Origin of the sequence: Micromonospora sp. NPDC047557 (genome assembly GCF_043205095.1) — a bacterium.
GTDB lineage: Bacteria > Actinomycetota > Actinomycetes > Mycobacteriales > Micromonosporaceae > Micromonospora.
This window is the reverse complement of the sequence record NZ_JBIDDK010000012.1, coordinates 1-56,334: the sequence shown is the minus strand read 5'-3', so window position 1 is coordinate 56,334 and position 56,334 is coordinate 1. Positions and strand designations below refer to the sequence as shown.

52 protein-coding genes and 2 pseudogenes (1 of these 54 only partly in view) are annotated in these 56,334 nt (G+C 72.9%); 23 read left to right on the top strand and 31 right to left on the bottom strand.

Features of this window, described 5'->3' with window-relative positions; genetic code table 11:
- Positions 1-273, bottom strand: the 5' portion of a protein-coding gene (locus ACGGAQ_RS24525; protein WP_393052974.1) for an NUDIX hydrolase. The gene continues 618 nt to the left of window position 1, outside the view; 273 of the gene's 891 nt are visible here — the first part of the coding sequence; its start codon is at positions 271-273; the stop codon falls past the left edge of the window.
- Between the two features lie 130 nt (positions 274-403).
- On the bottom strand, positions 404-1,354 hold the full coding sequence (locus tag ACGGAQ_RS24520) for an NUDIX hydrolase (protein WP_393052781.1): 951 nt from the start codon (positions 1,352-1,354) through the stop codon (positions 404-406).
- Between the two features lie 144 nt (positions 1,355-1,498).
- Between ACGGAQ_RS24520 and ACGGAQ_RS24515 the strand changes: the two genes are divergently transcribed.
- Positions 1,499-1,855 (top strand): PspC domain-containing protein, encoded by a 357-nt coding sequence (locus tag ACGGAQ_RS24515; protein ID WP_393052779.1) that lies wholly within the window; start codon positions 1,499-1,501, stop codon positions 1,853-1,855.
- A 7-nt stretch (positions 1,856-1,862) separates the two neighbouring features.
- Here ACGGAQ_RS24515 and guaA read toward each other — a convergent pair whose 3' ends face one another.
- The gene (gene guaA, locus ACGGAQ_RS24510; RefSeq protein ID WP_393052777.1) at positions 1,863-3,419 is read right to left on the bottom strand and encodes a glutamine-hydrolyzing GMP synthase; all 1,557 of its coding nucleotides are present in this window, start codon (positions 3,417-3,419) and stop codon (positions 1,863-1,865) included.
- Positions 3,420-3,593: 174 nt separating this feature from the next.
- On the opposite strand from guaA, the gene ACGGAQ_RS24505 reads away from it, so the two are divergent.
- Positions 3,594-4,055: a GNAT family N-acetyltransferase gene (locus ACGGAQ_RS24505; protein WP_393052775.1), complete on the top strand. Its 462-nt coding sequence runs from the start codon at positions 3,594-3,596 to the stop codon at positions 4,053-4,055.
- Here the strand turns inward: ACGGAQ_RS24505 and ACGGAQ_RS24500 are convergent.
- Positions 4,044-5,741 (bottom strand): FAD-dependent oxidoreductase, encoded by a 1,698-nt coding sequence (locus tag ACGGAQ_RS24500; protein ID WP_393052773.1) that lies wholly within the window; start codon positions 5,739-5,741, stop codon positions 4,044-4,046. The two genes, ACGGAQ_RS24505 and ACGGAQ_RS24500, sit on opposite strands and share 12 nt — an antisense overlap.
- A gap of 145 nt (positions 5,742-5,886) precedes the next feature.
- Between ACGGAQ_RS24500 and ACGGAQ_RS24495 the strand changes: the two genes are divergently transcribed.
- Entirely contained in the window at positions 5,887-7,011 is a 1,125-nt protein-coding gene (locus ACGGAQ_RS24495; protein ID WP_393052771.1) for an LCP family protein, read from the top strand.
- Positions 7,012-7,060: 49 nt separating this feature from the next.
- On the opposite strand, the gene ACGGAQ_RS24490 is transcribed toward ACGGAQ_RS24495, so the two are convergent.
- From ACGGAQ_RS24490 to guaB, 4 genes are all read right to left on the bottom strand, one after another.
- Positions 7,061-8,521: a M1 family metallopeptidase gene (locus ACGGAQ_RS24490; RefSeq protein WP_393052769.1), complete on the bottom strand. Its 1,461-nt coding sequence runs from the start codon at positions 8,519-8,521 to the stop codon at positions 7,061-7,063.
- Positions 8,522-8,628: 107 nt separating this feature from the next.
- Positions 8,629-10,050, bottom strand: a complete 1,422-nt coding sequence (locus ACGGAQ_RS24485; RefSeq protein ID WP_393052767.1) for a M1 family metallopeptidase — start codon at positions 10,048-10,050, stop codon at positions 8,629-8,631.
- A gap of 151 nt (positions 10,051-10,201) precedes the next feature.
- Positions 10,202-11,320, bottom strand: a complete 1,119-nt coding sequence (locus ACGGAQ_RS24480; RefSeq protein ID WP_007465086.1) for a GuaB3 family IMP dehydrogenase-related protein — start codon at positions 11,318-11,320, stop codon at positions 10,202-10,204.
- A gap of 27 nt (positions 11,321-11,347) precedes the next feature.
- Entirely contained in the window at positions 11,348-12,910 is a 1,563-nt protein-coding gene (gene guaB / locus ACGGAQ_RS24475; RefSeq protein WP_393052765.1) for an IMP dehydrogenase, read from the bottom strand.
- A gap of 186 nt (positions 12,911-13,096) precedes the next feature.
- On the opposite strand from guaB, the gene ACGGAQ_RS24470 reads away from it, so the two are divergent.
- The gene (locus ACGGAQ_RS24470) at positions 13,097-13,516 is read left to right on the top strand and encodes a DUF5319 domain-containing protein (RefSeq protein WP_393052764.1); all 420 of its coding nucleotides are present in this window, start codon (positions 13,097-13,099) and stop codon (positions 13,514-13,516) included.
- Between the two features lie 37 nt (positions 13,517-13,553).
- Here the strand turns inward: ACGGAQ_RS24470 and ACGGAQ_RS24465 are convergent.
- Positions 13,554-13,757: pseudogene (locus ACGGAQ_RS24465) on the bottom strand (response regulator transcription factor); the annotation flags it as partial.
- Between the two features lie 74 nt (positions 13,758-13,831).
- Positions 13,832-14,372: pseudogene (locus ACGGAQ_RS24460) on the bottom strand (helix-turn-helix transcriptional regulator); the annotation flags it as partial.
- 254 nt (positions 14,373-14,626) lie between these two features.
- Between ACGGAQ_RS24460 and ACGGAQ_RS24455 the strand changes: the two are divergent.
- The gene (locus ACGGAQ_RS24455) at positions 14,627-15,010 is read left to right on the top strand and encodes a WhiB family transcriptional regulator (RefSeq protein ID WP_234589302.1); all 384 of its coding nucleotides are present in this window, start codon (positions 14,627-14,629) and stop codon (positions 15,008-15,010) included.
- Between the two features lie 176 nt (positions 15,011-15,186).
- On the opposite strand, the gene ACGGAQ_RS24450 is transcribed toward ACGGAQ_RS24455, so the two are convergent.
- The 3 genes from ACGGAQ_RS24450 to groES form a co-directional block, all read right to left on the bottom strand.
- Positions 15,187-16,920, bottom strand: a complete 1,734-nt coding sequence (locus ACGGAQ_RS24450; RefSeq protein ID WP_393052762.1) for a molybdopterin-dependent oxidoreductase — start codon at positions 16,918-16,920, stop codon at positions 15,187-15,189.
- A gap of 125 nt (positions 16,921-17,045) precedes the next feature.
- A complete protein-coding gene (groL, locus tag ACGGAQ_RS24445; RefSeq protein ID WP_393052760.1) occupies positions 17,046-18,686 on the bottom strand; it encodes a chaperonin GroEL in 1,641 nt (546 codons plus the stop codon).
- Positions 18,687-18,756: 70 nt separating this feature from the next.
- Positions 18,757-19,071 carry a co-chaperone GroES gene (gene groES / locus ACGGAQ_RS24440; protein ID WP_030330046.1) on the bottom strand — a complete coding sequence of 105 codons (315 nt, stop codon included), beginning with the start codon at positions 19,069-19,071 and terminating at the stop codon, positions 18,757-18,759.
- Between the two features lie 259 nt (positions 19,072-19,330).
- Here groES and ACGGAQ_RS24435 point away from each other — a divergent pair, with 259 nt between their 5' ends.
- The 8 genes from ACGGAQ_RS24435 (at position 19,331) to ACGGAQ_RS24400 (ending at position 26,922) form a co-directional block, all read left to right on the top strand.
- Positions 19,331-20,527 carry a methyltransferase domain-containing protein gene (locus ACGGAQ_RS24435; RefSeq protein WP_393052758.1) on the top strand — a complete coding sequence of 399 codons (1,197 nt, stop codon included), beginning with the start codon at positions 19,331-19,333 and terminating at the stop codon, positions 20,525-20,527.
- 10 nt (positions 20,528-20,537) lie between these two features.
- Positions 20,538-21,017 carry a Cys-tRNA(Pro) deacylase gene (gene ybaK, locus ACGGAQ_RS24430; protein WP_393052757.1) on the top strand — a complete coding sequence of 160 codons (480 nt, stop codon included), beginning with the start codon at positions 20,538-20,540 and terminating at the stop codon, positions 21,015-21,017.
- A gap of 178 nt (positions 21,018-21,195) precedes the next feature.
- Positions 21,196-22,290 carry a sugar ABC transporter substrate-binding protein gene (locus ACGGAQ_RS24425; protein ID WP_393052755.1) on the top strand — a complete coding sequence of 365 codons (1,095 nt, stop codon included), beginning with the start codon at positions 21,196-21,198 and terminating at the stop codon, positions 22,288-22,290.
- Positions 22,291-22,405: 115 nt separating this feature from the next.
- Complete coding sequence (locus ACGGAQ_RS24420) at positions 22,406-23,224, top strand: ATP-binding cassette domain-containing protein (protein WP_393052753.1); 819 nt, start codon at positions 22,406-22,408, stop codon at positions 23,222-23,224.
- On the top strand, positions 23,221-24,483 hold the full coding sequence (locus tag ACGGAQ_RS24415) for a sugar ABC transporter permease (protein ID WP_387184322.1): 1,263 nt from the start codon (positions 23,221-23,223) through the stop codon (positions 24,481-24,483). Before ACGGAQ_RS24420 ends, ACGGAQ_RS24415 begins: the two co-directional genes overlap by 4 nt.
- Before the next feature lie 22 nt (positions 24,484-24,505).
- Positions 24,506-25,687, top strand: coding sequence for an ROK family protein (locus tag ACGGAQ_RS24410; protein ID WP_387184319.1), 1,182 nt, complete (start codon positions 24,506-24,508; stop codon positions 25,685-25,687).
- A gap of 19 nt (positions 25,688-25,706) precedes the next feature.
- Positions 25,707-26,015 carry a DUF1707 domain-containing protein gene (locus ACGGAQ_RS24405; RefSeq protein ID WP_393052751.1) on the top strand — a complete coding sequence of 103 codons (309 nt, stop codon included), beginning with the start codon at positions 25,707-25,709 and terminating at the stop codon, positions 26,013-26,015.
- A 166-nt stretch (positions 26,016-26,181) separates the two neighbouring features.
- On the top strand, positions 26,182-26,922 hold the full coding sequence (locus ACGGAQ_RS24400) for a DUF4142 domain-containing protein (protein WP_393052749.1): 741 nt from the start codon (positions 26,182-26,184) through the stop codon (positions 26,920-26,922).
- A gap of 22 nt (positions 26,923-26,944) precedes the next feature.
- Here the strand turns inward: ACGGAQ_RS24400 and ACGGAQ_RS24395 are convergent, their stop codons facing one another.
- The 4 genes from ACGGAQ_RS24395 to tsaB are packed head-to-tail and all read right to left on the bottom strand — an operon-like array spanning position 26,945 to position 29,412.
- On the bottom strand, positions 26,945-27,199 hold the full coding sequence (locus ACGGAQ_RS24395; RefSeq protein ID WP_039906914.1) for a hypothetical protein: 255 nt from the start codon (positions 27,197-27,199) through the stop codon (positions 26,945-26,947).
- 14 nt (positions 27,200-27,213) lie between these two features.
- Entirely contained in the window at positions 27,214-28,260 is a 1,047-nt protein-coding gene (tsaD, locus tag ACGGAQ_RS24390) for a tRNA (adenosine(37)-N6)-threonylcarbamoyltransferase complex transferase subunit TsaD (RefSeq protein ID WP_393052747.1), read from the bottom strand.
- Entirely contained in the window at positions 28,253-28,738 is a 486-nt protein-coding gene (gene rimI, locus ACGGAQ_RS24385) for a ribosomal protein S18-alanine N-acetyltransferase (RefSeq protein ID WP_393052746.1), read from the bottom strand. The genes tsaD and rimI overlap by 8 nt, the downstream gene beginning before the upstream one ends.
- Positions 28,735-29,412 (bottom strand): tRNA (adenosine(37)-N6)-threonylcarbamoyltransferase complex dimerization subunit type 1 TsaB, encoded by a 678-nt coding sequence (gene tsaB, locus ACGGAQ_RS24380; RefSeq protein ID WP_393052744.1) that lies wholly within the window; start codon positions 29,410-29,412, stop codon positions 28,735-28,737. Before tsaB ends, rimI begins: the two co-directional genes overlap by 4 nt.
- A gap of 654 nt (positions 29,413-30,066) precedes the next feature.
- Between tsaB and ACGGAQ_RS24375 the strand changes: the two genes are divergently transcribed.
- Positions 30,067-30,771 carry a helix-turn-helix domain-containing protein gene (locus tag ACGGAQ_RS24375; protein WP_393052742.1) on the top strand — a complete coding sequence of 235 codons (705 nt, stop codon included), beginning with the start codon at positions 30,067-30,069 and terminating at the stop codon, positions 30,769-30,771.
- Positions 30,772-30,942: 171 nt separating this feature from the next.
- Here ACGGAQ_RS24375 and ung read toward each other — a convergent pair whose 3' ends face one another.
- The 6 genes from ung to ACGGAQ_RS24345 form a co-directional block, all read right to left on the bottom strand.
- The gene (gene ung, locus ACGGAQ_RS24370; RefSeq protein ID WP_393052740.1) at positions 30,943-31,644 is read right to left on the bottom strand and encodes a uracil-DNA glycosylase; all 702 of its coding nucleotides are present in this window, start codon (positions 31,642-31,644) and stop codon (positions 30,943-30,945) included.
- 76 nt (positions 31,645-31,720) lie between these two features.
- Positions 31,721-32,203 carry a tRNA (adenosine(37)-N6)-threonylcarbamoyltransferase complex ATPase subunit type 1 TsaE gene (gene tsaE, locus ACGGAQ_RS24365; RefSeq protein ID WP_393052738.1) on the bottom strand — a complete coding sequence of 161 codons (483 nt, stop codon included), beginning with the start codon at positions 32,201-32,203 and terminating at the stop codon, positions 31,721-31,723.
- Positions 32,200-33,303: an alpha/beta fold hydrolase gene (locus tag ACGGAQ_RS24360; RefSeq protein WP_393052736.1), complete on the bottom strand. Its 1,104-nt coding sequence runs from the start codon at positions 33,301-33,303 to the stop codon at positions 32,200-32,202. The genes tsaE and ACGGAQ_RS24360 overlap by 4 nt, the downstream gene beginning before the upstream one ends.
- A gap of 55 nt (positions 33,304-33,358) precedes the next feature.
- A complete protein-coding gene (gene alr / locus ACGGAQ_RS24355) occupies positions 33,359-34,480 on the bottom strand; it encodes an alanine racemase (RefSeq protein WP_393052735.1) in 1,122 nt (373 codons plus the stop codon).
- Between the two features lie 90 nt (positions 34,481-34,570).
- Positions 34,571-36,040 (bottom strand): NAD(P)H-hydrate dehydratase, encoded by a 1,470-nt coding sequence (locus ACGGAQ_RS24350; protein WP_393052733.1) that lies wholly within the window; start codon positions 36,038-36,040, stop codon positions 34,571-34,573.
- A gap of 54 nt (positions 36,041-36,094) precedes the next feature.
- A complete protein-coding gene (locus ACGGAQ_RS24345; protein WP_393052732.1) occupies positions 36,095-36,463 on the bottom strand; it encodes a holo-ACP synthase in 369 nt (122 codons plus the stop codon).
- Between the two features lie 174 nt (positions 36,464-36,637).
- Between ACGGAQ_RS24345 and ACGGAQ_RS24340 the strand changes: the two genes are divergently transcribed.
- Entirely contained in the window at positions 36,638-36,934 is a 297-nt protein-coding gene (locus ACGGAQ_RS24340) for a hypothetical protein (RefSeq protein ID WP_393052731.1), read from the top strand.
- Positions 36,931-38,520, top strand: coding sequence for an alpha/beta hydrolase (locus tag ACGGAQ_RS24335; protein ID WP_393052730.1), 1,590 nt, complete (start codon positions 36,931-36,933; stop codon positions 38,518-38,520). Before ACGGAQ_RS24340 ends, ACGGAQ_RS24335 begins: the two co-directional genes overlap by 4 nt.
- Before the next feature lie 103 nt (positions 38,521-38,623).
- Here ACGGAQ_RS24335 and glmS read toward each other — a convergent pair whose 3' ends face one another.
- Positions 38,624-40,537, bottom strand: coding sequence for a glutamine--fructose-6-phosphate transaminase (isomerizing) (gene glmS, locus ACGGAQ_RS24330; protein WP_393052728.1), 1,914 nt, complete (start codon positions 40,535-40,537; stop codon positions 38,624-38,626).
- 238 nt (positions 40,538-40,775) lie between these two features.
- Between glmS and ACGGAQ_RS24325 the strand changes: the two genes are divergently transcribed.
- On the top strand, positions 40,776-41,720 hold the full coding sequence (locus ACGGAQ_RS24325; RefSeq protein ID WP_393052727.1) for an MmpS family transport accessory protein: 945 nt from the start codon (positions 40,776-40,778) through the stop codon (positions 41,718-41,720).
- Between the two features lie 40 nt (positions 41,721-41,760).
- Entirely contained in the window at positions 41,761-42,951 is a 1,191-nt protein-coding gene (locus tag ACGGAQ_RS24320) for a pyridoxal phosphate-dependent aminotransferase (RefSeq protein ID WP_393052725.1), read from the top strand.
- Between the two features lie 34 nt (positions 42,952-42,985).
- Here the strand turns inward: ACGGAQ_RS24320 and glmM are convergent, their stop codons facing one another.
- The 7 genes from glmM to ACGGAQ_RS24285 form a co-directional block, all read right to left on the bottom strand.
- Positions 42,986-44,344, bottom strand: coding sequence for a phosphoglucosamine mutase (gene glmM, locus ACGGAQ_RS24315; RefSeq protein WP_393052723.1), 1,359 nt, complete (start codon positions 44,342-44,344; stop codon positions 42,986-42,988).
- 117 nt (positions 44,345-44,461) lie between these two features.
- Positions 44,462-44,938, bottom strand: a complete 477-nt coding sequence (rpsI, locus tag ACGGAQ_RS24310; protein WP_393052721.1) for a 30S ribosomal protein S9 — start codon at positions 44,936-44,938, stop codon at positions 44,462-44,464.
- Between the two features lie 20 nt (positions 44,939-44,958).
- Entirely contained in the window at positions 44,959-45,402 is a 444-nt protein-coding gene (gene rplM, locus ACGGAQ_RS24305) for a 50S ribosomal protein L13 (RefSeq protein WP_053653864.1), read from the bottom strand.
- A 209-nt stretch (positions 45,403-45,611) separates the two neighbouring features.
- Entirely contained in the window at positions 45,612-46,994 is a 1,383-nt protein-coding gene (locus ACGGAQ_RS24300; protein ID WP_393052720.1) for a nitrate/nitrite transporter, read from the bottom strand.
- Between the two features lie 131 nt (positions 46,995-47,125).
- Positions 47,126-47,419: a hypothetical protein gene (locus tag ACGGAQ_RS24295; RefSeq protein ID WP_393052719.1), complete on the bottom strand. Its 294-nt coding sequence runs from the start codon at positions 47,417-47,419 to the stop codon at positions 47,126-47,128.
- Positions 47,409-47,666: a DUF6364 family protein gene (locus ACGGAQ_RS24290; protein ID WP_393052718.1), complete on the bottom strand. Its 258-nt coding sequence runs from the start codon at positions 47,664-47,666 to the stop codon at positions 47,409-47,411. The genes ACGGAQ_RS24295 and ACGGAQ_RS24290 overlap by 11 nt, the downstream gene beginning before the upstream one ends.
- 83 nt (positions 47,667-47,749) lie before the next feature.
- Positions 47,750-48,445 (bottom strand): class I SAM-dependent methyltransferase, encoded by a 696-nt coding sequence (locus ACGGAQ_RS24285; RefSeq protein WP_393052717.1) that lies wholly within the window; start codon positions 48,443-48,445, stop codon positions 47,750-47,752.
- Positions 48,446-48,681: 236 nt separating this feature from the next.
- Between ACGGAQ_RS24285 and ACGGAQ_RS24280 the strand changes: the two genes are divergently transcribed.
- The 5 genes from ACGGAQ_RS24280 to ACGGAQ_RS24260 are packed head-to-tail and all read left to right on the top strand — an operon-like array spanning position 48,682 to position 56,201.
- A complete protein-coding gene (locus tag ACGGAQ_RS24280; protein ID WP_393052715.1) occupies positions 48,682-50,802 on the top strand; it encodes a molybdopterin oxidoreductase family protein in 2,121 nt (706 codons plus the stop codon).
- Entirely contained in the window at positions 50,799-52,238 is a 1,440-nt protein-coding gene (locus ACGGAQ_RS24275) for an FAD-dependent oxidoreductase (protein ID WP_393052714.1), read from the top strand. Before ACGGAQ_RS24280 ends, ACGGAQ_RS24275 begins: the two co-directional genes overlap by 4 nt.
- Entirely contained in the window at positions 52,235-54,769 is a 2,535-nt protein-coding gene (nirB, locus tag ACGGAQ_RS24270) for a nitrite reductase large subunit NirB (protein WP_393052712.1), read from the top strand. The genes ACGGAQ_RS24275 and nirB overlap by 4 nt, the downstream gene beginning before the upstream one ends.
- A complete protein-coding gene (gene nirD / locus ACGGAQ_RS24265; RefSeq protein ID WP_393052711.1) occupies positions 54,766-55,113 on the top strand; it encodes a nitrite reductase small subunit NirD in 348 nt (115 codons plus the stop codon). Before nirB ends, nirD begins: the two co-directional genes overlap by 4 nt.
- Positions 55,113-56,201 carry a uroporphyrinogen-III synthase gene (locus ACGGAQ_RS24260; protein WP_393052709.1) on the top strand — a complete coding sequence of 363 codons (1,089 nt, stop codon included), beginning with the start codon at positions 55,113-55,115 and terminating at the stop codon, positions 56,199-56,201. Before nirD ends, ACGGAQ_RS24260 begins: the two co-directional genes overlap by 1 nt.
- The last annotated feature ends 133 nt before the right edge of the window (positions 56,202-56,334 follow it).

The window sequence follows — 56,334 nt, the reverse complement described above, 5'->3', positions numbered from 1 at the left end:
GGTCATCTCGAACAGCAACCGGTCGGTGTGCAGCGAGACGCCGCCCTGCGCGAGGGTGCTGACGTCGGCGACCACGGCCCGCAACCGACCCACCGACACGGCCAGCCCGGTCTGCTCGCCCACCGTGCGCACGACCGCACGCTCAGGATGCTCGGCGTGCGCGACCGGCCCCCCAGGCAGCGACCACACCGCCCCCACAGCCCCCCGGACAACCAGAACTCGCCCCGAGGCCGACAACAAACCATGAACCGCAACCCGCCGCACCAGCTCCACAACCAGGCCCCCGCTCCCCCGCACCCGCCTCCAGGCCGGTGATCATGAAGTTATCGCCGTCTTTCTCGGCGTGTCCCGACAATAACTTCATGATCACCGCGACGAGGGAGGCCGGGGGCCGGGGTGGGGGTTAGGTTAGTTGGGCTGCTTGGACTGCTTCTGCGGTCACCTCGGTCAGGCGGTCCGTTCCGAGGGCGCCCAGTTCCTCGCGGGCGAACCAACGGGCCTCGCAGGTGGAGCCACCGACGTCGGTGATCGTCGGCGCGTTGGGCTCGTCGACCACGACCCGGTAGAAGGCGCGGACGCCGTGCCAGTCGATCGGGTAGCCCTCCGGGCCGAGCGAGGCGGCGTCGCGGTGGCTCGCCACACCCAGCAGCTCGACGAGGCGGCCGGACTGGCCGGTCTCCTCCACCAGCTCCCGGATGAGCGCCGCGCCGGGCTGCTCGCCGTAGTCGGTGCCGCCGCCGGGCAGGTGCCAGCAGCCGGCGCCCGGGTAGCCGTCGGAGATCCGGGTGAGCAGCACCCGACCGGCCGGGTCGGTGCACACGGCGTACGCGGCGAAGCGCTGCGCCCGGTGCAGCCCGTCCGGGCCGGGCACCGCGTAGAAGGAGGGGAACTCGGGCACCTCGTCGGGCACCACGTCGGCCGAGGAGGCGGGCAGGCCGAGGGCGCGGGCCGTGAACGAGCGCAGCGGCAACTCGCGGGCCTCGTCGAGCGTGTACCACCGGGCCAGGTCGGTGGGGCGTTCGCCGACCCGGTCGGCGAGGGTGCCGCCACGCACCGCCACCCGGTAGATCAGCCGGTCGGTGTGGATGGTGATGCCGCGCTCGGGCAGCGCCCGCATGTCGGCGAGCACGTCGGCCAGGCCCGAGACGGCGACCGAGAGGCCCGTCTCGGCGGCGGTCTCGCGGACGACTGTGTGGTTCGGGTCCTCACCGTGGTCGACCGCTCCGCCCGGCAGCGACCAGGTGCCGGGGGTGCCGGAGCGCTCCGATGCGCGGACCAGCAACACTCGGCCGTCTGAATCAGCACAAACTGCGTATGCCGCGATCCTGCGAAGCGGCTCCAGCATGGTGGTCACGGGACCAAATTCTCCCCGGGACGGGTTACCGGGACGGAAAAGAGTCGGATTCCTGACTCTTTGCTACCCGCTCAGGGATCGGTCAGGGTAAGGATCCGGGCGGTCACCGAGGGCGGGCCGGGCACCGGCGCGGACCGTGGAGACATGACATCCACCGCCGCTCCGCACGCCCCGTACAAGCAGCTCCGGCGACCCACCACCGACCGCATGGTGGCGGGGGTCGCCAGCGGCCTCGGCCGCTACTTCGACGTCGACCCCACGGTGGTTCGCGTGGCCTTCGCGGTCACCGGCCTGCTCACCGGCGGGCTCGCGCTGTTCGCGTACCCCATCATGTGGTTCCTGATGCCCGAGGAGCCCACCGGCGCGCCGGCCTGGCCGCACCCGGCGGGCGCCGCGCCGCAGCCCACCGCCGGGCCCGCGCCCGGCGGACCGCAGCCGGGGTACGCGCCGACGCCGCCCTACCCGCCGACGGCCCCGTCCCACACGCCGCCGGCCGCGTGAGCCGCGGTCACTCCCACTCGATGGTGCCCGGCGGCTTGCTGGTCACGTCCAGCACCACACGGTTGACCTCGGCGACCTCGTTGGTGATCCGGGTGGAGATCCGGGCCACCACGTCGTAGGGCAGCCGGGACCAGTCGGCGGTCATCGCGTCCTCGCTGGAGACCGGGCGCAGCACCACGGGATGCCCGTAGCTGCGCCCGTCACCCTGCACGCCGACGCTGCGCACGTCGGCGAGCAGCACCACGGGGAACTGCCAGACACCCCGGTCCAGACCCGCGGCCGTCAGCTCCTCGCGGGCGATCAGATCGGCGCGGCGCAGCAGGTCGAGGCGCTCGCGGTCGACGGCGCCGATGATCCGGATGGCCAGGCCGGGGCCGGGGAACGGGTGCCGCCAGACCATCGCCTCGGGCAGGCCCAGCTGGAGGCCGAGCGCCCGGACCTCGTCCTTGAACAGGGTGCGCAGCGGCTCGACCAGGGCGAACTTCAGGTCCTCCGGCAGGCCGCCGACGTTGTGGTGGCTCTTGATGTTGGCGGTGCCGGAGCCGCCGCCGGACTCCACCACGTCCGGGTAGAGGGTGCCCTGGACCAGGAACTCCACGTCGCCGTGCGAGGCGATCTCGCGGGCGGCGGCCTCGAAGACCCGGATGAACTCCCGGCCAATGATCTTGCGCTTCTGCTCCGGATCGGTCACCCCGGCCAGCGCGCCGAGGAACCGGTCGGCGGCGTCGACCACCTTCAGCTTGATGCCGGTGGCCGCCACGTAGTCCTTCTCGACCTGCTCAGCCTCGCCCGCGCGCAGCAGACCGTGGTCGACGAACACGCAGGTGAGCTGGTCACCGACCGCTTTGTGCACCAGCGCGGCGGCGACCGCGGAGTCCACCCCGCCGGAGAGGCCGCAGATGACCTCCTTGTCACCAACCTGGGCGCGGATCCGGGCGACCTGCTCGTCGATGATGTTCTCGGGCGTCCAGGTCGGCTCGATGCCGGCGATGTCGTACAGGAAGCGGGTCAGCATCTCCTGACCGTGCGCGGTGTGCCCGACCTCCGGGTGGAACTGCACGCCGGCCCGACGCCCGGCCACGTCCTCGAAGGCCGCCACCGGCGCGCCCGCCGACTCGGCGGTGACCGTGAAGCCCTCGGGGGCCTCGGTGACGCAGTCGCCGTGGCTCATCCAGACCGGCAGGTCCGCCGGCAGGTCGCGCAGCAGCACACCCGGCTCGAGGAGGCGGGGGCGCAGCGGCGTGCCGCCGTACTCGCGGTTGCCCGTCCGCGCGACGGTGCCGCCGAGCGCCTGGGCCATCGCCTGGAAGCCGTAGCAGATGCCGAAGACCGGCACGTCGGCCGTGAACACGCCCGCGTCGATCTGCGGGGCGTCCGGCGCGTACACGCTGGCCGGACCGCCGGAGAGGATGATCGCGGCCGGGTTCTTCGCCAGCATCTCGGCGACCGGCATCGAGTGCGGCACGATCTCGGAGTAGACCTTCGCCTCGCGGACCCGGCGCGCGATGAGCTGGGCGTACTGGGCTCCGAAGTCCACCACGAGGACAGGGCGAGGCAGGCTCATGTGCACAAAGCCTACCGACAGTCACCGCCGGTCCGAGCCGCGCCCCACGCACTCGGCGCGGCGCGACGCCGACCTCGTCCGGTACGACCCGCGCCGTCCCGCGGGGCCGCACCGGCGCCACGCGCGGCGCTACCGTCTCAGCGACCCACGCGCGGACCGGACGGAGGCACGGCGATGACCGAGGTGACCGTACGACCGTTCCGTCCCGAGGACGGCGAGGCGTTGTCGGCCCTGGTCGTCCGCTGCCTTCGCGAGGTGAACAGCCGCGACTACCCGGCCGAGCTGATCGACCGGATGTGCGCCCACTTCACCGCCGACCGGTTCCGCGAGCTCGGCGTCGAGCGTCGGATCTACGTCGCCGAGCAGGACGGGCGGCCGGTCGGCACGGTGTCCCGCGACGGCAACAAGGTCTACACGATGTTCGTCGACCCCGACGCGCACGGCCGCGGCGTCGGCCGCCGGTTGATGCGACACGTCGAGGAGCTGGCCCGCGCCGAGGGGCACGAGTTCATGGAGACCGGCGCCAGCCTCACCGGGCACGGCTTCTACCAGCGGATCGGTTACACCGACGTACGGGTCAGCGACAGTGTGTTCGGCATCAACTACATCCTCCGCCGCCCGCTGTCAGGGGCGTAGCGCGGCCGGGGCGTCCGGCGGCACCGCCGGCCGTCGGGGCGGCACCGCGTCGAGTCGCCGGTACGGATCACCGAGCGCCGGCCGGGGGTCCTCCTCACCCTTGTTCGGCCAGAAGGACATCGCCCGTTCCGCCTGGGCGGTGATCGTCAGGGACGGGTTCACGCCCAGGTTCGCCGACACGGCCGCGCCGTCCACCACGTGCAGCCCCGGGTGGCCGTACACCCGGTGCCAGGGGTCGATCACCCCGTCGGCCTCGGTGGCGCCGATCACCGCGCCGCCCAGGATGTGCGCGGTGATCGGGATGTCGAACGGCTCGGTGAGCGAGCCACCGGGCGTACCGCCGATCTCCTCGGCGAGCAGCCGGGTCGCGGTGTTGCCGGCCGGGATCCAGGTCGGGCTCGGGGTGCCGTGGCCGGGCCCGGTCACCAGCCGGCGACCGAACACGCCGCGCCGCCAGCGGGTGGTCAGCGAGTTGTCCACCGACTGCATCACCAGGGCGATCACCGTCCGCTCCGACCAGCCGCGCACGGACAGCATCCGGGCGGCCAGCCCCGGCTGCCGGACGATGCTGCCCAGCCACCGCCGAACGCGGTGCGGGCCGCCGTCGACAAGCAACGACTGGAGCAGCCCCATGGCGTTGGAGCCGCGCCCGTAGCGGACCGGCTCGATGTGGGTCTGCGGGTCCGGGTGGAACGAGCTGGTGATCGCCACCCCCTCGGTGAAGTCCAGCCGCTCGGACCGGGCCCGCCGGTGGTCCACCGAGGCGCCCAGGATCGCCTCCGAGTTGGTCCGGGTCAGCTCACCGAGGCGGGGTGAGAGCCGCGGCAGGGCGCCGCCGGTCTTCATGCCGTGCAGCAGCCGTTGGGTGCCGAGCGCCCCGGCGGCGAAGACCACCTGGTCGGCGTGGATCACCTGCCGCCGTCGGCGCAGCCAGGCGCCGGTGCGCTCGGTGTGCACCTCGTACCCTCCGTCGGCGGCCGGCCGGACGGCCGTCACCGTGGTCAGCGGGTGCACGGTGGCGCCCAGCCGCTCGGCGAGCCACAGGTAGTTCTTGACCAACGTGTTCTTGGCCCCGTGCCGGCAGCCGGTCATGCACGAGCCGCAGTGCAGGCAGCCGGTGCGCTCCGGGCCGACGCCACCGAAGTACGGGTCGGCGACGCGCTGGCCGGGGCGGCCGATGTGCACCCCGACGGGGGTGGCGTGGAAGGTGTGGCCGACCCCCATCCGGTCGGCCACCGCCCGCATGGCGCGGTCCGCGCCGGTGTCCATCGGGTACGTGGTGACGCCGAGCATCCGCTTCGCCTGGTCGAAGTGGCGGGCCAGCTCGTCGCGCCAGTCGGTGATGTCGCGCCACTGCGGGTCGGTGTAGAACGCCGGCAGCGGCTCGTAGAGGGTGTTCGCGTAGACCAGCGAGCCACCGCCCACTCCCGCGCCGGACAGCACGAGCACACCGCTGCCGGATCGCCGCTCGGCGGGGCGGAGCAGGGTGATCCGCTGGATGCCGTAGCAGCCCAGCTTCGGCGCCCACAGGAACCGGCGGGCCCGCCAGGACGTCTGCGGGAACTCGTCGTCGGCGAAGCGGCGGCCGGCCTCCAGGACGCCCACCGAGTAACCCTTCTCGGCGAGGCGGAGCGCCGTGACGCTGCCGCCGAAGCCGGACCCGATGACGACCACGTCGTACCGCATGGACGCATCATTACTCGTCAGTAGCGCTCGCGCCAGCGGCAGTTTTCGCGCGATCATGCACCGGCCGACCGACCCGGCGCCTCCCGGCCGCAACCCGGAGCACCCGTCGGAGCGTTGTTCCGGATACGGGTGGAAGGAAACGAAGATGATCTTGGGGTCGATGGAGCCGCGCCGACGGTGGCTGGTGCTCGGGCTGGCCGCCCTCGCCGTCGTCGCGCTGATCGCCGGCGGCGCCGTGGTGATCACCCGGCTGACCAGCGGCGACTCGCCCGCCGGCACTCCGCTGGCCGGCTCGCCGAGCCCGTCGCCGGTCGGCACGCCCACCCCCACGCCCAGCCCGAGCAGCCCGCCTCCGGGCGCGAAGATCACCGGCCCGCTGACGCTGCTGCTCGTCGGGGTGGACACCCGGGTCAGCGTTCCCGGCTGGGAGCCGCACTCCGATGCCGTCCTGGTGCTGCACGTGCCGAAGGGCCTCAACCGGGCGTACCTCTTCTCCCTCCCCCGCGACCTGCTGGTGGACATCCCGCCGTTCCCCAAGGCCGGCTACAAGGGCGGCAAGACCAAGCTCACCCACTCGATGAGCTTCGGCAGCCGGGTGCCGGGCAAGCCCAAGCAGCCGAGCACGGCCCAGGGGTACGAGCTGCTGCGCAGCACGGTGAGCGGCTACACCGGCCTGCGGATCGACGCGGGGGCCGTGCTCACCTTCGGCGGGTTCGACAAGCTGGTGAACGCCCTCGGCGGGGTGGACATCTACGTCGACCAGCGGGTCGCGTCCCTGCACCGCAAGCCGGACGGCAAGTACCGGGACAGCGCACCCGGCGGCTACACCGGCCCGCAGAAGGTCTACGAGAAGGGCGAGCAGCACCTCAACGGCTGGCAGGCGCTGGACTACGCCCGGCAGCGCTACATCCCCGGCGGCGACTACGCCCGCCAGCGTCACCAGCAGCAGCTCGTCAAGGCCCTGACCCGCAAGATCCTCGACGAGGGCCTAGCCTCGCAGCCCGAGCGCGCCGACCAGGTGGTCGCCGCCCTGGGCGACACCCTGGTGTACGTGGGCGGGAACCGGATCATCGACCTGGCGTACGCCCTCAGCGGTGTGCCGGAGAACCAGTTCACCCTGGTCGGCCTGCCCGGTTCCGGCGTCGGAAAGGGCAGCGCCTACCAGGGCGAACAGCTCACCAGCGAGGGCCGGAAGTTCATCACCGAACTCCGCGCCGGCCGCGCCGACGCGTACCTGAAGGCCCACCCCAACCTGGTGGTCAAGAACTGACGCTCACGCCCCCGCTCTCCCGGTTGGGCGAGCGGGGGCGTGGGCGGGGTCAGAGCTTCTTGGGTTGGGCGGGCTTCTTGGTGCCGTTGAGCCACGCCTCGAAGAGCGCGTCGAGCTGCTTGCCGGAGATCCGCTCGGCGAGGGCCACGAACTCAGCGGTGGTGGCGATTCCGTTGCGCTTCTCCGCCGCCCAGGTCTTGACGATCTGGAAGAACGCCTTGTCGCCGACGGCCACCCGCAGCGCGTGCAGGGTCATCCCGCCACGCTGGTAGACCGACTCGCTGAACAGGTCCTTAACCCCCGGCTTGCCCGGCGGGGTCTTCCACACCGTGGCCGGCACCCGCTGGTAGCGGATGTCGAACGCCTGCTTCGCGGTGTACTGCTTGGTGTGCTCGGCCCACAGCCACTCCGCGTACGTCGCGAAGCCCTCGTTGAGCCAGATGTCCTCCCACTTGGCCAGCGCCACGCTGTCGCCGAACCACTGGTGGGCCAGCTCGTGGGCGACCACCTCGGTGTTCTCGCCACGCCGGAAGAAGCCGGCCGAGTAGACCGGGCGGCTCTGCGTCTCCAGCGCGTACCCGATCCGGCTGTCCGAGACGACCACGCCGCCGTACGCGTCGAACGGGTACGGCCCGAAGACGCTCTCCAGGTAGTCGGCCACCTTGACGGTCTGCGCGATCGACGCGTCCGACGCGCCCTTGGCCACCTTGGTGGTGACCGCGCTGTAGACCGGCTTCCCCTTGTGCTGGCCGGTGGTGATCCGGAACTTGCCGATCACCACGGTGCTCAGGTAGCTGGCCATGGGCGACTTCTCCGACCACTTCCAGGTGGTCCAGCCGTCCTTGGTGGTGTTGCCGCCCGGCACGCCGTTGCTGACGGCGGTCAGGCCCTGCGGGACGGTGACCTCGAAGTCGTACGCGGCCTTGTCGGACGGGTGGTCGTTGACCGGGAACCAGGTGCTCGCCGACTCCGGCTGACCCAGCGCGATCGCGCCGTCGGCGGTGTGCAGGAAACCGCCCTCGCCGAGCACCTCGTTCTTCAGCGGCTTCGGCACCCCCTCGTACGCGATCTCCGCGACGAACCCGTTGCCCGTGATCAGGCCGGCCGCCGGCTTGATGACCAGTTCGTTCTTGTCCCGGCTGTGCGTGGCCGGCGCACCGTCCACGGTGACCGTCTTGACTGTCAGACCGGCCAGGTCGAGGTTGAACGTCGACAGGTCCGCCGTCGCCGTGGCCTGCACGGTCGCCGTACCCGTCAGCTGGTCCTTCGCCGGGTCGTAGCGCACCTTCACGGTGTACTTCCCGACGTCGTACCCGCCGTTGCCATACGTCGGGAAGTACGCGTCCCCGAGCCCGGCCGCCCCGGCGGTGAAGGTCCGCGACGGCGTCGGGGACGCGCTCGGCGTCGGGGCCGCGGCCTCCTTCGTGGACGAGTCGCATCCGGACAGTACGAGCGCCCCGGTCACCAGCAGACCGGCACCCACCCGCAGCCTGCGCCGCGTTCCCCGCATCACGAACCCTCCCCGTACACCCGGTGCGGGGGGCCTCGCCACCCCGCGCGACCGGCGCTCCTGCCTGATCGCAGGCGGCAGCCTATCGACAGATGATCACGGGGCCGTCACGGCAGGGTCGGTGCCGCTCCCCCCACCAGCCACGCGTCGAAGAGCGGCCGTAGCTGCCGGTCGGCCACCCGCTCGGCCAGCGCCACGAAGTCCGAGGTGGTGGCGGTGCCGCCCGCCCGCTCGGTGGTCCAGGTACGCAGGATGCGGAAGAAGATGTCGTCACCGACCGTCCGGCGTAGCGCGTGCACGGCGAGCGCGCCGCGCTTGTAGACGGCGGTGCCGAACATCCGCTCCCGTCCCGGCTCGACCGACGGCTGGGACCAGTCGGTAGACGCGTACTGCAGCTCGAAGTTGCGCTGCGCGGTCCGGCCGCCGTCGTGCTCCTCCCACAGCCACTCGGCGTAGCTGGCGAAGCCCTCGTTGAGCCAGATGTCGCTCCACCGGTGCAGGGAAACGCTGTCGCCGAACCACTGGTGGGCCAGCTCGTGTGCCACCACGCCGGGGTTGGGATGGTCGTCGGTGAAGAAGGCGGGCCCGTAGACCGGCCGGGACTGGGTCTCCAACGCGTACCCGATCCGGTCGTCGGCGACCACGATCCCGCCGTACGCGTCGAACGGGTACGGGCCGAAGCGGCTGGCCAGGAAGTCCACGATCTCGCCGGTGCGGGCCAGTGAGCCGGCCGCCCCACCGTTCGCCGGCAGGCTCGCCGCGACCGCGGTGACCAGCGGTCGTCCCGCGTGCTCGCCGTTGACCACCCGATAGTTTCCGATCACCAGGGTGCTCAGATAGCTGGCCATCGGGGTGTGCTCCGACCAGCGCCAGGTGGTCCACCCGTCGGCGCTGCTCTTCGGCCCGGGCACCCCGTTGCTCAGCGCGGACAGTCCGTCCGGGACGGTCACCGCGATGTCGTAGCTGGCCTTGTCCGACGGGTGGTCGTTGACCGGGAACCAGGTGGCCGCCGAGTCGGGCTGACCGAGAGCGATCGCCCCGTCGTCGGTGTGCAGGAAGCCACCGCTGCCCAGCTCACCGTCGGTCACCGTGGGCACCCCCGCGTAGTCGACCGCCACGGTGAAGGCCCGGCCGCGCGAAAGCCGGTCGCGCGGGGTCACCACCAGCTCGCCGTCGTCGCGGCGATGCTTGGCGCGCTCGTCGGCGACGGTGACCGCGCCGACATCCAGGCCGACCAGGTCCAGGTTGAACCGGGACAGATCCTGGGTGGCCGTCGCCGTGATCGTCGCCCGGCCGGTGAGCCGGTCGGTCTTCGGGTCGTAGCGGACGTCCAGCCCGTAGTGCGTGACGTCGTAGCCGCCGTTGCCACGGCCCGGCACGTACGGGTCGCCGACGTCCGCGGCGCCGGGTCGGAACCCGTCGTCGTCGTCGCCCGTGCAGCCGGCGGCGGTCAGCGTGACGACGCAGCTCAGCACCGTGAGGGCGGCGGCCAGCCGGCGGCGGGACGGTGTGCGTCCGCTCAGGACCATGCACGACTCCTTCTACGCCATCCCCGGTCAGGAACGAGCGTAGCCAGCGACACGTCGTCCGATGGCCGTATCGAGGGCGACCCCCCCTCGCGGCAGGCGACAAAAGGCCGGCTCCGCAGGATCGCGGAGCCGGCCTTTCAGCGTCGACTCGTCAGCGGTCGAGGACCAGGCCGACCTTCTGGAACTCCTTGAGGTCGCGGTAGCCGCACTTGGCCATCGCCCGGCGCAGCCCGCCGAACAGGTTGAGCTGACCGTCGGCCTCGTCCGCCGGGCCGAAGAGCAGCTGCTCCATCGACCCGAGCGGCTCACCGGCGACCTCGAACGCGCCCCGGGGCAGCGACGGGTGGCTGGCCGCCGAGTGCCACCAGGCACCGCCGGCGGGCGCCTCGTCGCAGAGCGACAACGGCTCGCCGAGCATCACCGCGTCCGCGCCACAGCCCAGGGCCTTGGCGATGTCACCTGAGGTCTGGATGTCGCCGTCGGCGATCAGGTGCACGTACCGGCCGCCGGTCTCGTCGAGGTAGTCCCGACGGGCCGCCGCGGCGTCAGCGATCGCGGTGGCCATCGGCACCCGGATGCCCAGCACCGACTCGGTCGTCGACCACTCGTCACCGCCGATGCCGACGATCACGCCGGCCGCGCCGGTACGCATCAGGTGCAGGGCCGTCTTGTAGTCGGTGCAGCCGCCGACGATGACCGGCAGGTCGAGGTCGGCGATGAACTCCTTGAGGTTCAGCGGCTCGTCGGTCGTCGACACGTGCTCGGCCGACACGATGGTGCCCTGGATGACCAGGATGTCCACCCCGGCGTCCAGGATGACCGGGGCCAGCGCCAGGGTGTGCTGCGGGGAGACCCGCACCGCCACCGTGCCGCCACCGGCGCGCAGCTCGCGGACCCGCTCGGCGATCAGATCCGGGCGGATCGGCTCGGCGTACACCTCCTGGAGCCGCTTGGTGGCGCGAGCCTCCTCGTCGAGGCCGGCCAGCTCCTCCAGCACCTTCGTCGGGTTCTCGTAGCGGGTCCACAGCCCCTCGACGTTGAGCACGCCGAGACCGCCGAGCTGACCGAGCCGGACCGCCGAGGACGGGCTCATCGTGGCGTCCGAGGGGTGCCCGACACAGGGGATGCCGAACGGGTACGCGTCGAGCTGCCACGCGGTCGAGACGTCGTCGACGTCCCGGGTCCGGCGGCTCGGCACGATGGCGATGTCGTCCAGGTGGTAACCGCGCTGCGCGGTCTTGCCCAGCCCGATCTCGACCACGTCACGCATGGGGGACTCCAGGTTGTTGGGGGATGGTCAGCGGGAGTGGTAGTTGGGCGCCTCGACGGTCATCTGGATGTCGTGCGGGTGGCTCTCCTTGAGCCCCGCCGCCGTGATCCGGATCAGCTGGCCACGTCGGTGCAGCTCGGGGATGCTCTCCGCGCCGACGTACCCCATCGCGGCCCGCAGCCCGCCGGTGAGCTGGTGGGCGACCGCGGACAGCGGGCCCCGGTAGGGCACCTGCCCCTCGACACCCTCGGGGACCAGCTTGTCCTCGGCGAGCACGTCCTGCTGGAAGTACCGGTCCTTCGAGTACGACTTGGCCTGCCCCCGGGACTGCATCGCGCCGAGCGAGCCCATCCCGCGGTACGCCTTGTACTGCTTGCCGTTGATGAAGATCAGCTCGCCGGGGCTCTCCTCGCAGCCGGCCAGCAGGCTGCCGAGCATCACCGTGTCGGCGCCGGCGACCAGGGCCTTGGCGATGTCGCCCGAATACTGGATGCCGCCGTCGCCGATCACCGGGACGCCGGCCGGGCGGGCGGCACGGGCCGCCTCCATGATCGCGGTGATCTGCGGAACGCCGACTCCGGCGACGATCCGGGTCGTGCAGATCGCGCCCGGGCCGACACCCACCTTGATCCCGTCGGCGCCGGCCTCGACCAGCGCCCGCGCACCGGCGTACGTGGCCACGTTGCCGCCCACGATGTCGATCGTGACGTCCTTCTTGAGCTGGCGGACCATGTCCAGCACCGCCCGCTGGTGCCCGTGCGCCGTGTCCACGATCAGCACGTCCACGCCGGCGTCGACGAGCGTGCGGGCCCGCTTGTACGAATCCTCGCCGACACCGACGGCGGCGGCCACCCGCAGCCGGCCCGCGTCGTCCTTGGTGGCGTTCGGGTACTGCTCGCTCTTGGTGAAGTCCTTCACGGTGATCAGCCCGCGCAGCCGACCCGAGTCGTCCACGATCGGCAGCTTCTCGACCTTGTGGCGACGCAGCAGCGCCAGCGCGTCGTCCTTGCTCACCCCGACCGTGGCGGTGACCAGCGGCGTCCGGGTCATGATCTCGCGGACCGGGGTGTTCGGCTCGGAGACGAAACGCATGTCGCGGTTGGTGACGATGCCGACCAGCTGGCCATCGCCGTCCACCACCGGGACACCCGAGATGCGGTAGCGCCCGCACAGCTCGTCGACCTCGCGCAGGGTGTCGTCCGGGCTGGCGGTCACCGGGTTGGTGATCATGCCGGACTCGGAGCGCTTGACCAGGTCGACCTGGAGGGCCTGGTCCTCCACGGAGAGGTTGCGGTGCAGCACGCCGATGCCACCCTGGCGGGCCATGGCGATCGCCATGCGCGCCTCGGTGACCGTGTCCATGGCGCTGGAGAGCAGCGGAACGGTCAGTTCGATGCCGCGGGTGAGCTTCGTCCGGGTGTTGACCCGGCTGGGGACGACGTCCGACTCGCCCGGCTGGAGCAGCACGTCATCGAAGGTGAGCCCGAGCGGAACGACCCGGGCCGAGCCGGCGGGCAGCTCGGGCAGGTGGCCGCCCAGATCGGCGTGCTCGACACCGGCCGGAAGATCGGTGCTGGGCGAATTTTCCACGATTGCTCCCCTGAGCTGCTCGGATGGGCTTCAGCGAGGTGGCGCGGGCGGGCACCGGAACACGCCACGGTGCCGGCACGTCGTCCTATCGTACCCAGTGACCTGGGCGACCTGGCTCGGCGGCGGCCGCGTGGGCGCGGTGCCGGGGGGCGGACGTTCGCGCCGCGTTGGGTCTACGGTGAGGGGGTGCACGACGAGCCCATCGACCCGTTCAACGGCGACCCGGCCGACCCGACCGCGGGCCTGGACGACCCGGGCGACGACGCGACGCCGGATCCGCTGACCGACGTCGAGCGGCAGGATGTGCTGGAGGACCTCGCCGACCTGGAGATCTACCAGGCCCTGCTGGCGCCCATCGGGGTGCGCGGGCTGGTCATCGAATGCGAGGACTGCCGGGAACCGCACTATTTCGACTGGGACCTGCTGCGGGGCAACCTGCGGCACCTGCTCAACTCGGGGCGGCCCCGGGTGCACGAGCCGGCGTACGACCCGGACCCGGACCACTACGTGACCTGGGACTACGCCCGTGGATACGCCGACGGGGTGCACGACACCCTGACCGAGGGCACCGAGGACGAACCGGGCACCACCACCACCGGCGAGTGACCGCTGGCTGACCCCGCCGGGGGCGGGGCCGCGTGGGTCAGGAGACCAGGCCGGCACGGAAGCCGGCGGCGACCGCGTGGGCGCGGTCCCGGGCGCCGAGCTTGCGGAACAGCCGTCGCGCATGGGTCTTGACGGTGTCCTCGGACACGAACAGTTCCCGGCCGATCTCCGCGTTGCTCTTGCCCTCGGCCATGCCCAGCAGCACCTGGAGTTCCCGTTCGGTGAGCCCGATCGACGCCCGGTTGGGGCGGGCGCTCGGGGCGGGCCGGGCCGGGTCGGTCTGGCCGGCGGCCGACCCGTCGGTCGCCGAGTCGACCTCGTCGTCACCCCGCTGCACCGGCACCGACGGCATGCCCGGCGACCCGTCGCCGGGCGCGGCCGTCCAGCCGGGTTCGGCGGAGCCGCGTACCGATGGCGCGGAGCGGCCCGACCCACCGACCGCCGCGGTGTCCCGGGCCGGGTCGGTGACCCGCTGTCGGGAGGCTCGGCCGGGTGCGGTGAGCAGCAGCAGGGCCTTGGCGACCGCGCTGGTCAGGTCGTGGTCGGCGTTCTGGATGAGACCCCGGGCGCCGGCGCTGATGGTGGCGGCGGCGGCCTCGGACTCCTCGGCGCCGAGCAGCAGGACCGCGGCCTGCGGCGCGCGGGCCAGCACCCGGCGGACGAAACCCGCGCTGTCCGGCCGGGTGAGAGCCGTGTCGGCCAGGACCACGTCGGCCGGGCGCTCGGCGAGCCGCAGCATCACCTCGGGATCGGAGACGGCGGTACGGACGATCGCGGACAACCCCAGCCGCGCGGCAGCAGAAGTGAGGTGCTGAGCCGCGAGCGGTGTCCGAACGCACACAAGAACGGTACGCACTGTAGTGGTCTCCTCTCCGCACACGAGCAGACCATGACGGCGTCGGCTGGGGAGGGGGTTCCCGGCAATCATCTGAACTTTTCCGACAGATAGGGCGAAAGCCGCAAGTTGCCAGACGTTTTGGATCACACACGTGTGAGCCGGCAGCGGCCCGGGTACCGGAGGTCCAGGCCGGGAACGGTGCGCCTGCGCGGCCCGCCGCCCGGAAGCCGGCCACAAGAGTCTCGCGGTGCCGCGCGGGAGGAGGGGTGCTGATGTCGAACGTACGTAGACTGCCCGGACCCATCGTCGATCTCTGGGACTGGCAGCGGCTCGGTGCCTGTCGGGGCCGGGACAGCGCCCAGTTCTTCCACCCGGACGGGGAGCGGGGCTCCTCCCGGCTGCGCCGGGAGTCCGCCGCCAAGTCGGTCTGCCGGGCCTGCCCGGTCCGCGCCGAGTGCGCCGCGCACGCCCTGTCGGTCCGCGAGCCGTACGGCGTCTGGGGCGGCTTCAGCGAGTCGGAGCGGCTGCGCCTGCTCGCCGTCGGCTGGGAGGACCTGGCCGACCGCCGGCAGATCCGGGTCGACGTCGCCCGCCTGGAGGCGCGACTGGGCCGCCCGCACAAGTCGACGGTCCCGGCCCAGCGCAACGTCGCCTGACCCGGCACCCACCCCGAACACCGCGAACCGCGCTCCCGCCCAGCGGGAGCGCGGTTCCCGCGTCCCACCCACCCCACCCCCACCCCACCCACCCCCGTCGATCATGAAGTTATTGCCCCGACACGCCGTCGATCGAGGCAATAACTTCATGATCACCAGGGGTCTGGGGTGGGGGGTTAGTGGACGTTGACTGGGACGGTGTGCCAGCCGGTGGCGCCGTCGGGGGCGACGCTCTGCGTGCGCTCGGTCTGGGTCTCGCCGGTCGCGTCGGTTGCCCGGACCTGGAGCCGGTGCTCGCCCGGCGTGGCGTCCCAGCGCCAGGACCACTGCACCCAGGTGTCCACCGACACCGTCGAAGCGAGCTGCGCCTCCTGCCAGGGGCCGTCGTCGACGCGTACCTCGACCCGACTGATGCCCCGGTGCTGCGCCCAGGCCACACCGGCCACCGTCACCGGACCGGCGGTCAACCGGTTGCGCCGTCGCGGCGCGTCGATGCGCGACTGGGTCTTGATCGGGCCCTGGGCGGACCAACCACGCGGCACCCAGTACGCGTCGAAGTCGGCGAACCGGGTCAGCTCCAGCTCGGTCACCCACTTGCAGGCCGACACGTAGCCGTAGAGGCCCGGCACCACCATCCGGACCGGGAACCCGTGCTCGACCGGCAGCGGCTCGCCGTTCATGCCGATCGCCAGCAGCGCGTCCCGTCCGTCGCGGAGCGCGGCGGTGGGGGTGCCACAGGTCCAACCGTCGACCGACCGGCCGACGACCTGGTCGGCGTCCTCCTCCGGCTGCACCTCGTCCAGCAGCTCCCGCAGGGGTACGCCCAGCCAGCGGGCGTTGCCGATCAGGTCCCCACCGACCTCGTTCGAGACGCAGGCCAGCGTGACGTACCGCTCGACCAACGGCCGGGCCAGCAGATCGGCGTAGCTGTAGGTGCGCTCGGTGCCCACCCGGCCATGGATGCGCAGCCGCCACGTGTCCGGGTCCACCTGCGGCACCACCAGCGCGGTGTCGATCCGGTAAAACCCGAGATTCGGGGTGACGTACGGCGCGAGCTGGGCCAGCGACAGGTCCGCGCCCGCCGGCACGGCCGGCGCGGGGGCGACCGGCGCGGGCAGCCGGATCGCGTCCCGGGCGGCGGACACACCGCGCCGACCGGCCAGCCAGCGCCCGCCGAGACCCGCCACGGCGGCCGTGCCGAGTAGCACGCCGGTGCCGGTCAGGAACCGCCGGCGCGACTCCGGATCGACCGTCGCGACTGGCGCGGCGGGGCTCACCGGAACCGGCGGGGCGGCGGGGCTCACCGGGACCGGCCGGCCCTCCGTCGGCCCGGCGGGCGACACCGGCCTCTCACCAGGACCGGCAGCCGGCCGCCCGGCAGCTCCCGCGGACGACACCGGCGACTCACCAAGGCCGGCGGGCGGCAGCGGGGTTGCCGAGCGCGAGGCGGCGGGTGGGGTCCAGGGCCAGGGGTCCAGCTCGAACGGGCCGGCGATGAACAGCCAGAGCACCAGGGCGCCGAGCCCGCCACCGACCAGCGACGGCAGCGCGTCGAAGACGTCCGCGCCGGGACGGGTCAGCGCGGCGGCCACACCGACGACGCCGAACGCCGCGATGCCAGCCAGGCCCAGGGCCAGCCGGCGGACCGCGACCATCCCGAGCAGGGCGGCGAACGCGGCCAGCAGCACTGCCGTTCCGATCAGCAGGGCGATCTTGTCGGCGGTGCCGAAGACGTCGATGGCGAACTGCTTGACCGGCTCGGGGACGGCGTCGACGACCACCCCGCCCACCGCGACCAGTGGCGCCGACCGGGGGCCGGTCAGCACCGCCACCGGCTCCGCGATCCCGATCGCGACGGCGGCGGCGGTCACTCCGGCCAGCGCGGCGTACCGCCGTGACGTGGTGCTCATCGGCCCAGTGTGCGCGATCATCTCGCCGGGTCGCCAACCATGTCAGCGCTTGGTAATGATCGCGCAGACGAACCGGGGCACACCGCCGTACGACGGTGTGCCCCGCAACGGGTGTCGCTACCGGATCAGAAGCCCGGGCCGTGCTGGTGGCCGTGACCGTGGCCGTGCCCACCGGCGGCGGCCGGCTCGGCCTGCTCCGGCTTCTCCACCACGAGGCTCTCGGTGGTGAGCAGCAGACCGGCGATCGAGGCGGCGTTGGTGACCGCGTTGCGGGTCACCTTCACCGGGTCGATGATGCCGGACTTGGCCAGGTCGACGTACTCGCCCTTGGCGGCGTCGAGGCCGTTGCCCCACTCCATGCCGGCGACCTTCTGCGTCACGACGTACCCGTCGTGACCGGCGTTCTGCGCGATCCAGCGCAGCGGCTCGACGAGCGACTTGCGCACGATCGAGACGCCGACCTTCTCGTCACCGGTGAAGCCCAGGTCGTCGTCGAGCACCGGGAGGATCTGCACCAGGGCGGCGCCGCCGCCGGGCACGGTGCCCTCCTCGACCGCTGCCTTGGTCGCCGCGATGGCGTCCTCGATGCGGTGCTTGCGCTCCTTCATCTCGACCTCGGTCGCCGCGCCCACCTTGATCACGGCGATGCCGCCGGAGAGCTTCGCCAGCCGCTCGGCCAGCTTCTCCCGGTCCCAGTCGGAGTCGGAGGCCTCGATCTCCTTGCGGATCTGCGAGACGCGGTCCTCGACATCGGCCTTCTGGCCGCCGCCGTCGACGATCGTGGTGTTCTCCTTGTCGACCACGACGCGCCGGGCGCTGCCGAGCACCTCCAGGCCGACCTGGTCGAGCTTGTAGCCCAGCTCCGGGGCGACCAGCTCGGCGCCGGTGGAGATCGCGATGTCCTGGAGCATGGCCTTGCGCCGGTCACCGAAGCCCGGGGCCTTGACCGCGCAGACCTTGAGGGTCTTGCGCAGCGAGTTGACCACCAGGGTGGAGAGCGCCTGACCGTCCACGTCCTCGGCGATGATCAGCAGGGGCTTGCTGTTCTGCAGGACCTTCTCCAGCAGCGGCAGCAGCTCCTCGATCGCCGAGATCTTCTGGGTGGTGACCAGGATGTACGCGTCCTCCAGGACGGACTCCTGACCCTCCAGGTCGGTGACGAAGTTCGGCGAGATGAAGCCCTTGTCGAACTGGAGACCCTCGGTCACGTCCAGCTCGGTGGTGAGCATCGAGCCCTCCTCGACGGTGATGACACCGTCGCGGCCGACCCGCTCCATCGCCTCGGCGATCAGCTCGCCGATGGTGGCGTCCTGCGCGGAGATCGTCGCCACGTTCGCGATCGACTCCTTGCCGGCGACCTCGACGGCCCGGCCGAGCAGCGCCTCGGAGACCTTGGCGGCCGCCGCGTCGATGCCCCGCTTGAGGCCGGCCGGGTTGGTCCCGGCGGTCACGTTGCGCAGGCCCTCACGGACCATCGCCTGCGCCAGCACGGTCGCGGTGGTGGTCCCGTCGCCGGCGACGTCGTTGGTCTTGGTCGCCACCTCCTTGACCAGCTGCGCGCCGAGGTTCTCGTAGGGGTTGGTGAGCTCGATCTCCTTGGCGATGGTCACACCATCGTTGGTGATCGTCGGCGCACCGAATTTCTTGTCCAGGACGACGTTGCGCCCGCGCGGGCCGAGGGTGACCTTGACCGCGTCTGCGAGGGCGTTGACACCGTGCTCGAGCAGGTGCCGGGCGTCGTCCGAGAAGCTCAGGATCTTCGCCATGAATGTCCCTTCGAAGCGTCGCTGCCCCGGCCCGGCGAGCCGGACCGGGGCAGCGACACTGATCGGTTGCTTACTTCTCGATGACCGCGAGGACGTCGCGGGCGGAGAGCACCAGGTACTCCTCGCCGGCGTACTTGACCTCGGTGCCGCCGTACTTCGAGTAGAGGACGGTGTCGCCGACCTGCACGTCAACCGGAACCCGGTTGCCGTTGTCGTCGACGCGCCCCGGGCCCACAGCGAGGACGGTGCCCTCCTGCGGCTTCTCCTTGGCGGTGTCGGGGATCACGATGCCCGACGCCGTGGTGGTCTCAGCCTCGTTCGCCTGGACCACGATGCGGTCCTCGAGCGGCTTGATCGCAACCTTGGTCGCGGTAGTCACGGGCATACCCTCCTGGGGTACTGGTTTCGTTGCCGGCCAGCGGGGCTGACCAGCGTCAATCTGCCTCATGCCACCGGGCGGGGCCGTCGTCGCGGGTGCCGGTCCGCCTGGCGTGCGCACCCGGGTCGCGAGACCCGGAAGCTGGCACCCTCAGGGTGAGAGTGCTAATCGCAGGTTATTCCGTGGCTAGCACTCCGTCAAGGAGAGTGCCAGCGCGTCGCGCCCCGCCAGCCGGTATTTCCGCGTCAGCCGGGAGAATGGCCGGGTGGATCTCGATCAGCTGGCGGCGCTGCGTACCCCCGAGGGGTCGGCCGCGCTCACGGCGGCGGCCGGGCTGGCCGGCGGTGATCCACTGGCGGCGGCGTCGGCGTTACGCGCCGGCGGGGTGCCGCCCGCGCTGGCCGCGGCGGCGCTCACCCAGGCCGAGCTGCGCCACCGGGCGGTCGGCAAGTTCGGCCCGGCCGCCACCGGGATGTTCCTCACCCGCGCCGGGCTGGAGCAGGCCACCCGCCGGGTCGTCGCGGACCGCCGCGCCGAGCGGCTGCGCGCGGCCGGCGTGCGCACGCTGGCCGACCTCGGCTGCGGCCTCGGCGCCGACGCGCTCGCCGCCGCCCGCGCCGGCATCCGGGTGTACGGGGTGGAAGCCGACCCGGTGACCGCCGCGATGGCCGCCGCCAACGCCGCCGCCGCGGGGCTGGCCGAGCTGTTCACGGTCGAGTGCGGCGACGCCACCGCGTTCGACGTCTCCCGGGTCGACGGCGTCTTCTGTGACCCGGCCCGACGGACGAGCGGCACCGGTCGGCGGATCTTCGACCCGCGTGCCTACTCGCCGCCGTGGGACTTCGTGACCGGGCTCGCCGAGCGGGTGCCGCGCACGGTGGTGAAGGTGGCCCCGGGCCTGGACCACGCGCTCATCCCGGCCGGCGCGGAGGCGGAGTGGGTCGGCGTGGACGGCGACCTGGTCGAGGCCGCGCTCTGGTGTGGTGACCTGGCCCAGGTGCCCCGCCGCGCCACGCTCTACCGGCAGGTGGGCGCCGAGACGCACCGTTTCCAGCTCACCGGCGCGGGCGCCACCGAGGCGCCGGTCGGGCCACCGCGCCGCTACCTGTACGACCCGGACCCGGCCGTGGTTCGCGCGCACCTCGTCGCCGAACTGGCCGACCAGCTGGACGCCACGCTGGGCGACCCGAGCATCGCCTACCTCTACGCCGACCGGCCAACCCCCACCCCGTACGCCCGGTGCCTGGAGATCACCGACGTCCTGCCGTTCTCCCTCAAGCGCCTGCGGGCACTGCTGCGGGAACGGCGGGTGGGCCGGGTGGAGATCCTCAAGCGGGGCTCCGCGCTCACCCCGGAGCAGTTGCGGCGGGATCTGCGGCTGGCCGGCGACCAGGCGGCGAGCCTGGTGCTCACCCGGACGGCCGGGGCACCGACCGTGTTGGTCGGCCACCCGGTCCACTAGCGTCGTCGGTGTGGCGGGACAGGGCACTCCGGCGACCGCGCTGCTGGTCAAGCGTGGGATCGCGTATCGCACCCATCCGTACCGGGTCTCCCCGGACGCGCCGAACTACGGCGCGCTGGTCGCCGAGGCGCTCGGCGTGGCACCGGAGCGGGTGTTCAAGTCGCTGGTGACCGAGGTCGACGGCGCCCTGACCGTGGCGGTCGTCCCGGTCACCGGCGAGCTGGACCTCAAGGCGCTCGCGGCGGCGGTCGGCGGCAAGCGGGCGACGATGGCCGACCGGGCGGTCGCCGAGCGGGCCACCGGCTACGTGCGCGGCGGGATCAGCCCGCTCGGACAGCGGCGGCGTCTGCCCACCGTGCTTGACGAATCCGCGCTGGATCTGCCGACGATCTACGTCTCGGCTGGTCGACGCGGTCTGCAGCTCGAACTGGCCGCGGCGGATCTGGTGGCGTTGACCGACGCCCGCACCGCGCCGTTGCAGACCCACTGACGACAGTCGTTACGTCGACTCCCGCGTGGGATACCCGGGGAGTAACAGTCGCGTTGCTGAATTGTTATGGCTTCCAACAACTTGGCACCTGCGCGGTCTTGTGGGACCAGTGTGACGCGAAATACGTTGCCGGACACAACAAAACAACACCTCCCCCACCTCCGAAAGGACCCTGCACATGCGTAAGGGGATCCTCACCATCGCCGCCGTGGGCCTGCTCGCGACCGGCGGTTTGACCGCCTGCGGCGACGACTCCGGCTCCGACAAGCCCAGCTCCGCCAAGACCCCCAAGATCGGCGTCATCCTCCCGGACAGCAAGTCCTCCGCCCGGTGGGAGACCGCGGACCGCAGATTCCTGGAGGAGGCGTTCAAGGCCGCCGGCGTCAAGTACGACATTCAGAACGCCCAGAACGACAAGACCGCCTTCCAGACCATCGCGGACCAGATGATCACCAGCGGCGTCACCGCCCTGATGATCGTCAACCTGGACTCCGGCACCGGGAAGGCCGTGCTCGACAAGGCCAAGTCGCAGGGTGTCGCCACCATCGACTACGACCGGCTCACCCTGGGCGGCTCCGCCCAGTACTACGTCAGCTTCGACAACGAGACCGTCGGCAAGCTCCAGGGCGAGGGCCTGTCGAAGTGCCTGACTGAGAAGAACGCCAAGAACCCCGTCGTGGCGTACCTGAACGGCTCCCCCACCGACAACAACGCCACCCTGTTCAAGGCCGGCTACGACTCGGTGCTCAAGCCGAAGTTCGACTCCAAGGAGTACGTCAAGGGACCCGAGGACGCCGTGCCGGCCTGGGACAACGCGCAGGCCGCGACGATCTTCGAGCAGCAGCTCACCAAGGCCAACGGCAAGATCGACGGTGTGCTGGCCGCCAACGACGGTCTCGGCAACGCGGCCATCTCGATCCTGAAGAAGAACAAGCTCAACGGCAAGGTGCCGGTGACCGGCCAGGACGCCAGCACCGAGGGCCTGCAGAACATCCTCGCCGGTGACCAGTGCATGACCGTCTACAAGGCCGTCCGCGAAGAGGCCAAGGCCGCCTCCGACCTGGCCATCGCGCTCGCCAAGGGCGAGAAGAAGGACACCGGCCAGACGGTGAAGGACCCGGAGGGTGGCCGCGACGTCCCCTCGGTGCTGCTCACCCCGAAGGCCATCTACAAGGACACCATCAAGGACGTCATCGCCGACGGCTACGTGACCAAGGAAGAGGTCTGCACCGCGGCGTACGCGAAGGCCTGCGCCGACGCCGGCATCAGCTGACCGACGCCGCAGTACCCGCCGGGACGACCACCGCCGCCCGGCACGGGAGCACCCCTCCCGTGCCGGGCGGCGCCCGCCGGACGGGCCCCGACCCTCCCTTAAGAAGGAGACCCCCGTGTCCGCGACCCCCCTGCTGGAGCTCCGCGGGATCGACAAGAGCTTCGGTCCCGTCCAGGTGCTCCGCGACGTCGCCCTGACCGTCCACCCGGGCGAAGTGACCGCACTGGTCGGCGACAACGGTGCCGGCAAGTCGACCCTGGTGAAGTGCATCAGCGGCATCTACCCCACCGACGCTGGTGAGGTCCTGTTCAACGGCGAACAGGTGCACATCGGCAGTCCCCGCGACGCCGCCGCCCTCGGCATCGAGGTCGTCTACCAGGACCTCGCGCTCTGCGACAACCTGGACATCGTGCAGAACATGTTCCTCGGCCGGGAGAAGCACCGGGGCATCGTCCTGGACGAGCCGACCATGGAACAGCTCGCCGCCGAGACCCTGGCAGGGCTCTCCATCCGTACCGTCACCTCGCTTCGCCAGCACGTGTCCAGCCTCTCCGGCGGTCAGCGCCAGACCGTGGCCATCGCCAAGGCGGTGCTCTGGAACAGCAAGCTCGTCATCCTGGACGAGCCGACCGCGGCGCTCGGTGTGGCACAGACCGCCCAGGTCCTCGAACTGGTCCGTCGCCTCGCCGACAACGGCCTGGCCGTGGTCCTCATCTCGCACAACATGAACGACGTCTTCGCCGTCTCCGACCGGATCGCCGCGCTGTACCTCGGCCAGATGGTCGCCCAGGTGAAGACCACCGACATCACTCACGCCCAGGTGGTTGAGCTGATCACCGCCGGGCGCTCGGGCGGGCTCGGCCTCGCCACCGACCCGGGCGGCAACGGCGACGGCCCGCAGCCGGCCGACTCGATCTCAGGAGGCGTCCGATGACCACCACCGCCGTGCGCAAGGACGGCCCGGCGGCCGTCACACCGCCGCCGACCGTCGGGAGGCACGCCCGCAACTACCTGAGTCGGGTACGCGGTGGCGACGTCGGCGCGTTGCCGGCCGTGCTCGGCCTGATCGTGCTCTGCACCGTGTTCGCGGTCATGCGGCCGTCGTCGTTCCTGTCGGCCGGCAACTTCGCCAACCTCTTCACCCAGGGCGCCGCGGTCACGCTGATCGCGATGGGTCTGGTCTTCGTGCTGCTGCTCGGCGAGATCGACCTCTCCGCCGGCTTCGCCAGCGGCGTCTGCGCGGCGGTGCTGGCCAACGTGGTCACCGTGCTCGGCTACCCCTGGTGGGTCGCCGTGCTAGCCGCGATCGCCACCGGCCTGGTCATCGGCACCAGCCTCGGCATGCTCGTCGCGAAGGTCGGTATCCCGTCCTTCGTGGTCACCCTCGCCGGCTTCCTCGCCTTCCAGGGCATCGTGCTGCTGCTGGTGAAGGAGGGCACCAACATCTCCGTCCGCGACAACGTGCTGGTCGCCATCGCCAACCGCAACCTCACCCCCGCCCTGGGCTGGGCGTTTGCCATCCTCGCGGTCGTCGGCTACGCGGCGGTGCAACTGCTGCGTCACCGCAACCGGGTGGCCCGCGGCCTGATCACCGACCCGATCGCCGTGGTGGCGCTCCGGATCGCCGGGCTCGCCATCATCCTCGGCACGGCCGTGTACGTCCTCAACCTGGAGCGCAGCCGCAACGTCCTGATCAGCTCGCTCAAGGGCGTACCGATCGTGGTGCCGATCATCGCGGTGCTGCTGGTCATCTGGACCTTCGTGCTCCAACGCACCAGCTACGGCCGGCACATCTACGCCGTGGGCGGCAACCGGGAAGCGGCCCGCCGGGCCGGCATCGGCGTCGACCGCATCCGGATCTCGGTCTTCATGATCTGCTCGTCGATGGCAGCCGTCGGAGGCATCGTGGCGGCCAGCCGGGCCAACTCGGTCGACCCGAACACGGGGGGCAGTAACGTACTGCTCTACGCGGTCGGCGCGGCGGTGATCGGCGGCACCAGCCTCTTCGGCGGCAAGGGTCGCGTCCTCGACGCCGTCCTGGGAGGCGCGGTGGTCGCGGTCATCGAAAACGGAATGGGCCTGATGGGGTACAGCGCGGGAGTCAAGTACGTGGTCACCGGCGTCGTGCTGCTGCTCGCCGCCAGCGTCGACGCGCTCTCCCGCCGTCGCGCGGCAGCCACCGGCACCCGCTGACTGCGCGGGAGGTAGCGCCAGCATGCGCCCGGCACCCAGCCAGGAGGAGGTCCGGAGGCAGAACCTCGGGGCCCTGCTGCGGCACGTGCACGTGCACGGGGCGACCACCCGCGCCGAACTCACCACCACCCTGGGGCTGAACCGGAGCACCATCGGCGCGCTCACCGCCGACCTGGCCGGCGTCGGACTGGTCAGCGAGGGAACACCGAAGGAGACCGGCCGGGCCGGACGACCGTCCATTGTCGTCCGGCCCGAGTCGGCCCGGGTCTACGCGTACGCGTACTCCGTCGAGGTGGACCGACTGCGCGCCGCCCGGGTCGGCCTGGGCGGCGCGGTGCTGGACCGCCGGGAGCTGGACCGACCGCGCGGGCTGCTGGCCGCCGAGGCCGCGCCGCTGCTCGCCGGTGCGGTCAAGGAGATGCAGCAGGCGGTGCCCGCCGACGCGATCTGCGTCGGCACCGGCGTCGCGGTCTGCGGGATGGTCCGCCGTGAGGACGGCCTGGTCCGGCTCGGCCCCACCACGGGCTGGGTGGACCAGCCGATCGGCGCCGCGCTCGGCGCCGAACTGGGCCTCGATGTGCCGGTCACGGTCGGCAACGTGGCCGACGTGGCGGCGTTCGCCGAGCACGCCCGGGGGGTCGCGGCCGGCTGCGACAACGTCATCTACCTGTACGGCGACGTCGGCGTCGGCGCCGGCATCATCGCCGGCGGACGTCGGCTCACCGGACACGGCGGGTACGGCGGCGAGGTCGGCCACATGAAGGTGGTCCGTGACGGCATGCCCTGCGAGTGCGGCGCCCGGGGTTGCTGGGAGACCGAGATCGGCGAGCACGGCCTGCTCCGCGCGGCCGGACGATCCGACGCCCGGGGCCGCGACGCGCTGCTGGCCGTCTTCGACGCCGCCGACCGCGGAGACGCCCGCGCCCAGACGGCGGTCCGCAAGGCCGGTGACTGGCTGGGCTTCGGGGTGGCCAACCTGGTGAACGTCTTCAACCCCGAGATGGTCATCTTCGGCGGCACCATGCGGGACCTCTACCTCGCCGCGGCGGCCCAGATCCGCAGTCGACTCAACTCCAACGCCCTCGGCGCCTGCCTGGAACACGTCCGGTTGCGCACCCCCAAACTGGGCGAGGACGCGCCGCTGATCGGCGCCGCCGAACTGGCCTTCGAACGGCTCCTCGCCGACCCCCTCGACGTGGGTTGACCCGCGTACCCTGTCCGGCGTGGATGTCGAGCTGCGCGCCTCCGACGACGACCGCCACCGGGTGGTCGCCGAGCTGCACCGGCACACCACCGAGGGCCGGCTCACGCTGGACGAGTTCTCCGAGCGGGCCGGCGCGGTCTGGGCCTCCCGTACCCTCGGTGACCTGGCCGCGCTGACCCGCGACCTGCCGGCCCTGCCCGACCCCGCCGCCGCGACGGCCGGCGGGGGCGACCCGATCGGACACGGCCGCCGCGAGCTGCTGGTGCTCTTCGCCGTCGCCGCGCTCACCCTGCTGCTGCTCGGCGGCTTCCTCGCCCTCACCCGCTGATCCACGCCGCACGCGCAGCCCTTGCGCGCCCCGGTTCGCACATCGACTGGCCGCGCCGATGAACTGATCGGACGATCAGTCCGTACCAGTGGGCGGACGGGCGGCCGCCAGGGTGCGGCTGCCCGGTCCAGACGCGTTTGGTCCGGACCGAGGAGGCACCGCAGACATGGCACCGCTCAGATCCGCCCGTCGCCGGCCGGGCAACCGGATGCACCGCGCGGCGATGTTGCTCATCGCGATCGTCGCGGGGGTCGGTGTCCTGCCCGGAGTGGCCATCGCCGCCCCCGCCGGCGGGCGACAGCTCAACGCCGCCGACATGACACTGCTCAACGGGGTGCGGCTGGCCGGGTTGTGGGAGATGCCGGCCGGCCAGATGGCCGCCGAGAAGGGACAGTCGGCGAAAGTAAGGGAGATCGGCGCCGGCATCGCCGGCGAGCACCAGCGGCTCGACGAACTCGTCGTGGAAGCGGCCAACAAGCTGGGCGCGACCATCCCGAGCGAGCCGACGGCCCAACAGAAGGGCTGGCTGCAGGAGATGAAGGACGCCTCCGGCGCCCGGTTCGACCAGATCTTCGTAACCCGCCTCCGGGTCGCCCACGGCAGCATTCTCCCGGTGATCAGCGCGGTACGGGCCAGCACCCGGGACGCCACCGTCCGCAAGCTCTGCGAGGAGGCCACCGGCTTCGTGACGCATCACATGCAGATGCTGGAGTCCACCGGACTGGTCCGGTGGCCCGAACTGCCGCCGGCCGCGCTGCCCGCCCCGGGCAAGGACGGCCTGTTGGCGGCCGCGGGGGCGAACGCCGGACCGCAGGTCGGTGTCAGCAGCACCGTCGTCTGGCTGGTCTTCCTCGCCGCGCTCGGCACCGGCGGGATCGCCACCTACCGGATGCTGCGCCGCAGCTGATCACCGCCTCTGGTGGCCCCCGTCAGCGGTCCACCTGGGTGAAATCCCAGGAGTGCGGGGCGCGGGCCACCAGCAGGGCGGGTGGATCGGGCAGCGGACGCGGGCTGCTGCGCCACTTGGAGATGACCACGACACGGTGGTCGGTGGACGAGAAGACCTCGCTCGACACGTGCAGAGGGTCGTGCTCCAACTCCGGCAGGGCGGTGTCGCACACCCAGGTGATCAGGTCGGCGACGCCGTACGCCTCGGCGCGCGCCTCCCACATCCGCACGATCATCTCCGGTGCCCCCGTCACACGCTGACCGTGGTCAGCGGCAGCGCCGAGTCGGCCGGCAGGTCCAGCCGGCTCGGCGCGATCCCGGCGGCGACCAGGTGCGAACCGAGCGCGGCCACCATCGCCCCGTTGTCGGTGCACAGCTTCGGCCGGGGCACCCGCACCCGGATGCCGTACTTCTCGGCCCGCTGCTCGGCCAGCGCCCGCAGCCGGGAGTTCGCCGCCACTCCACCGCCGATCACCAGCGTCTCGATCCCCTGCGCCCGGCAGGCGGCGAGCGCCTTGCTGGTCAGGACGTCGCAGACCGCCTCCTGAAAGGACGCGGCGACGTCGGCCACCGGCACCGGCTCGCCGGCGCGCTGCCGCGCCTCGACCCAGCGGGCCACCGCCGTCTTCAGCCCGGAGAACGAGAAGTCGTACCGGTGGGCGGCGAGATCCTTGGCGGCGGTGAGGCCACGCGGGAACGCGATCGAGGCGGCGTCACCGGCGCGGGCCTCCCGGTCGATGGGCGGGCCGCCCGGGAACGGCAACCCCAGCAGTCGGGCGACCTTGTCGAACGCCTCACCGGCCGCGTCGTCGATGGTGGCGCCGAGCGGGGTGACGCCCCGGGCCAGGTCATCGACCAGCAGCAGCGACGAGTGCCCGCCGGAGACCAGCAGCGCGATCGCGGGTTCCGGGAGCGGGCCGTGCTCCAGGGTGTCCACCGCGACGTGCGCGGCGAGGTGGTTGACGCCGTACACCGGCTTCTCGGCCGCCAGCGCGTACCCCTTCGCGGCGGCGACGCCGACGAGCAGCGCGCCGGCCAGACCGGGCCCGGAGGTCACCGCGATGGCGTCGATGTCGGCCAGGGTGACACCGGCCTCGGTCAGCGCCCGCTGCATGGTCGGCACGATGGCTTCCAGGTGAGCGCGGCTGGCCACCTCGGGCACCACGCCCCCGAAGCGGGCGTGCTCCTCGACGCTGGACGCGAGCGCGTCGGCCAGCAGGGTGTGCCCGCGTACGATGCCGACGCCGGTCTCGTCGCACGAGGTCTCGATGCCCAGGATCAGCGGTTCGTCAGCCATGGTCGTGTGGTCCGTCCCCGGTCGGCTCGGCGTCGCGCCGCATGACCAGCGCGTCGGTGTTGCTCGGTTGGTAGTAGCCGCGACGCACCCCGATCGGTTCGAACCCGTACATCGCGTAGAGCCGCTGGGCGGCCACGTTGTCCACGGCGACCTCCAGCAGGGTGCTGCGGGCGTCACGCCGGGCCGCCTCGGCGAGCAGCTCCTCCAACAGGACACGCCCGACGCCGCGCCGCTGGACGTCCCGGCGGACGGCGATGACCTGCACCCACACCTCGTCCGGTGGGGCTCCGGCGAGCCCGGCATAGCCGAGCAGGGTGCCGTCGGCGTCGGTGGCGACCCGGTAGTGGTGCCTGTTGGCCAGCTCGTTCCAGAACATCGCCGGCGACCAGTGTTCCGCGCCGAAGAGGTCCACCTCGATCGGCATCGCCTCGTCGATGTGCCACCAGCGGAACGGGTCCAGCCGTACCGTCGCGCTCACGGCAGGACCGGTTTGCGGCCGGTGGCCGCCACGGCGTCCGGACGGCGCAGGTAGAGCGGGGTGAGCCGCTCACCGGGTGCGCCGGCCCGGATCCGCTCGGCGGCGAGCTGCGCCAGCACGGTGGCCTCCGGGTAGCGCGGCTCGACCCGGACCGGCAGGTCCAGGGCTTCCGCGTACCGGTGTGCCCCGTCGCCGACCGCTACCGTCGCCCCCAGTTCCCGGGCGCGCGCGGCGGCCACCGCCGGGGCGGACACCTCGGGCCCGACGATCCGCTGACCGGCGCCGTCGTAGACGGCCCAGTACAGCTCCTTGCGGCGGGCGTCGCTGGCGGCCAGCACCGGCTCGCCGGCCGCCGCCGGGTAGCCAATGCCGTCCAGGGAACAGACGCCGTACGTCGGGACACCGAGCACCTGCCCCATCGTGGCGGCGGTGACCAGGCCGACCCGCAGCCCGGTGAACGGCCCCGGGCCGAGGCCGGCGACGATGGCGCCCAGGTCACGTGGGCGCGCTCCGGCGTCGGCGAGGACCGCGTCGACCTGGGGCGCGAGCAGTTCACCGTGCGCGCGGGCGTCGACCGTGCACCGGTGCGCCCGGGACGTCACGCCGTCCGCCGAGATCTCCACCAACGCTGCGGTCACCGCGGGGGTCGAGCTGTCCACCACGAGTACGAGCACGGTTAGCCAGCCTAGCGGCCCCGCCACCGCCGCCCGGCCACGCCCCGCCCCCCGCCTGCGCCCAGGGTCAGCCACTCACTCCTGGACCGCCCTGGCGCCCTGGGTGCTGGCCGCTCAGGCACGGCCGCCCGCCTGGCCGCTCAGGCACGGCCGCTCGCCTGGCCGCTCAAGGCCGGCCGCTCGCCGAGGCGCTCAAGGCCGGCCGCTCGCCGGACCGCTCAAGCCGGGCCATTCAAGCCGGGCCGCCAAGCCCGGCCGCCTGGCATCCTCGGCCGCCTGGGCCGCTCTAACAGGGTCGTCCTGGCCGTTCCAACTGGATCCTCATGGCCGCTCTGGCCGTTCAGAGCATCGAGCAGGGCTGGTCGCTATCAGCCGGATCGGCTGCCTTGGCCGTCTTGGCCGTCTTGGCCGCTCTCACCGTCCTGGCCGCTCTCAGTCGACCTCTGCGGGACGACACCACTCGGCCGGAGGCACTTGCCCTGATGAGCGGTATACCTGTGAGTCATATTTATGACTCACAGGTATACCGCTCATCAGGGAATGGCCCACCCGACGGCGGAGTGGCCGGGTCGCCGGGATCTCGGACCCAGGCCACGCAGTCGTGAATCCGGCTCAGCGGTTTCTCCTCGGCCACACCCGGTCCACCATGTCGGCATGCCGCCCACGCGCCTCGCCACCCTGCTCGGCAGGGCTGTCCGCCAGCAACGGCACCTGCGCGACCTGACCCAGACCGAGCTGGCCGAGGCGGCGGGGGTCACCCAGGCGGCTGTTGCCCGGATCGAGAGCGGCAGCCGCGTCCCGAGCATTCCGGTGCTGGAGCGCTTGTTCGCGGCGATGGACGTGCAGATGGTGGTCGAGGTCGAGCCGCTGGACGCGCACCTCGACGCCCGCATCGACGAACTGGCCGCCCGGCCGATCGCCGAACGCATCGACGAGCTGGGCCTGGATGAGACGCTGGACCGACTCACCGACTTTCCGCAGGTGCTCACCGGCAGCACGGCGGCCCTGTTGCAGGGCGCGCCGGTGCCGGTGGACGCCGTGGAGATCGCCCTGCGCTGGCAGGACTCGAAACGGTTCACCGGCTGGCTGGAGAGGAACTACGGCCAGCGGTGGAACGCCCGGTGGGGCGAGTTCGGCGGGGTGTGGCTGGAGCCGGAGGAGCCGGGCGAGCACCGTTGGTCGACCCGGTACGGCGAGATCAGGGCGACCATGTGTGACGAGCTGCCCGAAACGATCGAGGTGCGCCACGGCGGGCGCGACTATCGGGTGGTGCCCTTGGTCGAGCTGGAGCTGACCGAGCCGCGGGCCGCCGAACTGCTGCGCCGCTATCGGGCGCGGCAACTCGCTGCCGAGAGCTGACCCGCGCGGCGAAGGGCCACGCGGTCTCGCCGGGCGGCACGGCCCACGCCACAACAACAAGCTGGCGACGCGGCCGGCACCACAAGAACAAGCTGGCGGCACGCCCCACGCCGCTGAGCCGGCGACGCGGCCCACACCGCAGAGCTGGCGCCGCGGCCCACGCCGCAGGGGTCAGCCCGCGGTGCGCTCCCAGTCGATGGTGGGCCGCCCGGCGTCGGCGAGCGCCTTGTTGGCCGCGCTGAACGGGCGACTGCCGAGGAAGCCGCGCGGGTTCATCGGGCTGGGGTGGCCGGCCTCCAGCACCACGTGCTGCGGGTTGGTGACCAGGGCCGCCTTCTTGCGCGCGTAGCCGCCCCAGAGCAGGAAGACCACCCGGTCCGGTGCGGCGTTCAGGGCCCGGATCGTGGCGTCGGTGAACTCCTCCCAGCCCGAGTTGGCGTGCGAACCCGGGGTGGCCTGGCGCACCGTCAGCACCGCGTTGAGCAGCAGCACGCCCTGCGCGGCCCAGCCGTCGAGGTTGCCGCTGGGCGGCTTGGCCACGCCCACGTCCTCGCCCAGCTCCTTGAAGACGTTGCGCAGCGACGGCGGCACCGCCACCCCCTCGCGGACGCTGAAGCTCAACCCGTGGGCCTGCCCGGCGCGGTGATAGGGATCCTGCCCGAGGATCAGCACCCGGGTGCTCTGCGGCGGGCAGAGCCGGTACGCCGAGAAGAGATCCTCCAACGGCGGGAAGACGGTCTGCGTCGCGTACTCCCGGGCGACGAACTCGGCAAGCGCGGCGGTGCGGGCCGGATCGAGGTGCGGGGTGAGCACGGCACGCCAGGGCTCCGGCAGCAGAGCCAGCAGATCCAGGGCGGGGGCGTCGTCGGGCATCAGGAACCTCTTCCAGCGCGGGTCGGTCCCCCGCACTCTAGGCACCGGGTCCGACAGCGCCGCGCCGACACGGGCCCTAACTCAGCTCGGCGAGCCGTCGGGCCCAGTCGCCACCGACCGGCTCCAGCTCGACGATCCGGGTGTCGTCGTCGCGGCGGTCGATACGGACCCACAGGTGCGCGTCGACCAACTGCTCCACCAGGCCCTCGCCCCACTCCACCACGGTCACCGACTCGTCCACCGAGGCGTCCAGATCCAGGTCGTCAATTTCGGCACGCGGGTCGCTGGCGGCGCCCAGCCGGTACGCGTCGGCGTGCACCAGGGCCACCCGACCACCCCGGGCCGGGTCGGGCCGGTGCACGCGGGCGATCACGAATGTCGGCGAGGTGACGTCCCCGAGAACGTGGAGCCCCGCGCCGACGCCCTGGGTGAGCGCGGTCTTGCCGGCCCCCAGCGGACCGGTCAACAGCACCAGGTCACCGGCCCGCAGCAGCCCGGCCAGCCGGCGGCCGAACTCCCGAGTGTCCTCGACGGTCGGCAGTTTGACGACGAAACTCACCGGTCCTCCATGCTCTCCAGTGACTCGAGGAACCGCGCCAGCGCGGCGTTGACCTCGTCGGCGTGCTCCAGCATCACCACGTGACCGCTGTCTTTGATCTTGATGAACTCGGCGTGCGGCAACCGCCGGACGATCTCCTCCGAGTGTGTCACCGGAGTGATCATGTCCTTGTCGCCGACAACCACCAGCACCGGCGCGTTCGCCAACGCGGCAAGCGCCGGGAAACGCGAGTGCGTGGCCAGCGTCCGCAGGTAGCGGGTCACTGTGTCGGCGGAGGTCCGGGAGTTCATCGTCTCCACGTACGACACGAGCGCCGGGCTGGGCTTGCGGGTGCCGAAGCCATACTTGCGGGTGAGCAGCCAGGCCACGTTGGACGTGGACTTGCGGGCCTTGTCGATCACCGGGCCGCCGTACCGGGTGGCGTTGCTGACCATGTAGAGCACCGGCCCGCCGACCCGGCCGAGCAGCGCCGGCGCGACCAGCTTGGTCTCCGCGATCAACCCGCCCGAGGTGGCCATCAACACCGTGCCCACCACCCGGTCACCGAACAGCTCGGGGAACAGCTCGGCGAACGCCATGATGGTCATTCCGCCCATCGAGTGGCCGACCAGCACCAGCGGCCCCTCCGGGGCGGTCCGGTCGATCACCCGGCGCAGCGTCCGGCCGAGCACCGCCAGGTCGTACTCCCCGGTCTCCAACCGGCCGGACCGGCCGTGACCGGGTTGGTCGTACGCGACGACACGGTAGTCGCCGCGCGCGGCGAGCATCCGGCGCTGGAAGTGGAAGGTGCCCATGTCCAGGCAGAAGCCGTGCACCAGCACCACCGTCGGGTGCCCCGGCACCGGACGGGTCGGCTCGACCACCTCGACGTGGATGTCGGTGCCGTCCGGTAGCTCCAGCCGGAACGCCTCGTCGTACCGCTGCTCGCCGAACCTCTCGTGCGCGTAGCGATCGGCCGGGTCGGCCTTGAGCCGGCGGACCAGGGTGCGTTCGGTCGCGACGCCGGCGGCCAGGCCGGCCGCCGCCACTCCGACCGCGGCGCCGACCAGGCCGGCGACCCGGCCGGCGGCGGTCCGCGGCCGCGGAATGCGGTACGTCACGGCGTCACCCTTGTTCGCGACTGCGGGGCTCGCAACCCCGGCTCACTCCTCGCGCTCACGGCGAGCGCTCGCCGTCGTAGACGCGCGGCACCCGCGTGCTGCCGAACCGGGTGACGATCTCGTAGTTGATCGTGCCGACCGCCTCGGCCCAGTCGTCGGCCGTCGGCTCGCCGTCGGCACCGCTGCCGAACAGGGTCGCCACGTCGCCGTCGGCCACCGGGTCGTCACCGCAGTCGATCACGAACTGGTCCATGCAGACGCGCCCGGAGATCGTCCGCCGCGCACCGGCGAGCTGCACCGGCCCGCTGTTGGACGCGTGCCGGGGCACACCGTCGGCGTACCCGAGGGGCACCACGGCGAGATTCGCGTCGGCCTCGGTCGTGTAGGTGTGCCCGTAGGAGACGCCGGTGCCGGCGGGCACCCGCTTGGTGAGCATCACCCGGGCCCGCGCGGTCATCGCCGGCCGCAGCCCGTACGTCTCGCCGGCCACCGGGGACAGACCGTAGACGGCCAGCCCGGGGCGGACGAGGTCGAAGTGGGTGTCCGGGCGGGTCAGGGTGGCCGCCGAGTTGGCCAGGTGCCGCCAGCGGGGGCGCAGTCCGGCCCGCTCGACCATGGCGAGCCCCTCGTGGAAGACGGCGAGCTGCCGGTCCGTGGTCGGGTGGCCGGGCATGTCCGCGTACACGAAATGGCTCCACACACCGACCACCTCGACCAGGCCGTCGGCCTGGGCCTTCGCGGCGGCGTCGAGCAGCGCCGGCCAGTCGGCGACTGTCGCCCCGCCCCGGGACAGCCCGGTGTCGATCTTCAGGTGCAGGCGGACGGGACGCCCGGCGAGCCGGCTCGCCTCGATCATCTCGTCCAGCTGGGACAGGCTGGCCGCGCTCAGGTCCACCCCCGCGCTGACCCCCTCGTGCAGCGGCAGCCCCGGCGCGAGCAACCACGCCAGCACCGGCGCGGTGATCCCGGCCCGGCGCAGCGTGAGCGCCTCGTCGAGGGTGCACACACCGAGCCAGTCGGCCCCCGCGTCCAGTGCCGCGCGGGCGGACGGGATCATCCCGTGGCCGTACCCGTCGCCCTTGACCACCGCCATCAGCTCGGCGGTGGTGCCGGAGCGGAGCCGGCTCACGTTCTCGCGGATCGCATCAAGATCGACGCGTACCTCGGCCTGCCACATACGCCCAGCCTACTTTCCACCCTGATCACCGTGGGCGGCGACGCACGGCCCGGCCCGCCGAGCCGGCCAACCGGCCCCAAACAGCGACGATCAGCCCAGCCGGGCGACGACCGGGCGCAGGGCGGTCGCCACGTCGGGCGCGGTCACCGGGCCGCCGCGGGCCGCCTCCCGACCGGCGAGCCCGTGCAGGTACGCCGCCGAGGCGGCCGCCCGATCCGCCGGCACCCCGGCCGCCAGGAGCGAGCCGAGCAGCCCCGCCAGCACGTCGCCGGTGCCGCCGGTGGCCAGCGCCGGGGTGCCGGTCGGGTTGACGTACGCCCGGCCGTCCGGCGTGCCGATCACCGTGCGGTCCCCCTTGAGCAGCACCACCGCGTTCATCCAGGCGGCCAGCCGCAGCGCGGCCCCGACCCGGTCGGCGCCGGGCTCCTCCCCGCACAGCCGGGTGAACTCCCGGTCGTGCGGGGTGACCACGATCGGCGCGTCCCGGCCGCGCAGCCGGTCAGCGAGCGAGCCGTCCACCAGCAGGGTCAGCGCGTCCGCGTCGAGCACCACCGGCACCGGGGCGGCCAGGACGGCCCGCAGCTCGGCCGCCGCGTCGTCGCCGGTGCCCAGCCCCGAGCCGCACACCCAGGCCTGCACCCGGCCGGCGTCGGCGACCCGCCCGGTGGCGATCACCGAGGGGTGCTGGTGCAGCACCTCGGCCCGAGCGCCACCGGCGTAGCGGACCAGCCCCGTCGGCCCGGCGAGCGCCCCGCCGACGGAGAGCACCGCCGCGCCCGGGTACGTCGCCGAGCCGGTCGCCACCCCGACCACGCCCCGGGTGTACTTCTCCGACGCCGCGCCCAGCTGCGGCCACCACTGCACGAGGTCGGACCACTCGGTGACCTGCAGCGCGGGAGTGCCGCGCAGCCAGGGCCGCAGCCCGATGTCGACCAGCTCCACGTGCCCGGCCAGGACGGCTGCCGGTCCGACGACCAGGGCGGGCTTCAGCGCGCCGAAGGCCACCGTCACGTCGGCGCGGACCGCGGTGGGCCGGCCGGACGCGGCCAGCGGCACGTGCCCGGTGTCCACCGCCACCCCGCTCGGCACGTCCACGGCCAGCACGGTGGCCCGACCGCCGTCGCGCCCGCGCAGGTCGTCGAGGCGCTGGACCACCTCGTCCGCGCTCGCCCGCAGCCCGCCCGCGCCACCGATCCCGACGATGCCGTCGAGGACCAGGTCGACGGGGCCGGCCGGACGGTCGACCAGCCGGCCACCGGCGGCGCGCAGCGCGGCCAGCCCTGCGGCGTGCGCCCGCCCCGGGCTGAGCAGCAGGGCGGACACCTCGACGCCCCGGCGGGCCAGCCGTTCTCCGGCGTAGAGGGCGTCACCGCCGTTGTCGCCGGAGCCGACGAGCAGCAGCACCCGGCCGCCGTACACCCCGCCCCGCTCGGCGAGCAGCAGGGCGGCCCGGCGGGCCAACCCGGCGGCGGCCCGCTGCATCAGCGTGCCCTCCGGCAGTGTGCCCTTCAGCCCCGCCTCGGCCGCCCGTACGTCAGCCGCCCGCCACACCGCTCTCATGTCACCGTGCCCCATTCCGCTCGCGAGTGGGCCGCCCCGGCCACCCAGCCGACGTCACCGTTCCGCGACCACCATCGCCGATGCGATCCCGCCGTCGTGCGACAGCGAGAGGTGCCAGTGGTTGATCCCCCGCTCGAGCGCCGCCGCCGCGACGGTGCCCGAGACGGTCAGCCAGGGCCGGCCGGCCGTATCGGGCACGATCTCGCAGTCGTGCCAGCTCAGCCCGGCCGGGGCGCCGAGCGCCTTGGCGACGGCCTCCTTCGCGGCGAACCGGGCGGCGAGCGACTCGGGCGAGCGTGGGGTGCCGGAGCGGGTGGCCCGCTCGGCCGCGGTGAAGAGTCGATCGGCAAGCAGCGGCGTCCGCGCCAGGGACCGGGTGAACCGGTCGACCAGGACGACGTCGATGCCGACAGCGACGATCACCAGACCACCCTACCGGCGGCCGAGGCGGCAGATTAGCCGTCGGGCCCGCCGTGGGCAACGCCTGTGGACACACCGGGGTACGGCCGCAGGCGGTGCGTCCACAGGGCACTCCGGCGCGGCCCGACCCTGCCTAGCGTCAGCGCGTGGATGCCGATCGTGCACGGGGGTGGGGTCATGACCGAGGAGCCGTTCGCCGTCCGGCCGCAGGAGCTGCGCGCCGTGGCCGGTGCGCTCGACGACGAGGCGTACCGGTTGGCGTGGGGCCTGACCGGCGCCTTCGGCCTGCTGGTGCCGGCGCCGGGTTGGCGGGCCGCCACCGCTCTGGCGGGGCTGGAGTCGGCCGCGCAAGCATGGTTCTGCCGGCTGGGGGCGGACGTGGCGACGACCGCCTGTGGTGTCCGGGCCGCAGCCGAGGCGTACGAGACGGTGGACGACCGGGCTGCCGGCCGGTTCGCCGTCCTGCCCCGGTGAGCGGCGTCGGCTACCGGCAGCTCTGGGCCGCCGATCCGGGCGGCTGGCGGGCAGCCGGGGCGGCCTGGGCCGGGTTGACCGGTCCGGTCGAGCGGCACGCCGGCGAGCTGGCCGGTTCCGCCGGGCGGTTGCGGGGCGGCTGGTCCGGCGCGGCCGCGGTGGCAGCTGACGCTCGGCTGGGCGGCCTGCGGGGCGAGGTGACCTCGGTGGCGCCCGCGCTGATCGAGGCCGATCAGGTGCTGTCCGAGCTGGCCGGGTGCCTCGTGGTGGCAAAGGCGCGGCTCGCCGAGGCGGTCGCCCGGGCCGACGCGGCCGGCCTGGCGGTGGACCGGTCCGGTGGCGTGCACGTCGATCCGACCCGCCTGCGACCGACCGAGCGGGCCGGCGCGGCCCAGGCGGGCGCTGCGGCCGCCCTGCGGGGCGCGCTGGAGTTGGCCGACGCGGCGGACCGGCAGGCCGCCGACCGGTTGGACGAGCTGGCTCGGGCCGCCAGCACCGGTTGGGCGTCCCCACCGCCGCCCGGCCGACCGGCCTCCGGGGCGACCCCGGCGCTGGTGCGCGCCTGGTGGTCCGGGTTGACCCCGGCGCAGCGACGGTGGCTGGTCGGGCACGAGCCGGCCCTCGTCGGCGGCCTGGACGGGGTGCCGGTCGCCGCCCGCGACCAGGCCAACCGCCTGCGGCTCGGTGCGCGGCGCGCGGAGTTGCTGGCCGAGCGTCGGCGGTTGCTGGCCCGGGTGCCGCCGGGACCGCTCGCGTCGCTGCGGCTGCGCGCGGTGGCGGCGCGGCTGGCCGGCCTGGACACGCTCACCGAGCGCCTGGAGACCGGGCAGCCGCGGGCGTACCTGCTGGGGCTGGACCCGGCCGGTGAGGGTCGGGTGGTGGTGGCCCTCGGCGATCCGGACCACGCCGACCGGGTGCTGACGTATGTGCCGGGAATGACCGCCGGGCTGGACGACGCCCCCGGCGAGCTGGGTCGAGCGGCCCGGGTGCTGGAGCGCTGCGCGTCGCTCGCGCCGGGTGAGCGCGGCGCGGCGGTGCTGTGGCTGGACTACGACGCACCGGACTTCCTGACCGAGGCGGCGTCGGCCGGCCAGGCCCGCGACGCTGGTGGGGCGCTGCACCGCTTCCAGGAGGGGCTGCGCGCCACCCACGAGGGGCCGCCGGCGCGGCAGACCGTGCTCGGGCACAGCTACGGGTCGCTGGTGGTGGGCATCGCCGCCCGGGAGCACGGGCTGGCGGCCGACGCGTTGATGTTCGTCGGCTCACCGGGGGTCGGTGCGGCGCACGCCGCCGAGCTTGGCGTACCGGCCCAAGAGGTGTGGGCCAGCAGCGCTCCGGACGACGTGATCCGCCTGGCCCGGCCGGTGGACGAGCTGGGCCGCCGGGCCCTGCTGGGCACCGCTCCGCTCGCCGCCGTGCTGGGCTGGCCGGATCGGACCGGCCACGAGCTGTGGTTCGGTCACGACCCGGCCGACCCCGGGTTCGGCGGCCGGGTGTTCCCCAGCGGCCGCGGCGGGCACACCGGCTACTGGGAGCCGGACAACCCGGCTCTGGACGGGATGGCCCGCGTGGTGCTGGGCCGCTGACGACGCGCCGTTGACGCTGGGCCGCGCCGGTCGGCATCGCTCGCACGGCGAGGCCCCGGCACACCGCGGGTGCGGTGCGCCGGGGCCCCGACGTCAGCGGCGACTACTCGACGGTGACCGACTTGGCCAGGTTGCGGGGCTGGTCCACGTCGTGCCCCCGGGCAGCGGCGATCTCGGCGGCGAGCACCTGCAGCGGCACCGTGGTGACCAGTGGGGCCAGCAGGGTCGGCGTACGCGGCACGTAGATCAGGTGGTCGGCGTACCGGACGACGGCCTCGTCGCCCTCCTCCGCGATCACGATGGTCCGCGCGCCACGAGCCCGGACCTCCTGGATGTTGGAGACGACCTTGTCGTGCAGCATCCCCCGGCCCACTGGCGACGGCACCACGCAGATCACCGGGGTGCCCTTGTCGATCAGGGCGATCGGGCCGTGCTTCAGCTCACCGGCGGCGAAGCCCTCGGCGTGCATGTACGCCAGTTCCTTCAGCTTCAGCGCGCCCTCCAGGGCCACCGGGTAGCCGACGTGCCGGCCGATGAACAGCACGGTGGGCTCGGACTTCAGCTCGCGGGCCAGCTCGCGGACGGGCTCGATCCGGTCGAGCAGCTCGCGCAGCTTGCCCGGGATGTCCTGCAACTGCGCGACCACCGCGCCGACCTCGTCGGCGAACTTGATCCCGCGCACCTGGGCCAGGTGCAGGCCGATCAGGTAGCAGGCGACGACCTGGGTGAGGAACGCCTTGGTGGACGCGACGGCGATCTCCGGCCCGCCGTGGGTGTAGAGCACGGCGTCGGACTCGCGGGGGATGGTCGAGCCGTTGGTGTTGCAGATCGCCAGCACCCGGGCCTTCTGCTCCTTGGCGTGGCGCAGCGCCATCAGCGTGTCCATCGTCTCGCCGGACTGCGAGATCACCACGATCAGCGTGGACCGGTCGAGCACCGGGTCGCGGTAGCGGAACTCGCTGGCCAGCTCCACCTCGCAGGGGATCCGCGTCCAGTGCTCGATGGCGTACTTGGCGACCATGCCGGCGTGGTACGCGGTGCCGCAGGCCACGATGAAGATCTTGTCGACGTCGCGCAGATCCTGGTCGCTGAGGCGGACCTCGTCGAGGGCGATCTCACCGGTCTCGGTGAGCCGGCCGAGCAGCGTGTCGGCGATGGCCTGCGGCTGCTCCTCGATCTCCTTGAGCATGAACCAGTCGTAGCCACCCTTCTCGGCGGCCGAGGAGTCCCAGTCGATGTGGAAGTCCTTGCCGCTGGCGGGCTGACCGTCGAAGTCGGTGATCTCGATGCTGTCGCCGGTGATCAGGACGATCTGGTCCTGACCCAGCTCCACCGCCTCCCGGGTGTGCTCGATGAACGCGGCCACGTCGCTGGCCAGGTAGTTCTCCCCCTCGCCGCGGCCGACGACCAGCGGCGAGTTGCGCCGGGCGCCGACGACCGCGCCGGGCACCCCGGCGTCGACCGCGAGCAGGGTGAACGCGCCCTCCAGCCGCTGGCACACGACGCGCATGCCGGCGGCGAGCAACTGCGGACTGTCCGGCTGGCCGGCGGCGCGCAGGTCGGCCAGCGCGGCGGAGAGCAGGTGCGCGGCGCACTCGGTGTCGGTGTCGCTGGTGAACTGGACGCCGTCGGCCTCCAGCTCGGCGCGGAGCTTGGCGAAGTTCTCGATGATGCCGTTGTGGATCACCGCGACGCGCCCGTCGGGAGCCAGGTGCGGGTGGGCGTTGCGGTCGGTCGGCCCGCCGTGGGTGGCCCACCGGGTGTGCCCGATGCCGGTGGTGCCGTCACCGATGCCGATCGGGCTGGCCGCGCAGGAGGTCGGGTCGTCGGCGGCGCGCTCGGAGAGCACCTTCTCCAGGTTGGCGAGCTTGCCGGCCTTCTTCTCGGTCAGCAGTTGGTCGTCGCAGACGATCGCCACGCCCGCCGAGTCGTAGCCCCGGTATTCCAGCCGCCGCAGCCCGTCGAGCACGATGCTCAGCGCCGGGCGCGCGCCCGCGTATCCCACGATTCCACACATGGCCCGCAGCCTAACCCAGTTTCGCTCAGCATGGGTGCTCGAAAGTCGGCTAAACAAGCACCGAATTTGAGCGATCCGTGGTTGGCGGGCCGCAATGGGACGAGTGTCACCGGACCGGTCGCGGCGCCACCGCAGCAACGGGGTTGCGGACGGCCAGCGGGTACGACAGTCTTCCGGCGGGCTCGGCGCGCGCTCCCCTGGCCCGTTGGCCCCATACCCACTCCCGCCCGGAGCAGCCATGTCCGACGCGCCGCCACCCGAGGCGTCCCCGACGCCACCCCCGGAGCCAACCCCGACGCCGCCGGATCCGACGGCCGGACAGCCGGCGACGCCGCCGTCCGACTGGGCCGCGCCGGGCTCCTTCCCGATGCCCGACCCACTGGCCCCGGGCCAGCCCTGGGCACCGCCACCGCCGTGGACACCCGCGTCGCCCTCCGCGCCGTGGACACCCGATCCCACCGGAACCTCGTGGACGCCCACCGCGGCGGCTCCCTGGCCACCACACCCGTCGCCGGCACCCACCCCGGCCGCCTATCCGCAGCCGGGTTACCCACCGCCGGGCTACCCACCACCCGGCTACCCACCGCCCGGCTATCCACCGCCCTACCTCTATCCCGGCTATCCGCCGGCCGGTCGCCCCTCCGGCGGCAACGGTCGCGTGGTCGGGATCGTCGTCGCGGTCGTCGCGGCGCTCACCCTCGCCGTCTGCGGCTGCTTCTGCGTGGCCGGGCCCCTGGTCGGGCAGTTGGTCGGGGAGCCGGTGGCCGAGGACCCGTACGACACCGGCCCCTTCGACGACGACGGCTGGCCGCCGAGCGTCGCGCCGGAGCCCACCGCGCCCATCGATCCGGAGACCACCACCGCGGGGCCCACCAAGAAGCCGATCACGCAACCGACGTCGGGGCCCGCGCCGGTGACCGTGGTCTACCAGGTGTCCGGCGTGGGTGAGGCGGACATCGCCTACTACGACGCCGAGAGTGATCTCATCCACGTCGACCGCGCGAAGCTGCCCTGGCGTACGACCATCCGGACCAACGGCCAGAGCCGGGTCATGGTGGAGGCGACCTGGCCCGACGGCGTGGCCGAGAAGCCCCTCGACTGCACGATCACGATCACCGGCGCCGGAAAGCCGGTGATCGACAAGAGCCAGGGGTACTGGATGACCCGCTGCGAGCCCGAATGAGGCTGGGGTTGCGCCGCCGGGTGCCCGTAGGCTGGCGCAGGTGACGACGAGCACCGATGTCGACCCGCTGGTGGCCCGGATGCGGCCGTTCGGCACGACGATCTTCGCCGAGATGTCCGCCCTCGCCGTACGGACGGGGGCGGTCAACCTGGGCCAGGGCTTCCCGGACACGGACGGCCCACCGGAGATGCTGGCCGCCGCCGCCGAGGCGCTGCGCGGCGGGCACAACCAGTACCCGCCCGGCCCGGGGATACCCGCCCTGCGCGCGGCCGTCGCGGCTCACCAGCGGCGGTTCCACGACCTGTCGTACGACCCGGACGGCGAGATCGTGATCACGGCGGGCGCGACCGAGGCGGTGGCGGCCAGCATCCTCGCGCTGTGCGAGCCGGGTGACGAGGTGGTCTGCTTCGAGCCGTACTACGACTCGTACGCCGCCTCGATCGCACTGGCCGGCGCGGTCCGGCGGCCGGTCACGCTGCGTCCCGCCGCGGACGGCCGGTACGCCTTCGACCCGGCGGCGCTGCGGGCGGCGTTCGGGCCGCGTACCCGGCTGGTGCTGCTCAACTCTCCGCACAATCCGACCGGCAAGGTGTTCACGCCGACCGAGCTGGCGCTGGTGGCCGAGCTGTGTCAGGAGTACGGCGCGTACGCGGTCACCGACGAGGTCTACGAGCACCTGGTGTTCACGGACGCGTCCGGTCCACACGTGCCGCTGGCCGCGCTGCCCGGAATGCGGGAACGGACGCTGCGCATCTCGTCGGCCGGCAAGACGTTCTCCTGCACGGGTTGGAAGGTCGGCTGGGTGAGCGGCCCGGCGGCGCTGGTCTCGGCGGTGCTACGGGTGAAGCAGTTCCTCACCTATGTCAACGCCGCCCCGCTGCAACCTGCGGTCGCCGTGGCGCTGGCCCTGCCCGACGACTACTACACGGCTTTCCGCGACGGTCTCCAACAGCGGCGTGACCAGCTCGTGGGCGGCCTCACCGATGCCGGGTTCGAGGTGCTGCCGTCGGAGGGGACGTACTTCGTCACCGCCGACATCACCCCGCTCGGTGGCTCCGACGGGGTGGAGTTCTGCCGGTCGCTGCCGGAGCGCTGCGGCGTGGTGGCCGTGCCGACCCAGGTCTTCTACGACGACGCCGAGGCCGGCCGACGACTGGTCCGGTTCGCGTTCTGCAAGCGTCCGGAGGTGCTGACCGAGGCGGTCACCCGGTTGCGCGCCCTGACCCGCTGACGCGCCGGGCCAAAGCCCCGGTCCCCCCGACTGACTACGACCCGACGGGGCTGGCGGTGCGTACCAGGTCGGCGATCCGCTCGGCGACCTCGCGGGCGGTCGCCTCGGTGGCCGCCTCGACCATCACCCGGACCAGCGGTTCGGTGCCCGACGGGCGCAGCAGCACCCGGCCGGTCTCGCCCAGCTCGGCCTCGGCCCGCTCGACCTCGGCGCGGACGGCCGGCGCGGCGGCGCCGACGGTGCGGTCGCCGACCGGGACGTTGATCAGCACCTGCGGCAGCTTGGTGACGACGGAGGCCAGCTCGGCGAGGGACTTGCCGGTAGCGGCCATCCGGGCCATCAGGTGCAGGCCGGTGAGGACCCCGTCGCCGGTGGTGGCGTGCTCGGGCATGACGATGTGGCCGCTCTGCTCGCCGCCGAGCGCCAGCTCGGAGGCGCGCAGCTCCTCCAGCACGTACCGGTCGCCGACCTTGGTCTCGATCAGCCGGATGCCCTGCGCGGACATCGCCAGCCGCAGGCCGAGGTTGCTCATCACGGTGGCCACCAGGGTGTCCTGGGTGAGCGTGCCGGCATCGCGCATGGCCAGCGCGAGGATCGCCATCACCTGGTCGCCGTCGACCTCGTCGCCGTCGGCGGTGACCGCCAGGCAGCGGTCGGCGTCACCGTCGTGGGCGATGCCCAGGTGGGCGCCGTGCTCGACAACGGCCTCGCGCAGCGCCTCGATGTGGTTGGAGCCGCACTCGTCGTTGATGTTCAGCCCGTCGGGCTCGGCGTGGATCGCGATGACCTCGGCCCCGGCCTCCCGGTACGCGACGGGGGCGACCTCGGCGGCGGCGCCGTTGGCGCAGTCGACGACGACCTTGATCCCGTCGAGCCGGTGCGGCACGGTGCCGACGAGGTGCTGGACGTAGTGGTCCGCACCGTCGAGCAGGTCGTGCACCCGGCCGACGCCGGCGCCGACCGGACGGTCCCAGGCGGTGGTGGCGTTCGTCTCGACGGCCGCCTCGATCCGCATCTCGATCTCGTCGGGCAGCTTGTGTCCGCCGGCGGCGAAGAGCTTGATGCCGTTGTCCGGCATGGGGTTGTGCGACGCGGAGAGCATCACCCCGAGGTCGGCCTTCGCCTCGGCGGTGAGGAACGCCACGGCCGGGGTGGGCAGCACGCCGACGCGTACCACGTTGGCGCCGGCGCTGGTCAGCCCGGCCACGACGGCGGCCTCCAGCATCTCGCCGCTGGCCCGGGTGTCCCGGCCGACCACGGCGAGTGGCGGGTGGCTGCGGTCCGTCTCGGCGAGTGTGTGCGCGGCGGCCACCGCGAGCGCAAGCGCCAATTCGGGGGTGAGATCCGCGTTCGCCCGCCCGCGTACGCCGTCCGTGCCGAACAACCGACCCATACCCGCCAACCTCCGATGAGCACTACCGAGAAGGAGAAAGCGGAACGGCCGGTCCACCTCCCCGGTCGAGGGGAGGCGGACCGGCCGTCCGTCAGAAGTACAACGCGCTGGGAAAGATCAGCGCTTCGAGTACTGGGGAGCCTTACGGGCCTTCTTGAGGCCGTACTTCTTGCTCTCCTTGACCCGGGCGTCCCGGGTCAGGAAGCCGGCCTTCTTGAGGGCCGGGCGGTCGTCCGGCTCGTTGACGATCAGCGCGCGGGCGATGCCGAGACGGAGCGCACCGGCCTGGCCGGTGGTGCCGCCGCCACGCAGGTTGGCGATGACGTCGAACTGGTCGAGCTTCTCGGCGGTGACCAGCGGGTCCTTGATGAGCTGCTGGTGCACCTTGCTCGGGAAGTAGGCCTCGAGGTCCTGGCCGTTGCAGGTGATCTTGCCGGTGCCCGGGACGATGCGGACCCGAACGATGGCTTCCTTGCGGCGGCCGACGGTCTGGATCGGCCGGTCACCACGAGGCGCGCGGGCGACGGGCGCCGGCGCCTCGGTGGCCTCGGGGGCTTCCGGGGCGACCTCGGTCTCGGTGGTGATGTCGGTCATGCTGCTTCCTTCGCCCGCGCTCACTGCGCGATCTGCTTGATCTCGAACGGCACCGGCTGCTGCGCGAGGTGCGGGTGCTCGGCACCGGCGTAGACCTTCAGCTTCTTGATCAGCTGACGGCCGAGCTTGTTGTGCGGGAGCATGCCCTTCACGGCCAGCTCGATGGCCCGCTCGGGGCGCTTGGTCAGCAGCTCGTCGTAGCCGATCTGCTTCAGACCACCCGGGTAACCCGAGTGGCGGTAAGCGACCTTGGTCTGGCGCTTGTTGCCGGTCAGCGCAACCTTGCCCGCGTTCACGATGACGACGAAGTCGCCCGTGTCGACGTGCGGCGCGAAAGTCGGCTTGTGCTTACCACGCAGCAACGTGGCGGCGTGGGTGGCCAGGCGGCCCAGCACGACATCAGAGGCGTCGATGACGTGCCACTGACGCTCGATCTCACCCGGCTTCGGGCTGTACGTACGCACAGGTCTACCTTGTCTCGTCGTCGGTCTGGGGTCGCGCGCCGAGGTGACCAGATCTAGCAGGCCGGACCAGCGCGCACGAACGACCAAGCGTACCTGATAGGGCACGCCTCTGGATGTCGTACAACAGCAGGCAACGATACCCGGCGCCCCATCGGCAGGTCAAAACGGGGGTGGGCTGCCGCGCGGCGACGCGCCGGTCATGACCCGGATCACACCCCGGCGAGCCGGTGGGACCCCGGACGCCGGTAGACGAACCAGGTCACCGCGAAGCACAGCGCATACCAGCCGATGAACGCCAGGTAGGCGGCATCGGCGTTGCCGGAGCCGAGGAACGACTGGCGGAAGGCGATGTTGACCAGCACCCCGCCGGAGGCGCCGATCGCCCCGGCGATGCCGATCAACGCGCCGGTCATCCGCCGCGCCCACCGCGCGGCGGCCTCCGGGTCACGCGAGCCGGCCGCCACGGCGTCCGCCGCCCGGGCCCGGAAGATCGCCGGGATCATCTTGTACGTGGAGCCGTTGCCGACACCGGAGAAGACGAAGAGGGCGAGGAACCCGGCCAGATAGAGGCCGAACGAGCGCTCGCGGGCCGCGTACAGCACCGTGCCGGCGCCGATCGCCATCGCCACGAAGTTCCAGAAGGTCACCCGGGCCCCGCCGAGCCGGTCGGCGAGGTGGCCACCCAGCGGCCGGATCAACGAGCCCACCAGCGGCCCGAGGAAGGTCAGCCAGGCGGCGTCGACGGCTGTGGGAAACCGCTCGGCGAACTGGAGCTGGAGCACCTGGCCGAACGCGAAACCGAACCCGATGAACGAGCCGAAGGTGCCGATGTAGAGCAGCGACATGATCCAGGTGTGCGGGTCCCGGGCAGCCTCGCGCAGCGCCCCGGGCTCGTTGCGGGCGCCGGGCACGGTGTCCAGCCAGCGGGCCGCCGCCAGCGCGGCCAGCACGATCAGCGGCAGGTAGACCGCGGGCACCAACCGGGGGTACGCGGCGCCGGCGGTGGCGAGCACCGCCAGCCCGACCAGCTGCACCGCGGGCACGCCAAGGTTGCCGCCACCGGCGTTGAGCCCGAGGGCCCGCCCCTTGAGCCGGGACGGGTAGAACAGGTTGATGTTCGCCATCGAGGAGGCGAAGTTGCCGCCGCCGACGCCGGTGAGGCAGGCGAGCACCATCAGGGTGGAGTAGGACACCCCGGGTTCCAGCAGCACCGTCATCGGCACCGTCGGGAGCAGCAGCAGCAGCGCGCTGATGATCGTCCAGCGCCGCCCGCCGAAGCGGGCCACCGCCAGGGTGTACGGCAGCCGCAGCACCGCCCCCAGCGCGGCCGGCACGGCGGTGAGCAGGAACTTCCCGGCCGGGTCGATGCCGTACGCGGGCCCGAGGAAGAGCACGGTCACCGACCAGAGGCTCCACACGGAGAAGCCGACGTGCTCGGCAAAGATCGACACCCAGAGGTTACGGCGGGCGATCGGCGCGCCTGTCGTACGCCAGAAGTCGGGGTCCTCGGGCCGCCAGTCGTCCAGCGGGCGCCGACGCCCGGCGACGGCAGGCGGCTCGGCGGTGACTGCGGTGCTGGTGAGCGTGCTCACGGCGGCTCCTCCTCGTCGATGCGACGAGGAGGAACGCTAGGAAAGCGGGGTTACCTGGCAGTGCCCGTCACGGGTCGGCCCGGAAACGCCTACCGCACCACGGGCCTGCGGCGATGGTGAGGTCCGGTGGCTCAGAGCTGCTGGAGGATGCGCAGGGCGCGGCTGACCCGGAGCATGGTCTCGGTGTCGGCGACGTCCACGCAGTCGGTGAACCACTTCTTCATCGGTGCGGAGATCCGGTCGGGCATCACCACGTACCGGCCCATCGGCACGGCGAGGGGCGAGTCGCGTAGCAGCGACTCCTCGACCACCTCGACCACGATCACGATGGGCACGTCGGTGGAGTTGTAGACGTCCGAGCTGATCACGAGACCGAGGCGTTCCCGGGCGCCCTCGATGCGCCAGACCTCACCCCTACGCAGCACTTGGCCGTCCGCCGGAGAAGAGATCGTTGACCATGCCGACCTCGCGGGCGTCGGCGAGGGCGGCGGACTCCAGGTCGAGGCCGGCACGACCCACGGCGGCGGCGTGCGCGGTGAAGACTTCGCGCAGCGCCTTCTCGCGGGCGGCCTGGTCCATCCACGCCGAGAGGGACAGCCCTTCGCGCTTGGCGAAACGCCGGGCCTCCTCGATCGTCTCGTCCGTGAACGACAGCGTCACCTTGGCAGTCATGCCGCTGAGACTACCCAGCGGTATGACCGTCAGTCATCCACGAGCCGGCCGGCTCGTCCCCGGCTGTCGAAACGTACATACCGTCACCGGGCCCGGCCGCCGAACACGGCGAAGCGCCACTCCTTGACGTAGCAGTCGACGTCGACCAGGCCGGCCTCGGCGAGCCACCGGCACTGGTCGGCGACGGTCGCCGGCCGGTCGTGCCGCATCCGCTCCCGGGAAGCCGCGATCTCGTCGGGGGACGCGCCCAGCTCGGTGATCCGCGCCAGCCACACCTCGTCGTAGCGGCGGTCCAGGGCCGGCGTCGGGCCGGCAACCTGCTCGGCGTTGACGAACACCCCGCCGGGTGCCAGCGCGGCGGCGGCCCGCCGGTAGAGCGCCCGCTTGCCGTCGTCGTCCAGGTGGTGGATCGCCAGCGCGCTGACCACCGCGTCGTACCGGCCGGGCGGCAGCTCGTCGGACAGGTCGGCCCGAACGGTCCGGTGCGGCACGCCCCGGTCGCGCAACTGCTCGGTGGCGCGGGCGAGCATGGCCGGTGCACCGTCCACCAGGGTCAGCCGGACCCCGGGCACCGCCGCGGCGAGCAGCAGCGAGAGCAGGCCGGTCCCCGCGCCCAGATCCAACACCTCCGGCGTACGGCCGGCGGCCAGCGCGGCGCGCAGTGGTGGCGCCGCCACCTCGACCGCTGCCCCGTAGAAGACGTCGAAGCAGGGAATCAGTCGCCGACGCGCCTCGTCGTAGGTGCCGGCCACCGCGTCGAACACGTCCGTCACGCTCATCGCGACTCCCATTTAGTGAGACGGTTTTCCCATATATTAGGCGACGAGTAGGTGGTCGGCACAGCACCGACCGCTGGATGGGACGAGGGCGGCGCACGCCACCCGCGGCGGACGGCAGGTCGGCGGACCGAGCCACCCGTCACGTCCGCTGCCCCTGTGCGGTGTGAGCCCCACTTGACAGGACCGAAACAGAAGAGACCCGGACCGGAAACCGCCCGGCGGCACGCTTTCGGGACATGACAGACGGTGCATGGCCGGCAACTCAACCGGGGCGAACCCCCCGGGAGGTGGCGACGCACTGCCCGTACTGCGCCCTTCAGTGCGGGATGACGCTGCGCGAGGACGACACCGGGGTGAGCGTGCTCCCCCGCCAGTTCCCCACCAACCGGGGCGGGCTCTGCCAGAAGGGCTGGACCTCGGCCGAGCTGCTCGACCACCCGGACCGGCTGACCACCCCGCTGCTGCGCGACCCGGTCAGTGGCGAGCTGCGCCCGGCAACCTGGGACGCCGCGCTGGACCGGATCGTCACCGGTTTGCGCACCATCGGGGGCAGCTCCGGCCGGGACGCGGTCGCCGTCTTCGGCGGCGGCGGGCTGACCAACGAGAAGGCGTACGCCCTGGGGAAGTTCGCCCGGGTCGCGCTGCGCACCCGCAACATCGACTACAACGGACGGTTCTGCATGTCCTCGGCGGCTGCCGCCGGGCTGCGCGCCTTCGGCGTCGACCGTGGGCTGCCGTTTCCGCTGGCCGACCTCGGCCGGGCCGACACCCTGCTGTTGGTGGGTGCCAACCCGGCGGAGACCATGCCGCCGCTGGTGCGCTGGCTCACCGAGCAGCGCCGGGGCGGCGGCCGGCTCATCGTCGTCGACCCCCGCGTCACCGCCACCGCCCGCCAGGCCGACCTGCACCTGCAACCGCTACCCGGCACCGACCTCGCCGTGGCCAACGCGCTGCTGCACATCGCGGTCACGCAAGGGTGGGTCGACCAGGCGTACGTGGCCGAGCGGACCACCGGCTTCGACGCGGTCCGCCGCAGCGTCGCCGCCTGGTGGCCGGCCCGCGCGGAACAGCTCTCCGGCGTGCCGGTGGCCGACCTGGAGGCGACCGCCCGCGCGCTGGGCACCGGCGGCCGCGTGATCATCCTGACCGCGCGCGGCGCCGAGCAGCACGCCAAGGGCGTCGACACCGTCACCGCGTACGTCAATCTCGCTCTCGCTCTCGGCCTGCCCGGCCGCGAGGGCTCGGGGTACGGCTGCCTCACCGGCCAGGGCAACGGCCAGGGCGGGCGCGAGCACGGGCAGAAGGCCGACCAGCTCCCCGGCTACCGCAGGATCGACGACCCGGCGGCCCGGGAGCACGTCGCCGGTGTGTGGGGCGTGCCGGCCGACGACCTGCCCGGCCCGGGCGTACCGGCCTACCAACTGCTCGACTCGCTCGGCACCCCGGACGGCCCCCGGGCGTTGCTGGTGTTCGGCTCGAACCCGGTGGTCTCCGCTCCCCGGGCGGCCCGGATCGAGGGCCGGCTGCGCGACCTCGACCTGCTGGTCGTCGCCGACCTGCTGCTCTCCGAGACGGCAGCGCTGGCCGACGTGGTGCTGCCCACCGCGCAGTGGGCCGAGGAAAACGGCACGATGACCAATCTGGAGGGCCGCGTGCTGCGTCGACGGGCGCTGCGCCCACCTCCGCCGGGCGTCCGCACCGACCTGGCCATAATCGCCGACCTGGCGGCGAGGTTGGGCGACGCCGAGACGGCGGCGGCGCGGTTCCCGACCGACCCGGCCACCGTGTTTGCCGAGCTGCGCCGCGCCTCCGCCGGCGGGGTCGCCGACTACGCCGGCATCGACTGGGCCCGGATCGACGAGACCGACGGTGTCTTCTGGCCCTGCCCCAGCGAGGACGGGCCGGACACGCCACGGCTCTTCGCCGACCGGTTCGGCACCCCGGACGGCCGGGCCCGGTTCCACGCCGTGGACCACCGGCCGGCGGCCGAGGAGGTCTGCGCCACGTATCCCGTGCACTTCACCACCGGCCGGGTGCTCGCCCAGTACCAGTCCGGCACCCAGACCCGCCGGGTGGCCGCGCTGCGCCGGGCCGCACCCGAGGCGTTCGTCGAGCTGCACCCCGACCTGGCGGCCCGGCTGGGCATCGACGACGGCGACCCGGTGCGGGTCACGTCCCGCCGGGGCGAGCTGCGCGCGCCGGCCCGCCTCAGCGCGGGGATCCGACCGGACACGGTCTTCGCGCCGTTCCACTGGCCCGGCGCCGGCCGGGCCAACTCGGTGACCAACGACGCGGTGGACCCGATCTCCGGGATGCCCGAGTTCAAGATCTGCGCGGTCCGGGTGGAGAAGGCATGACGGCCCGAGTGGTGATCGTCGGCAACGGGATGGCCGGTGCCCGGCTCGCGGCCGAGCTGCACGCCCGCGAGGGAGACCGGAAGGTCACCGTGCTCGGGGCGGAGCCGCACCGCGCGTACAACCGGATCATGCTCTCCACGCTGCTGACCGGCCGGATCGCCGAACCGGACGTGGAGCTGACCGAGGCCGCCGGGCACGGCATCGACATGCGCACCGGCGTGCCGGTGACCGCGGTGGACCGGTCCGCCCGCGAGGTCCGCACCGGCGACGGCGAACGGATCTCCTACGACCACCTGGTGCTGGCCACCGGCGCGCGGGCGGTGGTGCCGCCGCTGCCCGGCCTCGACCCGACCGACCTGCCGCAGCGGGTCGTTCCCTTCCGGACCCTGGACGACTGCCGCCGTATTCTCGCCGTCGCCGACGGGGCCCGCAGCGCGATCGTGCTCGGTGGTGGGCTGCTCGGCCTGGAGGCCGCCCGCGGCCTGGCCACCCGAGGGCTCGCCACCACCGTGGTGCACCACACCGGGCACCTCATGGAGCGGCAGCTCGACCCCGCGGCCGGCGCGGTGCTCGCCGGCACGCTCGCCCGGCTCGGCGTCACCATCCAGCTCGCGGTGCCGGCGACCGGAGTCGTCGCCGACGACACCGGCGTCCGCCTCGACCTGGCCGACGGCCGGTCGCTGCACGCCGACCTGCTGGTGCTCTCCTGCGGGGTACGCCCGGACACCGCGCTCGCGCAGGCCGCCGGGCTGACCGTGCGGCGCGGCGTGGTGGTGGACGACCGGCTGCGCACCAGCGACCGGTCCGTCTCGGCGCTCGGCGACTGCGCCGAGCACGACGGCGCGCTCACCGGGCTTGTCGCACCCGCCTGGGCCCAGGCCCGGGTGCTCGCCGACGTGCTGACCGGCATCGATCCGCTGGCCCGGTACCGACCCCGGCCGGTGGTGACCCGACTCAAGGCGGCCGGAATCGACCTGGCCGCGATGGGCGACGCGGCGGGCGGCGGGCCGGGCGAGGAGCTGACCTTCGCCGACCCGGCCCGGGGCACGTACGCCCGCCTGCGGATCCACGACGAACGGCTGATCGGCGCGATCCTGCTCGGCGACAACCCGGCGGTGGGCACGGTGATCCAGCTCTTCGACCGGGGCCACCCGGTGCCGGCCGACCGGCGGGCCCTGCTGCTGGGCCGGGCGCTCGGCGGGGCCGTCGCGGCGCCGAGCGCCTCACCGGCGCTGATGCCGGACGCGGCAGTCGTCTGCCAGTGCAACACCGTCACCAAGGGAGCGCTGGTCCGCTGCTGGCGCTCCGGTGCGCGGACCGTCGACGCGGTGGTAGCGGGCACCCGGGCCGGCACCGGATGCGGCGGATGCCGGGACGCGGTCGGCGGCATCGTCGACTGGCTGTCCGAAGCGGAATCGGTGGAGGTGACGCGATGAGCGGTCAGGACCTGGTCGTCATCGGCAACGGCATGGTGGGGCAGCGCTTCGTCGACGCGCTGCGCGCCCGTGACCCGCAGGGCCGCTGGCGGGTGACCGTGCTGGCCGAGGAGGGGCGTCCGGCGTACGACCGGGTGCGGCTCTCGGCGTACTTCGACGGGGTGAGCGAGGAGGAGCTCAACGTGCACACCCCGCACGACGGTGTGCGGCTGCGCCTCGGTGAGCCGGCCACCGCCATCGACCGCGACCGGCGGGTGGTGACCACCGCCGTGGGCGAGTACGGCTACGACGCGCTGGTGCTGGCCACCGGGTCGTACCCCTTCGTGCCGCCGGTGCCCGGCGCCGACCTGCCCGGCGTGTTCGTGTACCGGACCCTGGACGACCTGGCGGCGATCCGGGCGTACGCGCGGGGACGGCGGGTCGGCGCGGTGATCGGCGGCGGGTTGCTCGGGCTGGAGGCGGCGAACGCCCTGCGCCTGCTCGGCCTGAGCACCGACGTGGTCGAGTTCGCGCCCCGGCTGATGCCGGTGCAGGTGGACCAGGCCGGCGGTGCGATGCTGCGCCGCTACGTCGAGGAGCTGGGTGTGCGTACCCACCTCGGGGTGGCCACCACCGCCATCCGCGCTGGCACCGACGGCGCGGTCGACGCCCTGGAGCTGTCCGACGGCCGCGTGGTCGACGCCGAGCTGGTCGTGGTCGCCGCCGGCATCCGGCCCCGCGACGAGCTGGCGCGGGCGGCCGGCCTGCCGCTCGGTCCGCGCGGCGGCGTGCTCGTCGACGCGACCTGCCGCAGCGCCGACGAGCGCGTCTGGGCCGTCGGTGAGTGCGCGGCGGTCGACGGCACCTGCCACGGCCTGGTCGCCCCCGGGTACGCGACGGCCGAGGTGGTGGCCGACCGGCTGGTCGGCGGCGCGGCGACCTTCCCGGGCGCGGACACCGCCACCAAGCTGAAACTGCTCGGTGTCGACGTGGCGTCGTTCGGCGATGCGCACGGCACCACCGAGGGCTGCCTGGACGTCACGTTCACCGACCCGGCCACCCGGGTGTACGCGAAACTGGTCCTCTCCGACGACGCGCACACGCTGCTGGGCGGGGTGCTGGTGGGTGACGCCAGCGCGTACCCGACGTTGCGGGCCAGTGTCGGCGGCCCGCTGCCGGCCGCTCCGCTGGCGCTGCTCGCCCCGGACGGCGGCGGCGCGGACGCCGGGGCGCTGCCCGGCACCGTCCAGGTCTGCTCCTGCAACGCGGTCACCCGCGGCGACGTGGACGACGCCATCGCGGGCGGCTGCGCGGACGTGCCGGCGTTGAAGGCGTGCACGCGGGCGGGCACGAGCTGCGGCTCCTGCGTGCCGATGCTGAAGCAGCTCCTGGACGCGGCCGGGGTCGCACAGTCCACGGCGCTGTGCGAGCACTTCGACGTCAGCCGGCGGGAGCTGTTCGAGATCGTCCGCGTCCGCGGCATCCGCACCTTCTCCCGGCTGGTCGCCGAGCATGGTCGGGGGCGCGGCTGTGACATCTGCAAGCCGGTGGTGGCGTCGATCCTCGCCTCGCTGGGCAGTGGGCACGTGCTCGACGGCGAGCAGGCGTCGTTGCAGGACACCAACGACCACTTCCTGGCCAACCTGCAACGCGACGGCAGCTACTCGGTGGTGCCCCGGATCCCCGGCGGCGAGATCACCCCGGAGAAGCTGATCGTGATCGGCGAGGTCGCCCGGGACTTCCAGCTCTACACGAAAATCACCGGCGGGCAGCGGATCGACCTGTTCGGGGCCCGGGTGGAGCAGCTGCCGCAGATCTGGCGACGCCTGGTGGACGCCGGTTTCGAATCCGGCCACGCGTACGGCAAGGCGCTGCGCACGGTGAAGTCCTGCGTTGGCGAGACCTGGTGCCGGTACGGGGTGCAGGATTCGGTGGGGCTGGCCGTGGCGCTGGAGCTGCGCTATCGCGGGCTGCGTGCGCCGCACAAGCTCAAGTCGGCGGTCTCCGGTTGTGCCCGGGAATGCGCCGAGGCCCGCAGCAAGGACTTCGGCATCATCGCCACCGAGACCGGCTGGAACCTCTACGTCGGCGGCAACGGCGGCTTCCGGCCCCGGCACGCCGACCTGTTCGCCACTGATTTGTCGACAGAAGCACTGATTCGACTAATCGACAGATTTTTAATGTATTACATCCGCACCGCCGACCGGCTGCAACGCACGGCCGGGTGGATCGAGGCCATGGACGGCGGCCTGGACCACCTGCGCGCCGTGATCGTGGACGACTCGCTGGAGCTCTGCGCCGACCTGGACGCGGCGATGGCCCGACACGTGGCGTCGTACTCCGACGAGTGGCGCGACGTGCTGGACGACCCGGAGCGGCTGCGCCGCTACACCTCCTTCGTCAACGCCCCCGACGTGCCCGACCCGTCGATCACCTTCGCAATGGAACGCGGCCAGCCGGTGCCGGCCCGCGCCCTGACGACCACCCGCCCTGAGCCGGCCCACGCCCGCCGGCAGCCCGTCACGCTCGGCCTTCCGGAGGTACGGCGATGAGCCACACGACCACGCTCGCCTGGACCGCTGTCTGTCCCCTCGACCGGCTGGAACCGAACCGGGGCGCCGCCGCCCTTGTCGACGGCGTGCAGGTCGCCCTCTTCCACACCGTGGACGGGCTGTTCGCGATCGACAACCGCGACCCGGTCTCCGGGGCGTACGTGCTGTCGCGGGGCATCGTGGGCAGCCGCGGCGGCGTGCCGACGGTCGCCTCACCGCTGCACAAGCAGGTGTACGACCTGCGCACCGGGGAGTGCCTCGACCTGCCCGGGACGGCCGTGGCCCGGCACGACACGCGCTGCCACGACGGGATCGTCGAAGTGCGGTTGCGACGGGAGGGCTGATGCGGGAAGAACTGGCCGGCTTCACCATCGGGGTGACCGCCGACCGGCGGCGCGACGAGTTGGCCGCGCTGCTCGAACGCCGGGGCGCACGCGTGGTGCTCGCCCCGGCGCTGCGGATCGTGCCGCTGTCCGACGACACGGAACTGCGCGAGGCGACCCGCGCCTGCTTGGACAAGCCACCCGACATCCTGATGGCCAACACCGGCATCGGGATGCGCGGGTGGCTGGAGGCGGCCGAGGGCTGGGGGCTGGCCGAACCACTGCGTTCGGTGCTCGCCAGCTCGTACGTCGTCGCCCGGGGCCCGAAGGCACGCGGCGCGATCCGCGCGGCCGGGCTGCACGACCAGTGGTCGCCGGCATCCGAGAGCTGCGACGAGGTGGTCGATCACCTGCGCCGCCGTGGCGTGGCCGGGCAGGTGATCGCCATGCAGCTGCACGGTGAGCGGCAGCCCGAGTGCACGCTCGCGCTGGAGGCGGCCGGCGCCACGGTGATCGAGGTGCCGGTCTACCGCTGGGCGCCGCCGACCGACCCGGCGCCGCTGCACCGGCTGATCGACCTGATCGCCGGCCGGCTGGTGGACGCGGTGACGTTCACCTCGGCACCGGCGGCCGAGGCGCTGCTGCGGGCCGCCGGGGACCGTACCGACGCGGTGGTGGCCGCGTTCCGCAGCGACGTGCTGGCCAGCTGCGTCGGCGCGGTGACCGCCGAGCCGTTGCTGCGCCACGGGGTGCCGGTGAGCGCGCCCGGGCGGGCCCGGCTGGGCGCGTTGGTGCGGACCATCGTCGACGAGTTGCCCCGCCGGACCCTGACGTTCAAGGCCGGCGGGCACCTGCTCACCCTGCGCGGGCACGCGGCGGTGATCGACGGGGAACTACGCCCGCTCGCTCCCGCCCCGATGGCGGTGCTGCGGGCGCTGGCCCAGGCCCCCGGACGGGTGCTGTCGCGCACCGCGCTGCTGCGGACCCTCCCCCGGGGCGCCGACGAGCACGCGGTGGAGATGGCGGTGGCACGCCTGCGGGCCGGCCTGCGCGCGCCGCGCGTGGTGCAGACCGTGGTCAAGCGCGGCTACCGGCTCCGGGTCGACTGACGCGGGGGGGGGGGGGGGGGGGGGGGGGGGCCCCCCCCCCGCGGGGGCGCCCCCCCCCCCGGGGGCGCCCCCCCCCCCCCCCCCCGCGGGCCCCCCCCCCCCCGCGGCGCCCCCCCCCCCCCCCCCCCCCACA

Coding starts and splice junctions, on each gene's coding strand:
- ACGGAQ_RS24515 (WP_393052779.1), top strand. CDS start 1,499: ATGACATCCACCGCCGCTCCGCACGCCCCGTACAAGCAGCTCCGGCGA.
- guaA (WP_393052777.1), bottom strand. CDS start 3,419: ATGAGCCTGCCTCGCCCTGTCCTCGTGGTGGACTTCGGAGCCCAGTAC.
- ACGGAQ_RS24505 (WP_393052775.1), top strand. CDS start 3,594: ATGACCGAGGTGACCGTACGACCGTTCCGTCCCGAGGACGGCGAGGCG.
- ACGGAQ_RS24500 (WP_393052773.1), bottom strand. CDS start 5,741: ATGCGGTACGACGTGGTCGTCATCGGGTCCGGCTTCGGCGGCAGCGTC.
- ACGGAQ_RS24495 (WP_393052771.1), top strand. CDS start 5,887: ATGATCTTGGGGTCGATGGAGCCGCGCCGACGGTGGCTGGTGCTCGGG.
- ACGGAQ_RS24490 (WP_393052769.1), bottom strand. CDS start 8,521: ATGCGGGGAACGCGGCGCAGGCTGCGGGTGGGTGCCGGTCTGCTGGTG.
- ACGGAQ_RS24485 (WP_393052767.1), bottom strand. CDS start 10,050: ATGGTCCTGAGCGGACGCACACCGTCCCGCCGCCGGCTGGCCGCCGCC.
- ACGGAQ_RS24480 (WP_007465086.1), bottom strand. CDS start 11,320: ATGCGTGACGTGGTCGAGATCGGGCTGGGCAAGACCGCGCAGCGCGGT.
- ACGGAQ_RS24455 (WP_234589302.1), top strand. CDS start 14,627: ATGTCGAACGTACGTAGACTGCCCGGACCCATCGTCGATCTCTGGGAC.
- ACGGAQ_RS24450 (WP_393052762.1), bottom strand. CDS start 16,920: ATGAGCACCACGTCACGGCGGTACGCCGCGCTGGCCGGAGTGACCGCC.
- groL (WP_393052760.1), bottom strand. CDS start 18,686: ATGGCGAAGATCCTGAGCTTCTCGGACGACGCCCGGCACCTGCTCGAG.
- groES (WP_030330046.1), bottom strand. CDS start 19,071: ATGCCCGTGACTACCGCGACCAAGGTTGCGATCAAGCCGCTCGAGGAC.
- ACGGAQ_RS24425 (WP_393052755.1), top strand. CDS start 21,196: ATGCGTAAGGGGATCCTCACCATCGCCGCCGTGGGCCTGCTCGCGACC.
- ACGGAQ_RS24415 (WP_387184322.1), top strand. CDS start 23,221: ATGACCACCACCGCCGTGCGCAAGGACGGCCCGGCGGCCGTCACACCG.
- ACGGAQ_RS24410 (WP_387184319.1), top strand. CDS start 24,506: ATGCGCCCGGCACCCAGCCAGGAGGAGGTCCGGAGGCAGAACCTCGGG.
- ACGGAQ_RS24400 (WP_393052749.1), top strand. CDS start 26,182: ATGGCACCGCTCAGATCCGCCCGTCGCCGGCCGGGCAACCGGATGCAC.
- ACGGAQ_RS24395 (WP_039906914.1), bottom strand. CDS start 27,199: ATGATCGTGCGGATGTGGGAGGCGCGCGCCGAGGCGTACGGCGTCGCC.
- tsaD (WP_393052747.1), bottom strand. CDS start 28,260: ATGGCTGACGAACCGCTGATCCTGGGCATCGAGACCTCGTGCGACGAG.
- ACGGAQ_RS24375 (WP_393052742.1), top strand. CDS start 30,067: ATGCCGCCCACGCGCCTCGCCACCCTGCTCGGCAGGGCTGTCCGCCAG.
- ung (WP_393052740.1), bottom strand. CDS start 31,644: ATGCCCGACGACGCCCCCGCCCTGGATCTGCTGGCTCTGCTGCCGGAG.
- alr (WP_393052735.1), bottom strand. CDS start 34,480: ATGTGGCAGGCCGAGGTACGCGTCGATCTTGATGCGATCCGCGAGAAC.
- ACGGAQ_RS24350 (WP_393052733.1), bottom strand. CDS start 36,040: ATGAGAGCGGTGTGGCGGGCGGCTGACGTACGGGCGGCCGAGGCGGGG.
- ACGGAQ_RS24340 (WP_393052731.1), top strand. CDS start 36,638: ATGACCGAGGAGCCGTTCGCCGTCCGGCCGCAGGAGCTGCGCGCCGTG.
- glmS (WP_393052728.1), bottom strand. CDS start 40,537: ATGTGTGGAATCGTGGGATACGCGGGCGCGCGCCCGGCGCTGAGCATC.
- ACGGAQ_RS24325 (WP_393052727.1), top strand. CDS start 40,776: ATGTCCGACGCGCCGCCACCCGAGGCGTCCCCGACGCCACCCCCGGAG.
- glmM (WP_393052723.1), bottom strand. CDS start 44,344: ATGGGTCGGTTGTTCGGCACGGACGGCGTACGCGGGCGGGCGAACGCG.
- rpsI (WP_393052721.1), bottom strand. CDS start 44,938: ATGACCGACATCACCACCGAGACCGAGGTCGCCCCGGAAGCCCCCGAG.
- ACGGAQ_RS24290 (WP_393052718.1), bottom strand. CDS start 47,666: ATGACTGCCAAGGTGACGCTGTCGTTCACGGACGAGACGATCGAGGAG.
- ACGGAQ_RS24285 (WP_393052717.1), bottom strand. CDS start 48,445: ATGAGCGTGACGGACGTGTTCGACGCGGTGGCCGGCACCTACGACGAG.
- ACGGAQ_RS24280 (WP_393052715.1), top strand. CDS start 48,682: ATGACAGACGGTGCATGGCCGGCAACTCAACCGGGGCGAACCCCCCGG.
- ACGGAQ_RS24275 (WP_393052714.1), top strand. CDS start 50,799: ATGACGGCCCGAGTGGTGATCGTCGGCAACGGGATGGCCGGTGCCCGG.
- nirB (WP_393052712.1), top strand. CDS start 52,235: ATGAGCGGTCAGGACCTGGTCGTCATCGGCAACGGCATGGTGGGGCAG.
- nirD (WP_393052711.1), top strand. CDS start 54,766: ATGAGCCACACGACCACGCTCGCCTGGACCGCTGTCTGTCCCCTCGAC.
- ACGGAQ_RS24260 (WP_393052709.1), top strand. CDS start 55,113: ATGCGGGAAGAACTGGCCGGCTTCACCATCGGGGTGACCGCCGACCGG.